The sequence below is a fragment of the Bacteroides sp. OM08-11 genome (assembly GCF_003438665.1).
Classification (GTDB): Bacteria; Bacteroidota; Bacteroidia; order Bacteroidales; family Bacteroidaceae; genus Bacteroides; species Bacteroides cutis.
This window is the reverse complement of sequence record NZ_QSTJ01000005.1, coordinates 1-57671: the sequence shown is the minus strand read 5'-3', so window position 1 is coordinate 57671 and position 57671 is coordinate 1. Positions and strand designations below refer to the sequence as shown.

Here is a 57671-nt window from a genome sequence, read left to right as displayed (position 1 = left end):
TCGATATCAAGGAAACAGAGTTTTGTGAAGTATCGCAAAAAGAAATAGTAGAAAAGGTTCGTGTTAAGAATATACTTGAAGCATTCGAGTATATAGTTGATTTGGCTAAAGATTCCAATCTTACTTCTGATTTTTACCATGAGGCATCAACTTATATAAGGTATGCTTCGCAGAAGTTGAAGTTGTCCCCATTACAAACCGTTTTATTGGCTTTATTTGTAGACCGAAGCGAAGATAACTCTATTCGCATGTCGGAGATTGCATCATATATAGGATGCCGTACCACAAAAATGTTAAGGCTCTCATCCGAAATTGATGCGCTTGAAGAAAAACATTATTTACGCGCTTCCCGTTCTCGTAACTGCCTTTCTTATCGTGTTCCGGTAGAAGTCCTCAAAACTTTGAGAAAGAACCAACCATACATTTATGTCACGGAGCCTATAACAGACCTTCAATCATTTTTTGACAGATTCAATGATTTGATGGAGGAAATGAATGATGATGAAATAACACATGAAACACTTCTTGCCCAGACTAATGACAACCTTTCAGAGATAAAGAGCACTTATTTTGCACGCGCACTAAAAGGATTTAATCTTGGAGAGGAAGATTGTCTGTTATTCATTTTCATGGCTCACCTTTTTATAGAAAATGATGACGACCGTATAGGATTTCACGATATAGACAATCTGTACGATAATGATAAAATTCCCAATTGGTGTAAAAGTGAACTTCGCAGTCGTACTTCAGAACTTTTTGAATATAATCTGATTGAAAATGTAAATGAGGATGGAATGGCTCGTTCCGATTGTTTCAAACTGACCGAATATGCTAAAACCGAGTTGTTTTCAGAATTAAATCTGACTTTGAAATCCAAATCGGATTATAACTTGATAAAATCGGATGCTTTTCCGGAAAAGACACTCATTTATAATACCGCAGAACAAAATCAGGTAAATGAACTTTCATCAATACTTTCTGCCGACCGTTTCAATGAAGTTCAGAACAGGCTGCAGACAGCCGGAATGAGAACTGGTTTCTGTAGTCTATTTTATGGTTCGCCCGGAACCGGCAAGACCGAAACCGTATATCAGATAGCCCGTGCCACCGGACGGGACATTCTTCGAGTGGATGTGGATAAAATTAAAAGTTGCTGGGTTGGCGAAAGCGAACAGAACATGAAAAAACTGTTCGACCGTTACCGCAACATCTGCAAGGATTCCACACTTGCCCCGATTCTACTTTTTAATGAAGCGGATGCAGTACTTGGTGTACGAATGGAAGGAGCGACTCGTGCTGTGGATAAAATGGAAAACTCCATACAGAATATCATTCTTCAGGAAATGGAAAGTTTAGAAGGTATCATGATTGCTACAACCAACCTTACTTCCAATCTGGACAAGGCATTCGAGCGCCGTTTTCTCTACAAGATACAATTCAATCGTCCAACTGTGGAAGCGCGAATCAAAATCTGGCAAGCCATGTTGCCGTTATTGACAGAAAAGGAAGCCCACACCATTGCTTCACAATTCGACCTTTCAGGCGGAGAGATTGAAAATATCATCCGTAAATACACGATCAATGCCATTTTGTCGGGAAAAGAAGGTGTTGATATTCCATCAATTATTGAAATATGCCGTAATGAACGTATTACCAATTCAACTCGGGCAAAAATTGGATTCCAACTTTAAAAGGTATGGACAATAATGTCTTAGAACCTGACGATATTCTCTGTATGCTACTTGTTTCTGTAAAATGTAAGGGCAATAATTATAAGTATCAACGCAATCAAGATTGAATGTATGATTATTATCTCCGTCAGTATTCCGGAATGGAACAATTTCATATTGGCGAAAATAACAATCGCAAAGAATGTCGAGAGAAGTATCAGTAAAGCCACCATGCACCAAAAAGTTATCGGAGTAAGGGATATGCGACTCGCATTTCTACGAATGTCATTCTCCATCCTCTCTCGCTCTTTGCGGATTTTCACGACGGCATTATCGACTATGCAGTGCAACTCATCCTATAATGTTTTCTTGTCTTCATCTGCCAGTCTGATAGGCAGGACAGTTTTCAAAAGTTCAAGCAGGTTAAGCATGGTTTCTGAAAGCATACCGGATTTCTCGACAAGCTTGCATAGGGTATTGTAAGCCCTGCCGATTTCCGGTTTAAGGTCACGGAACTCCTTTGCCAACGCGTTGTTACGTTGTTCAAGCCGCCTGCGGCGCAATTCCTCGCTGTTACTGTTTCCGTTTTGCGGAGTAACATCCGGCTGTGCTATATCGTTGATGTAATCGAATTTCTTATTTGTTATGGATTGACTGTCTATCTTCTGATTGATAATTTCGGTTTCTTCCCAAGTTTCCTGACGGCGGCATGTGCGCACCTCCGGGCGCGTTCCATTTCATCCTCGTCCCCCTTCTGTCCCCACGGCAGGTCGTTGGAAGTGCCTCCATCTCCTCCCGATGGGACGGTAGGAACATCCATCATCCCGACAAACAGAGCCACGGCATAGTTGGTCAGTTCTTTATGATTCGCCGTTTCCCGATAGTCGAACTCGTCATCAACGTGCAGGTGGGGTATGCCGCTGTCTGATTCAAGATGCAGCCACACGCTGTAAATACTTCCTGCAAAGTTTGTCTTGTGGGAATAAACCTCACCGTGCTTGTCCTTGAACTCCATGCTGTCGTACTCTCTGACAAAGTCGTCCCACAACTGTTCCCAATCCCTCATGGTGAAGTTTTCCGTGTGTTCCTTTGCCGGGCTGACTTCTATGCGGATTACATTCTTGCCTTTCGGGGCACGAGCTTTCATCATGTCCCACACACCCTGCGCGTCAAGCCGGCACGGGAGCAGGTTGTCCTTGACGTGGTAGATGAGTTCGGGATGTTTCTTGTTCCTTGACTCTCCCGTGATGTAACGGATGTCGTTTATGCCATAGCTGATGGATTTTGCCTTGCCTATCATGGTTCATCCTCCGTTTGTTCTTGTATTTCGGGATTTTCCGGTACACGGTTCGGGGCGAAACAGCGGTCAATAATCCTTGTTATCGCTTCCGCCGTCCTGCCGAGCAGTTGCAACGCCCCGATCATCCTTTCATAATAAACATATATACAATAATATATATTCTTATATATGGAGATATTATACTTTTATTTCTCTTTGGCTATAGGTATTTATTCTTTTCCCTCTATTCTTATCTGTTTGAAATGACGCACGCTTGCAGGGCAAACGACACAAGTTTACTCCCCAAATGCCACACCTTAACGGACAAAACACCTGTGGTTTGCGATGAAAACGCCTGTGGTTTCGGCAATTATCCTTGATGTTTACGAAGCTAAAGTACATGGTTACGGATACAATGTTCAACATTAGCAAATGGTGCATTCAGAGTGAGCGAACCGGATGTCATTGGAATAAAAACGGGGAACTTGAGTCCCCCGTCCGTTAAACTTGCATAAATCTGCTATTGACAAAAAAGAAGATTTTCAAAGGAAAACAACTTAATCTTCCTTTTTCCCTTTCAGGAAACGGTCTGTCAACCATTTACGTACCGGCTCGTCGTAGAGTTTCAAGCAGAGATAAGCCAACACGAATGCACCTACGAAAGTCAATATCATATAAGGAATACCTTCCACCATCGTTGCATTATTGTTACATACCCACGCAGTATAAGTATATACCAACGGATAATGAGTGATATATACCGGATAGGATATATCTCCCAGAAATTTACACACAGCAGTAGAACGCTTGCCCGTAACCTTACCTCCCGCTCCCATTGAAACAATAACCGGAAAGATAAAAAGAATGCAGATTGCTTCATAAAGCCCATTCATCCAAAACCCCTCTTCACCACCGATACGGGGAATAGAAAGAACCACAACAATCATCAGACTGCACCACCAGAAAGCGCGTTTCTCCGTACGAATTAACCATCCCAAACGAGATAAGAGCAATCCACCGAAAAAAGGATACATCAACCGAACCATCCCTACATATTGTTGCTCCCAGTTCAAAGCCCATCCTCCTACAATATCGCCTGCCGGAGCAGTCAGGCAAAGATGCACCGTAAAGCAACCGGCAACAAATACCAAGATAGACAAAGCTAGTTTATTGAACTTACGGATAAACAACCCATATAGAATATTACCGATATACTCATAGTAGAGCGACCATGCCGGACCATTGAGCGGATGCATTTCCGTCCAGCCACGTACATCCCATTTCAACGGAAGAGGCAATAACGTGCAGCCCAGTAGCATAATCAGCAACACTGTGCCAACAGGAGTATTCTCAATAGCCGGAAAACAGGATGACTTTTGAAAATAGAAAAAAGCCGCCCCTACGATACTGCCTATAATCACCATCGGTTGCAGGCGGATAATACGCCGTTTAAAGAAAGTCCCTACCGACATCCGGTTCCAACGGTCATCATAAGCATAACCGATAACGAAGCCCGAAAGCATAAAAAAGAAATCGACTGCCAAGTATCCGTGATTGATAAACTGTTCCAAGTGATTGCCGCCCGAGTGTGCTTCTAAAAGGTGAAAAGCAACAACCATTACAGCAGCTACGCCACGAAGCCCGTCGAGTATCTCATAATGCGGTTTCGAAGGAAGATAAGAGTTCTGTGTATTCATTGAGGTATAAGATGTTCATAAATTTGCCCGTAAAGATAATAAAAAACGATAAGGTAATAAGATAGTAATATGATAAATAAACAATAGTGGAAAAGTAAATTTGAGCAAAACTAAACATTATCGTGGTTTTAAGATGCCTCATGTACAAAAAACAGTCTGTTTTTCTGGAAAATGTCATAAACAGAACATTTAATAATGCATATAAACCTTTTCTATATACGAGATGCTGACTAATTTTGTCCAAAAACTAAATATACTATAGATTATGAAACGAATTTATTGGATTTTAGCAAGCATTTCCCTGTACTCGCTCATATCTTGTACCAACGGTAGAAAAGATGCGAAAGAATGCCAGACAGTAAAAATAGATACAATTATTTTCGCCGGAGGGCAAACCCACCTGCAATATCCCGGAAAGGTAAAAGCGGCGCAGGACATCAGTCTCGCATTCAGGGTAAGTGGAACAATACAGAAAATACACGTGAAAGATGGCGCCCGCGTACAAGCCGGCCAGTTACTTGCCGAACTGGACCCAACGGACTACCAAGTACAACTGGATGCCACCGAAGCCGAATACAAGCAAGTTAAAGCGGAAGCGGAACGCGTAATGGCATTGTACAAAGATAACGGAACCACTCCCAGTACCAACGACAAGGCTGTATATGGACTGAAACAAATCACTGCCAAATACCAGCATCACAAAGACCAGTTATACTACACCCGCCTTTATGCACCCTTCAACGGCTATATACAGAAACGTCTATTCGAGACACACGAAACGATAGGCGCCGGAATGCCTGTCCTGTCCATGATTAGCAGCAGTACCCCGGAAATTGAGATAAACCTTCCGGCAGCCGAATATATCCGGCGAGAACAGTTCAACCAATATCATTGTACATTCGACATTTATCCGGGAAAGACTTACCGGCTGACCCCAATCAGTATCACTCCCAAAGCCAACGCAAATCAATTGTATACCATGCGTCTGCAACTGATTGCGGATGACCGGCCCATTCCCTCTCCGGGTATGAATACAATGGTCACCATTCATTACGACAATAACAGTCCACACTGTTTGTCCGTACCCGGCAGTGCCATATTACATAAAGACGGAAAGACCTGTGTCTTTGTTTACAACCCCTCCAACAACAAAGTAAACAACCGTGAAGTGAGCGTTGTACGCCTGCTGAGCAACGGACGCAGTATCATTACCTCCGATGAGCTGAAACCCGGAGAATTGGTGGTATCCGCAGGAATACATCACATAAAAGACGGAGAAACCGTAAAACCCCTACCCAACACCAGTAAAACAAATATCGGAGGACTGCTGTAACATGGAATTACATCTTAAAAAATCAGTAATATGGATATAAGTAAATGGGCATTCAAGAACCGTAACCTGGTTTATTTCCTGGTGTCTGTATTGCTTGTCGGCGGAGTTCTTTCTTGCTATCAGATGAGCAAATTGGAAGATCCGGAAATAAAGGTGAAGCTCGCTATGGTGGTAACCACCTATCCGGGAGCCTCTGCCCACCAGGTAGAATTGGAAGTGACGGATGTACTGGAAAAGAGCATCCGCAGCATGGGAAATATAGACAATGTGGAAAGCTACTCATACAATGACCTTTCCCTGATACAAATAGAGCTGACTACTACCACCCAGGATGAAGAAGTGGAGCAATGCTGGGACATGTTGCGCCGCAAGGTAAACGATGCCTGCACCCTCTTACCCGACGGGGCAAGCACACCGATTGTCAAGGATGATTTCGGCAACGTGTACGGCATGTTCTATGCTTTGACGGGTGACGGGCTGTCCGACCGCGAACTGTCTGACTACGCCGAACTCATCAAACGTGAAATCAGCGATATGGAAGGTGTAGACCGGGTGGAGTTGTACGGCAAACGCCCCGAATGCATCAATATTTCCCTGTTGCAAGACCGCATGGCAAACCTCGGTGTGAAGCCAGCCGAAGTCCTCGCCACTATGAACGGACAAAACAAAACCACATACAGCGGTTACTACGATAACGGAGATAACCGTATCCGCGTGACCGTCAGTGATAAGTTCAGGACGGTAGAAGACATAGGCAACATGCTGATACAAGGGCATGACAACGACCAGCTCCGCATGCGCGACATCGCCCGAATAGAGAAAGGATACGAAAAGCCTACCCGCAACGAACTGTTCTTTGACAGCGAGCGGGCACAGGGAATCCTTATCGCAGCATCCAGTGGTTCGGACATCGTGAAAGTAGGCGTCGCCGTAGAAAAGAAATTGGCACAGTTGAAAGAAAGTAGTCTGCCCGCAGGTGTAGAATACCACAAAGTATTCTATCAACCGGAACGTGTAGGGGCATCTTTAGGTACTTTCGTCATCAATTTGTTGGAGTCTGTCATCATTGTCGTAGTGATCCTGATGCTGGCAATGGGGTTCAAGAGCGGAGTCATTATCGGAGTCAGCCTGATTGTCACCGTCTTCGGCTCGTTCCTGTTCCTGCAAACGGCAGGCGGAACCATGCAACGCGTATCATTGGCCGCATTCGTACTGGCAATGGGTATGCTGGTAGATAATGCCATTGTTATTATAGACGGCATATTGGTAGACCTGAAAGCCGGCAAAAACCGTATGGAAGCAATGACAGCTATCGGCCGCCAGACAGCGATGCCCCTACTGGGCGCTACACTGATAGCTATTATCGCCTTCCTGCCTATATTTATGTCACCGGATACGGCAGGTGTCTACACCCGCGATCTGTTCATCGTACTGGCAGTCTCTTTGCTGTTGAGCTGGGTGTTGGCATTGGTGCACGTGCCACTAATGGCAAACAGCAGGTTACATCCCACCGTCGAAACCAGCGCCACCGGAAAACGTGAATACAAAGGACATACATACGCCCTATTACGTACCGCCCTACACTTCGGACTGGCACACCGCTGGAGTTTCGTACTGGCAATGGTCGTCCTGTTGGGACTTTCCATTTTCGGCTACGGATATATGCGGCAAGGCTTCTTCCCCGATATGGTGTACGACCAGCTCTATATGGAGTACAAACTGTCCGAAGGCAGTAATTCCACGCGAGTGGCGCAGGATTTAAAAGAAATAGAGGATTATCTGAGAACCCGCAAGGAAATCACCCACATCACCACTTCAATCGGCGGTACACCGGGGCGGTATAATCTGGTACGCAGCATTGCCAACCCCTCTCTCTCCTACGGCGAACTGATTATAGACTTTATTTCCCCGAAGGACCTGGTAAAGAATATGGATGAGATACAAAATTATCTGACAGAACGCTATCCCAATGCTTACATCAAATTGAAACGCTATAACCTGATGTTCAAGAAGTATCCTATCGAGGTACAATTCATGGGACCGGATCCTGCCGTACTACACCAGTTGGCCGACAGCGTACAAAGTATTATGGAGAATACCCCTGAAGTCTGCCTCATCACTACCGACTGGGAACCGCAGATACCCGTACTTTCCATAGAATACGACCAAGCCGCCGCCCGCGCGCTGGGCCTGAGCCGCAACGATGTAAGCATGTCCCTGCTCTCTGTCAACGGTGGCATACCCATCGGTTCTTTTTACGAGGGCATACATCGCGACAATATCTATCTGAAATGTCTGGACGAGAAAGGGCAACCGATAGAAGATCTCGGTAACACACAGGTATTCTCATCACTTCCTTCGTTGAACGGATTGTTGAATGAGGAAACCATGGTAAAGTTGAAAGCCGGTACCTTGAGTAAGGAAGAACTGGTGGAAAGCCTGATGGGAAGTACCCCACTGAAACAAATCAGCAAAAGCATCGATATCCGTTGGGAGGATCCCGTAGTGCCACGTTACAACGGGCAACGTAGCCAACGTATACAGTGTTCTCCCGCTCCCGGCATAGAAACCGAGAAAGCACGGCAGACCATTGCCCGAAAAGTAGAGCAGATAGAACTACCCGACGGTTATACCCTGCATTGGCAAGGAGAAAAAAATGCGAGCGACCAGTCCATGAAATACCTGTTCAAGAATTTTCCACTAGCCATTATCCTGATGATTGCCATTCTGATTATGTTGTTCAAGGACTACCGTAAACCAGCCATCATTTTCTGTTGTCTTCCCATGATTCTTGTAGGAGTAGTGGCAGTGATGCTGCTTACAGGCAAGACGTTCAACTTTGTAGCAATTGTAGGTACACTGGGACTGATAGGTATGCTTATCAAGAATGGCATTGTGTTAATGGATGAAATCACCCTGCAACTCAATCAGGGAATAGAACCGATTACAGCATTAGTTGACAGTGCCCAGAGCCGACTACGTCCAGTTACTATGGCAGCGTTAACCACTATTCTAGGTATGATACCGTTACTACCTGATGCCATGTTCGGTTCATTGGCAGCTTCCATTATGGGTGGCCTGACATTCGGCACATTGATAACTCTCCTCTTTATTCCTATCCTGTATGCATTATTCTTTCACATAAAAAACGAATAACAATGAAAAAGGAAATAATTATCCTCACTACCCTATTCTTCTCTGTCAGCATCTCTGCCCAAGAAACCCTGACTCTGGAACAATGCAGAGAAATGGCACTGAAATATAATAAAGAAATGGCTATTTCGGTCAAGCAAACGGAGGGCGCACAGTATACCGTAAAAAGTTACAAAGGAAACTTTTTCCCAAACTTCACTCTTAGTGGAACGGGCATTTACAGCACAGCAGATGGTAGCTTAGGTATAGCCGGAGGTAACTTACCTACCTTCCTGCCCGATGCTACGGGACAATTTCTACCCAACAATGGTTTTGCCTACTTTCCGGGACTGGACCTTAACTATAAAATAGGTATATTATATATGGGAGGTGTACAAGTGGAACAACCACTTTATATGGGCGGCAAAGTTCGCGCGGCCTACAAAATGTCTTTATTGGGCAAAGAAATGGCGCAACTGAATGAAACGCTGACAGCATCAGAAGTCATTGTAAAAACGGACCAGGCATATGCACAGGTTATCAAAGCCAAAGAGATGAAAAAAGTAGCCCATAAGTATAATGCAGTACTTATAGAATTGATGAAGAATGTAGAAAGTGCCTACAAACATGGCCTAAAGTCTCAAAATGACGTTCTGAAAGTACAAGTAAAACTGAACGAGAGCGAACTCAACATCCGCAAAACCGATAACGCACTCCGCTTGGCAACCATGAACCTCTGTCACTACATCGGAAAACCTCTAACAACAAACATATGTATCTCCGACAGTTTTCCCGAAGTAGAACAAGACATCCAGTTGCAAATATCAGACATCTCTGCCCGCCCCGAATATGCTATACTGAATCAACAAGTAGCTATTGCCAAGCAACAGGTAAAGTTGAACCGTAGCGAACTATTACCGCAAATTGGAATAAAAGGTTCATACGACTATATCCATGGTCTGGAAATCAACAATCAAGACCTGTTCGATAAAGGCAGTTTCTCCGTTCTCCTAAATGTAAGTGTACCTATTTTCCACTTCGGCGAACGGACCAACAAAGTACGTGCAGCCAAAGCCAAACTGGAACAGACGCGCCTTGAACAGGAAAACATGAACGAACAGATGTTACTGGAATTGACGCAGGCCGCCAATAATCTGGATGAAGCCCGGTTGGAAAGTTCTATCGCTAAACGTTCCCTACAACAGGCAGAAGAGAATATGAGAGTAAGTCGTAGTCAATATGATGTAGGTTTGGAAACACTATCCGACCATCTGGAAGCACAGGCTATGTGGCAGCAAGCATACGAAAACACAGTAGATACTCATTTTCGGTTATACCTGAATTACATTACTTACCTAAAAGCTACAGGGACGTTGCTGAAATGACAGTCATATATTGAAACTATATAATAAACGAGGGGTCTGAAAACTTTTAATGTATTCAGACAACCTCGTTTTTGTTTACAAATACTGTTTCAAGTACTTTTATTTATATTCTTCCCACGACTTTATAGCCAAATCATTTGGAGTCATCGTGCAAAACGCATTGATAAAAGCACTCGCCAAACGCGCATTCGTAATCAACGGAATATTGAGATCAATGGCCGCACGACGTATCTTATAACCATTATCCAACTCACCCGCAGTGAGATTTTTCGGAATGTTCACAACCATATCAATCTCCTTTCTATGCAACATATCCAGCGCCTGCGGTTGCATATCAGGTTCACTCGGCCAGTATACGCGAGTATTCTCTACACCATTCTCCGTAAGGAACTTACTTGAGCCACCAGTTGCAAACAATTTATATCCTTTATTTTGAAGCATACGAGCTGCAGAAAGCATATCCACCTTCTGCTTCGGCGTACCGGTAGAAAGCAAGATATTTTTCTGCGGAATACGATAACCTACTGATAGCATCGCTTTCAGAATAGCACAGGAAGTATCACTACCTATACATCCCACTTCACCCGTAGACGCCATATCCACCCCTAACACGGGATCTGCCTTTTGCAAGCGGTTGAAAGAGAATTGAGAAGCCTTAATTCCTACATAATCGAGGTCGAAAAGATTTTTGTCCGGTTTCTGTACAGGAATACCGAGCATCACCTTCGTAGCCAATTCGATAAAATTAATTTTAAGCACTTTGCTGACGAACGGGAATGAACGGCTGGCACGCAAATTACATTCAATTACCTTGATATCGTTGTCTTTAGCCAGATACTGGATATTGAATGGCCCCGATATATTCAGCTCACGGGCAATCTCACGACTGATACGCTTGATACGGCGTACTGTTTCCACATAAAGCTTTTGCGGTGGAAACTGGATAGTGGCATCACCTGAATGTACCCCTGCGAATTCTATATGTTCACTGATAGCATATGCAATGATTTCACCATCCTGTGCCACCGCATCCATCTCTACCTCCTTGGCATGTTCAATGAATTGGCTGACTACTACCGGATGTTTTTGGCTGACATTGGCAGCCAAAAGCAGAAAACGTTCCAGCTCCTCTTGATTGGAACATACATTCATAGCAGCACCAGAAAGTACGTATGACGGACGAACCAATACCGGAAATCCTACCTTATCTACAAAAGCATTGATATCTTCAAGTGAAGTTAGTGCTCTCCATTCGGGCTGATCCACACCGATACGGTCAAGCATAGCAGAGAACTTGTCACGGTCTTCAGCATTATCAATACTCTTGGCACTCGTTCCAAGAATGGGAACATTCTGCGCATCCAGGCGCAAGGCCAAATTATTAGGTATCTGTCCACCAGTAGAAACAATGACACCATGAGGAGTTTCCAATTCAAGGATATCCATGACACGTTCGAAAGTAAGTTCATCAAAATAGAGACGGTCACACATATCGTAGTCCGTAGATACGGTTTCCGGGTTATAATTAATCATTACACTACGATAACCTTCCTTACGGATGGTGTTGAGCGCTTGTACACCACACCAGTCAAATTCCACTGAAGACCCGATACGATAAGCACCCGAACCAAGAACCACAATGGATTTACGGTCACCTAGATAATGTATATCGTTGGCAATGCCGCTATACGTCAAGTATAGGTAATTAGTTTGTGCGGGATATTCGGCGGCAAGGGTATCAATCTGTTTCACCACAGGTAGTACCCCCATCTTCTTACGATAATTACGGATATAGAGGATACCCTCTTCCATATCACCTTCATAACCGATTGCACGGGCTATCTGAAAGTCCGAAAAGCCCTGTATCTTAGCTTTACGCAACAATTCAACAGGAAAGTCAACAATATCCTTATGCTTTCCACTCCATTGTTCCAATTCCTTGCTAGTACGCATTATATTCATCAGCTTCTCCAGGAACCATTTATCAATCTTCGTTAACTCATGCACCTGATCTACGGTGTATCCGGCACGAAAAGCTTTAGAGATAACAAAGATACGTTTATCGGTAGGTTCACGCAACGCCTGGTCAATGTCAGGAATTACAAGCTCCTTGTTTTCTACGAAACCATGCATCCCCTGTCCTATCATACGCAACCCTTTCTGAATAGCTTCTTCAAAAGTACGACCGATAGCCATTACCTCACCAACTGACTTCATAGATGAACCGAGTTCTTTGTCCACACCGTGGAACTTACCTAAGTCCCAACGCGGAATTTTGCAGACAACATAGTCCAACGCCGGTTCAAAGAAAGCGCTCGTCGTTTTGGTTACGGAGTTTTTCAAATCAAAAAGCCCATATCCAAGACCAAGTTTTGCAGCGACAAAAGCAAGTGGATAACCTGTTGCTTTAGAAGCTAATGCAGAGGATCGGCTCAAGCGTGCGTTTACCTCAATTACACGATAATCCTCACTCTCCGGGTCGTAGGCATATTGCACATTACATTCCCCCACAATTCCGATATGACGGATAATGCGGATGGCGAGTTCACGTAGTTTATGATAGTCCGCATTACTCAGAGTTTGTGACGGAGCAATGACGATAGACTCCCCAGTATGAATACCCAGCGGATCAAAGTTCTCCATATTACAAACCGTGATACAGTTATTGAAACGGTCACGGACAACCTCGTATTCCACTTCTTTCCAACCTCTCAAGGATTTCTCTACCAATACCTGCGGAGAGAAAGAGAAAGCTTTTTCTACCAGCACATTCAGTTCTTCCTCATTGTCACAAAAACCGGAACCCAATCCACCAAGCGCATATGCAGCACGGACGATAACGGGATAACCGAGTTCCTTAGCTGCACGACGTGCATCCACCACGTTTTCCACCGCTTCGCTCTTAATGGTCTTTACGTCAATCTCATCCAGTTTCCGCACGAATATCTCACGGTCTTCGGTGTCGATAATGGCTTGTACGGGAGTACCGAGTACTTTTACATTGTATTTATCAAAGATAGCGTCTTTATACAGTGCCACACCGCAATTTAACGCTGTCTGTCCGCCAAAGGCAAGCATAATGCCGTCGGGACGTTCTTTCTCAATAACCTTCTCTACGAAGTAGGGAGTAACGGGCAGGAAGTAAATCTGATCGGCAACCCCTTCCGAAGTTTGCACGGTAGCAATATTCGGATTGATAAGGACGGTATAGATACCCTCCTCTTTCAATGCCTTGAGTGCCTGCGAACCGGAGTAGTCAAACTCTCCCGCCTCACCGATTTTCAATGCGCCGGAACCGAGCAGCAGGACTTTCTTTATATTGTTTTCTTTCATTTGTCTTAAATTGATTATATCAATAATCTGTTTTCACAGGTATCAAAATCTATTTTAATGTACATCAAACGGAATTATGACATATATCAAACGACTTTTTGATACCGGTCAAAATTATTATAACAGTTTCACAAACTCGTCAAACAGAAACTCCGTATCCGTTGGCCCACTGGCAGCCTCCGGATGGAACTGTGCAGAAAACCATGGGTTACGTTTGTGCCTGATACCTTCATTGGAACCATCATTCATATTAATAAAAAGTGGTTCCCAATCCTCGCTCAATGTATTGTTGTCAACCGCATAGCCATGATTTTGAGAGGTAATGAAGCAACGTTCCGTACCTACCATACGTACCGGCTGGTTATGGCTGCGATGACCATATTTCAATTTGTATATCTTTGCTCCTCCGGCTTTGCCCAGTAACTGATTACCCATACAAATACCGAAAATGGGGAGTTTCTCGTTTTTCATCGTTTTACGGATATTCTGTACAGCCTCATCACAAGTATCCGGATCACCAGGACCGTTGGAGATAAACAAGCCGTTGAAGTCCAATCCATTGAAATCATAGTTCCAGGGTACACGGATTACTTCCACATTCCGTTTCAGTAGACAACGGATGATGTTGGTTTTCACTCCGCAATCCAAGAGAAGGACTTTCTTCTTATCCTTACCTTCATTATATCGGACCACCTCTTTACAACTTACTTTATCTACATAGTTCACGCCGGCATAAGCTGCGTCGGGTATATTGTCAGGATCATCGTCAAATATAATCTTCCCCATCATTACCCCATGTTCACGCAGCACTTTGGTCAGTTCACGTGTATCGATACCTGTAATACCGGGCACTTGTTCACGCCTGAGCCAATCGCCCAAACTTTCCACTGCATTCCAATGACTGTAATTCTCCGAGTAATCGCTTACAATAATAGCTTCGGCATGAATACATTCACTTTCCATGAAAGTAGCCAATCCATTCGATTCAATAGTATACGGCGGCACCCCATAATTACCCACCAAAGGATAAGTAAGAGTCATCAACTGTCCGGCATATGAGGGGTCGGTCAGGCTTTCGGGATATCCTGACATGGCCGTATTGAAAACGACCTCTCCCGCCACCGGCTTTTCATAGCCGAACGACTTACCGTGGAAACGGCTCCCGTCGTCAAGGATTAGAGTTACATTTCTCATATTTAGAATTGATAAACTTGTTCTATATAATTAATAAACGCTTCATTCAGCAGTTTCACCCCTCCCGGAGTAGGATAATCTCCACTGAAGTACCAATCACCCTGATGTTTTGGACAAGCCTCATGCAAACCTTCAAGGGGTTGATAAACAATCTGTACTTTAGCTTTCGTACCTTTCGGGGTAAGTAACTCCACCATCTTAGCAGAAACTTCTTCATCTGTAAAAGGAGCATAGATTTCCTTTACATAATTCACCATCTGCTCCTTAGGTAAACCAACCTGTTCCTTAGACTTACGATAAGCAGCGGCAATAACATCCCGCATATCACGTTCTTTCAGTAACTCGATGGCAGCTTTGAAGGCGATAAACTCACTCATCTTTGCCATGTCTATACCATAATAGTCAGGATAGCGTACTTGTGGAGAGGAACTTACAATCACTATTTTTTTCGGGTTCAGACGATCAAGGATGCCGATAATACTTTGTTTCAAAGTAGTTCCGCGCACTATCGAGTCATCAATAATAACGAGATTATCGACTCCGGGCACAAGACTGCCGTAAGTGATATCATACACATGAGTGGCAAGGTCATTACGACTATTGCCTTCAGCGATAAACGTACGTAACTTGATATCTTTAATAGCCACCTTTTCACTTCGTATCCGTCGAGATAGAATACGCTCCAGTTCATCATGATTGGGATTATGCCCCAAAGCGGAAATCTGCTGAACTTTTTCCTGATTGAGATAATCATCCAGCCCTTGCAACATTCCGTAAAAGGCAACTTCCGCCGTATTGGGAATGAAAGAAAACACAGAATGATCTACATCGTTATTAATGGCTTTCAATATGTTAGGCACTAACTTCTCACCTAATAGTTTACGTTCCCTATAGATATCCACATCGCTACCACGACTAAAATAGATACGTTCAAACGAACAAGGTTTCACTTCACGTGGTTTGTTAATCTGCACAGTACGCAATTTTCCCGCCTTATTGATGAACATCGCTTGTCCCGGCTGCAATTCTTTGATGGCTTCAATGGATACATTGAAAGCAGTCTGTATCACGGGACGTTCACTGGCAAGTACCGCAACCTCATCATCTTGATACCAAAATGCCGGACGAATCCCCCATGGGTCACGGACAACGAAAGTTTCGCCACTTCCGGTAAGCCCGCACATCACATACCCTCCGTCCCACTCTTTACTCGAAGTCCGCAAGACATTGGCAAGGTCGATATGATCTTCAATATAGTGAGTGACATCCATACCTGTCAACCCCTCCGCTTCTGCAAGGTTAAAGAGACGCTCCACTTCACGGTCAAGGCGGTGTCCCACCTGTTCCAACATGATATATGTATCAGCATACTTACGGGGATGCTGCCCAATGGCTGTAATACGCGCAAAGATCTCATCCACATTCGTCAAATTGAAGTTACCGCACAAAGCAAGATTCTTAGCACGCCAATTGTTTCTGCGGAGAAATGGATGCACATAAGATATGCCGGACTTTCCGGTAGTAGAATAGCGCAGGTGTCCCATATATATTTCTCCAGCAAAAGGTAGCATACGCTTAGCATAGTCTGCATCATGTAGTTGTTCCTTTGTGAGATCTTTAAAATGACTCTGCACCGTACCGAATATTTCGGTAATAGCACCAGAACCGAGAGCACGTTCACGAAACATATATTCCTCACCAGGATTGGCTTCCAGCTTTACACATGCCAGTCCGGCACCTTCTTGCCCGCGATTGTGTTGTTTTTCCATCAAGAGATAAAGCTTGTTCAGCCCATACATCCATGTACCGTACTTCCGCTCGTAGTACTCCAGTGGTTTCAGCAGGCGTATCATGGCAACGCCACATTCATGCTTCAGTTGTTCCATCTATCTATTTACTAATGACTAATTACGAATTATCTGTTTATATCAAATGTGTCATCTATTGAAAATATACACATCATCTTTCTTTCAATTATTCCACTGTCACCGATTTGGCAAGGTTTCTCGGCTGATCTACGTCCATTCCTTTACATACAGCAATATGATAGGCTAGTAATTGCAGAGGTACTGTAGTTATTAACGGGTCAAGACACTCTATTGTTCCAGGAAGTTCGATACAGATATCTGCTATTTTACTGATAACCGTATCTCCTCTCGTCACGACAGCTATCACCTTACCTTTACGCGCCTTAATCTCCTGTATATTGCTCAATACTTTTTCGTATAATCCATTTTGCGTGGCAATGACCACTACCGGCATTTCAGCATCTACCAAAGCGATGGGACCGTGTTTCATCTCAGCGGCAGGATATCCTTCGGCATGGATATATGAGATTTCTTTCAGTTTCAATGCCCCTTCCAAAGCTACAGGATAAGAATATCCACGTCCCAGATAGATGAAATTATGCGCATATGTGAAAATTTTGGAGAGTTCCGCAATACGGTCATCCAGTTTCAAGACCTCTTTCATTTTATCGGGAATTTGTCTTAATTCATGAACAATCGTAAGGTATTTCGCTTCATCAATCGTTTGTTTCTCACGGGCGAGCGTCAGTGCCAACATAATGAGTACCGTGACCTGTCCCGTAAAGGCTTTGGTAGACGCTACCCCAATTTCCGGTCCCACGTGGATATATGAACCCGTATGTGTGGCACGGGAGATACTAGAACCGACGGCATTGCATATACCATATATAAATGCTCCACGGCTTTTGGCTAGTTCTATGGCAGCCAGCGTATCAGCAGTTTCACCGCTTTGTGAAATGGCAATCACCACATCACTACCGCCAATAACAGGGTCACGATAACGAAACTCACTAGCATACTCCACTTCCACTGAAATGCGACAAAAACTCTCTATCAGATGCTTACCTATAAGAGCTGCATGCCAGGAGGTTCCGCAAGCCACGATAATAAAACGTTTAGCATCCAGTAACCGTTGTCTATAATCAATCACAGCTGAAAGTACAACGTTCGTACTCTCCACATTAATGCGTCCGCGCATGCAGTCGTGAATACAATTGGGTTGTTCATAGATTTCTTTCAACATGAAATGCTTATACCCTCCTTTCTCCAACTGACCGAGATTCATAGAAACAGTCTTTACCTTATGAGAGCATTCCATATTCTTCAGGTTTACCACTCTCAGCGGTTCATCGCGATGGATAACAGCTATTTCTTCATCTTCCAGGTAGACCACCTTATCTGTATATTCTACGATAGGCGTTGCATCGGAAGCCAAAAAAAACTCATTCTCTCCTATTCCTACCACTAGCGGACTGCTTTTGCGCGCAGCTATAATTTCATCGGGTTGTTCCTTGTCAAGTACTGCAACAGCGTATGCACCGATAACTTCCTGCAAAGACAATTGCACAGCCGTCAACAAATCAATCTGATTGGTTATCTGGATATATTCTATAAGTTGTACCAATACTTCAGTATCCGTATTACTTTGAAATGTATAACCTTTAGTTTGAAGTTTTTCTTTGAGAACGGCGTAGTTTTCAATGATGCCGTTATGAATGAGAGCTAAACGCTTGGAAGAGGAATAATGGGGATGGGCATTAACAGAACAAGGTTCTCCGTGCGTAGCCCAGCGTGTGTGTGCAATACCAATGTTTCCGGAAATATCTTTTTGGACAGCGAATGCTTCAAGTTCCGAAACCTTACCTTTCGCTTTATACACATTCAACTGCTGATTATCACTGATCAATGCTACCCCTGCACTATCGTATCCACGGTACTCTAACCGCTTCAAACCTTTGATAAGGATGGGATAGGCTTTTCTTTGGCCTATATAGCCTACTATTCCACACATAATGTATCAATATTTGGTTTTGCGATACAAAGATACATATTATTTAGAACATAAAGTTTACCTTTCTCCATTTTATTTATCAAAAGAATAGAAAAAAGTTATTTTAATATCAAAACGTTAAAGAATATATTATTTTAAAAGCAAAAAGATGAATTTATAAATTAAAAGCAAAAAAATACATTTTATTTTAGATTAGAAGAAACACCTGATATTTTCTTTCAAATTATAATCAACCCAAACAGAAGATACATTTAATATGATAGAAACCCATTTAAGAAATATCATTTTGAAATTAATTGTTTATTTTTGCCGAACATTATGACAAAAGAATAAATATAATACAGAAATAAAGAAAGTAAAAGATGAGAAAAGAAAATCTTTTTAACAACAAAAGAAAAGAAAAGCCCGGACAAAGACAGCCCAAAGAGTTGGGTCTATACAATGCATCATACGAACACGATGCGTGTGGTGTAGGTATGTTGGTAAACATCTGCGGAGGTAAATCGCACGAACTAGTGGAGTCTGCACTGAAGGTATTGGAGAACATGCGTCATCGTGGAGCAGAAGGTGCCGATAATAAAACCGGAGACGGTGCCGGCATTATGTTACAGATACCACACGAATTTATTCTGCTACAAGGTATACCGGTTCCCGAAAAAGGCAAGTACGGTACGGGACTGTTATTCCTCCCTAAGGATGAGAAAGCCCAAGCGGCCATATTGAGTGTGATCATCGAAGAAATAGAAAAGGAAGGACTAACTCTGATGCACCTGCGGAACGTACCAACGTGTCCTGAAATATTAGGTGAAACCGCACTTGCCAATGAACCGGACATCAAACAAATCTTCATTACCGGATTCATGGAAAGCGAGACCGCCGACCGTAAACTTTATATAATAAGAAAAAGGATAGAAAATAAAATATACCGGTCGGACATCCCTACACGGGAATATTTCTATATCGTGTCACTATCGACAAAAAATATTATCTACAAAGGTATGTTGTCTTCCTTACAATTGCGCACCTATTTCCCTGACCTGACTAACAATTATTTCACCAGTGGATTGGCATTGGTACACTCCCGCTTCAGTACCAATACTTTCCCCACTTGGGGACTGGCTCAGCCATTCCGCCTGTTGGCACACAATGGAGAAATCAATACCATCCGTGGTAATCGCGGATGGATGGAAGCTCGTGAAAGCGTGCTCTCCACTCCCACACTTGGCGACATCAAGGAACTGCGTCCCCTCATTCAGCCAGGCATGAGCGATAGTGCCTCATTAGATAATGTATTGGAGTTTCTTGTAATGTCGGGATTGAGCCTGCCACATGCCATGGCGATGCTTATACCAGAATCTTTCAACGAAAAGAACCCTATCAGCGAAGACTTGAAAGCCTTCTATGAATATCATTCCATCCTAATGGAACCATGGGATGGTCCGGCAGCGTTACTTTTCAGTGACGGACGGTATGCCGGCGGTATGCTCGATCGTAACGGTCTGCGTCCCGCACGTTACCTCATCACCAAGAGCGACATGATGGTAGTGGCAAGTGAAGTCGGCGTAATGGATTTCGAACCGGGAGACATCAAAGAAAAAGGACGCTTGCAACCTGGTAAAATTTTATTGGTTGATACTGAGAAAGGTAAAATATATTATGACGGAGAATTGAAAAAACAGCTTGCCGAAGCCAAACCTTATCGTACTTGGCTTGCCGGTAATCGTATCGAACTGAACGAATTGAAAAGCGGACGTAAAGTTCCTCACAGCGTGAAGCATTATGGCAGTATGCTACGTACTTTCGGCTTCTCCAAAGAAGATATAGAAAAAATCATCATGCCGATGGCAAGCAATGGTGCCGAGCCCGTCAGTGCCATGGGTAACGATACACCACTTGCCATACTTTCCGATAAACCACAATTGTTATATAATTACTTCCGCCAGCAATTCGCCCAAGTAACGAACCCTCCTATCGACCCTATCCGGGAGGAGCTCGTGATGTCCCTGACGGAATATATCGGTGCCGTAGGTATGAATATTCTGACCCCCAACGAAAGCCACTGTAAAATGGTGCGCCTGAACCATCCGATACTGACTAATACACAGTTAGACTTACTTTGCAACATCCGTTATAAAGGCTTCAAAACCATAAAATTACCAATGTTGTTTGAAGCTTCCAAAGGGCGTTCCGGATTACAGGAATCACTTGCGGAACTATGTAAACTCGCCGAGAATTCCGTAACAGAGGGTGTGAACTATATTGTGCTGACCGACCGTGACGTAGATGCCACACATGCCGCCATTCCTTCACTACTTGCTGTGTCTGCCGTACATCACCATCTCATTTCGGTAGGCAAACGTGTACAAACTGCACTAGTAGTAGAAAGTGGAGAAATACGCGAAGTGATGCATGCCGCGCTGTTACTGGGTTTTGGTGCCAGTGCATTAAATCCTTATATGGCATTCGCCGTACTCGACAAACTGGTAACCGACAAGGAAATACAGCTTGACTATGCCACAGCAGAGAAAAACTACATCAAAGCCATCTGTAAAGGCCTGTTCAAAGTAATGAGCAAAATGGGTATCAGTACCATCCGTTCCTATCGTGGAGCAAAAATATTCGAAGCTATCGGATTAAGTGAAGAATTGAGTAACACCTACTTCGGCGGACTGAAATCTGCTATCGGCGGTATCCGTCTCGACGAGGTAGCACAAGATGCCATTGCTTTTCACAATGAAGGAAAAAAAATAATCAAGAACGAAGTATTAGAAAATAAAGGTGAAGCAGCATTATTGCCGAACAGAGGATTATACTCCTTCCGTAAGGATGGTGAACAACACGCCTGGAACCCGGAGACTATCAGTACGCTACAATTGGCTACGCGGTTGGGAAGTTATAAGAAGTTCAAGGAGTTTACCAAGTTGGTAGATGAAAAGGAAAAACCTATCTTTCTGCGTGATTTTTTCGACTTCCGCCACAATCCCATTTCCATTGACAAGGTAGAACCGGTAGAGAGTATTTTGAAACGTTTCGTCACGGGTGCCATGTCTTTCGGGGCTATCAGTCAGGAAGCTCACGAAGCAATAGCCTTTGCCATGAATAAGTTACACGGACGTAGCAATACAGGTGAAGGGGGCGAAGATGCAGCACGTTTCAGTACAAATATGCGCTCTGCTATCAAACAGGTAGCATCGGGACGTTTCGGTGTGACTACCGAATATCTGGTGAATGCAGATGAAATACAAATCAAGATTGCCCAAGGAGCCAAGCCCGGTGAAGGTGGTCAGTTACCGGGGTTCAAAGTAGATCAGGTGATTGCCAAAACACGCCACTCCATTCCGGGTATATCACTGATATCTCCCCCACCTCATCACGATATTTATTCCATTGAAGATCTGGCACAACTTATCTTCGACCTGAAGAATGTCAACCCGAAAGCTAAAATCAGTGTGAAACTGGTAGCCGAAAGCGGCGTAGGTACCATTGCAGCAGGTGTAGCAAAAGCAAAAGCAGATCTTATCGTCATTTCCGGCGCAGAAGGTGGTACGGGTGCATCACCCGCATCGAGTATCCGCTATGCCGGTATCTCTCCCGAACTCGGCCTGAGTGAGGCGCAACAGACCTTAGTACTAAACGGCCTGCGTGGGCAAGTATTGCTGCAAGTAGACGGACAACTGAAAACCGGACGCGATGTGGTATTGATGGCAATGCTCGGTGCCGAAGAATATGGTTTCGCCACTGCAGCCCTCATCGTGTTGGGTTGCGTAATGATGCGTAAATGTAATCAGAATACTTGTCCGGTAGGTGTAGCCACTCAAAATTCCGAACTTCGTAAACGTTTTATGGGACGTAGCGAATACCTTGTAAATTATTTCACCTTTCTGGCACAAGAAGTACGTGAATATCTAGCGGAAATCGGCGTGAAGAGAATGGAAGATATTATAGGACGTACGGATTTGATCGTTCGTAAACCCAATGACAACGTAAAGAAACACCAGTTGATTACTTTTGACAAAGTACTGGCACGCATTAACAACGAAGCCGCTATCCGTCACATCATCGACCAGCAACACGGTATCGACCATGTCAAAGACGTAGAGATATTGCACGCCGCCGAAGCTCTAGAAAATCAAAAAGAGATTTCCCTGGAATATACCATTGCCAATACCGATCGTGCTTGCGGTGCCATGCTTTCTGGAGCCATCGCCGCAAAATATGGAGCCGACGGACTACCAGAACATACATTAAACATCAAGTTCAAGGGATCTGCCGGACAGAGTTTCGGCGCTTTCCTTGTTACGGGTGTCAACTTCAAGCTGGAAGGTGAAGCAAACGACTATTTGGGAAAGGGGTTGAGCGGTGGACGCATCGCTGTACTTCCTCCGGTCCGCAGTAACTTTGATGCGGAGAAAAATACAATTGCAGGTAATACCATTCTCTACGGTGCTACCAGTGGCGAGGTTTACATCAACGGTCGTGTAGGCGAGCGTTTCGCTGTCCGCAACTCCGGTGCAATTGCTGTGGTAGAGGGTGTAGGCGACCATTGTTGCGAGTACATGACCGGTGGCCGCGTGGTCGTTCTTGGACAAACAGGACGAAACTTCGCCGCAGGTATGTCCGGAGGCGTGGCATACGTATGGAACAAAGAAAATAATTTCGACTACTTCTGCAACATGGAGATGGTAGAACTGAGTCTCATCGAAGAGGCTTCTTATCGTAAGGAACTGCATGAACTGATCCGTCAGCATTATCTCTACACCGGTTCCAAACTGGCACGTACCATGCTTGATGACTGGACACACTATGTAGACCAATTCATTCAGGTAGTCCCCATCGAATACAAAAAGGTATTGCAAGAAGAACAAATGAAGAAGTTGCAACAGAAAATTGCAGATATGCAACGTGACTACTGAGTTATGATAAATCACAAATGTCAATAAGCTAATTTCAATCGTAAATCATCATGGGAGATCCAAAAGCATTTCTAAATATCCCGCGCCAGGAAGCGGGTTATCGTCCGATACACGAACGTATCACCGATTTCAGTCAAGTAGAACAGACGCTAAACAGTCATGATCGCAAACTCCAGGCATCACGGTGTATGGACTGTGGTGTACCATTCTGTCATTGGTCATGCCCGTTAGGCAACAAGCAACCAGAGTTTCAGGACGCGCTCTATAAAGGGAAATGGCGTGAAGCCTATCAAGTACTGAACGAAACGAACGACTTTCCCGAATTTACGGGACGTATCTGTCCAGCCCTCTGTGAAAAATCGTGTATACTAAAACTCTCCTGCAATTCTCCGGTTACTATACGCGAGAATGAGGCTGCCATTGCTGAAGCCGCTTTTCGCGAGGAATATATCGTACCTTTCCGTCCCAAGCGCAATGGGAGAAAAGTAGCCGTTATCGGCGCAGGTCCTGCCGGATTGAGCGTTGCCGTGCAACTGAATATCCGTGGTTACGAGGTCACAATATTCGACAGTAAGCCCATGCCAGGTGGACTGCTTCGTTACGGCATTCCCAACTTTAAACTTCCTAAGGAAGTGATAGATCGCCGTATGAATGTATTGAGAGCCGAAGGTATCCGGTTTGAAATGGGTACCCATATTGATATACAAAAACTACCCACAGGTTTCGATGCATACGCTGTCTGTACCGGAACCCCTATAGCCCGCGATCTGACCATTTCCGGTCGTGAGTTGAAAGGTATCTACTTTGCACTTGATATGCTATCACAGCAAAACCGTATTCTCGACGGAGAAACATTCTCTAAAGAAGATCTTGTCAATGCAAAAGGTAAACGAGTACTCGTTATCGGTGGCGGAGATACCGGTTCGGACTGCATCGGTACAAGTATCCGTCAAGGAGCCACGAGCGTAACTCAAATTGAAATCATGCCTCAGCCCCCTGTAGGGCATAATGATGCCACTCCTTGGCCGCAATGGCCCGTGGTGTTGAAAACCACCAGCAGTCACGAAGAAGGTTGCACCCGTCGCTGGTCATTGGCCTCCAACCGGTTTATCGGTAAGAACGGCAAGGTTTGTGGTGTAGAAGTGGAAGAAGTGGAATGGTTTTCGGAAAAAAGCGATAACCGCCCTACCATGAAACCTACAGGGAAGAAAGAAATAATAGAAACCGATATGGTACTGCTCGCCATGGGTTTCCTGAAACCGGAACATCCACAACTCCCCGAAAATGTATTTATTGCCGGTGACGCTGCCAATGGTACCAGTCTTGTAGTACGTGCACTGGCAGACGGACGCAAGGTAGCGGCAGAGATAGACAAATATCTCTCTTAATAATAACCCGATCATTTTTTTATATCTTATACTTTATACTTAATAATATCATGTGTGGAATAACAGGTATCTTCAACATACAATATCAAACTCAAGAGTTGAGAAACAAGGCGCTCAAGATGGCGCAGAAAATTCGTCATCGCGGACCGGATTGGAGCGGTATTTACGTAGGCGGTTCAACCATCCTGGCACACGAACGTCTATCCATCGTTGACCCTCAATCTGGAGGACAACCTCTGTACTCGCCGGATCGTAAACAAATTCTTGCCGTCAACGGTGAGATATACAATCACCGCGAAATCCGTGCACGTTATTCAGGTAAATATGCCTTTCAGACAGGTTCGGACTGTGAGGTCATTCTCGCCCTCTACAAAGACAAAGGTATTCACTTCCTCGAAGAATTGAACGGTATCTTTGCTTTCGCCCTCTATGACGAAGAGACGGACGATTATCTGATTGCCCGTGATCCTATCGGTGTTATACCTTTATATATAGGAAAAGATAAAGAAGGCCATATCTATTTCGGTAGCGAACTGAAAGCACTCGAAGGTTTCTGCGACGAATATAAACCTTTTCTTCCGGGTCACTACTATTGGGGACGTGAAGGAAAAATGCACCGTTGGTACACCCGGGACTGGATGGACTACCAAAATGTGAAGGATAACTATATCCCTGTCACCGAATACAATACCTCTTCCACCGCTATCAACCGTAAAACCTATGACATGCAGATCTCTGCCGTACGTTATGCCCTTGAAGATGCCGTACAACGGCAACTCATGTCTGATGTACCTTACGGAGTACTATTATCCGGCGGACTTGATTCTTCCGTCATCTCTGCCATTGCCAAAAAATATGCCGCCAAACGTATTGAAACGGACAATAAATCCGATGCTTGGTGGCCTCAACTCCACTCTTTCGCAGTAGGTCTGAAAGGAGCACCCGACCTGCTCAAAGCACGTGAAGTGGCACAATACATCGGTACGGTTCATCATGAAATAAACTATACCATCCAAGAAGGACTGGATGCCATCCGTGATGTCATTTATTTCATCGAAACTTACGATGTGACTACCGTGAGGGCTTCTACCCCGATGTATCTGCTGGCACGCGTCATCAAAAGCATGGGTATCAAAATGGTGCTCAGCGGTGAAGGAGCCGACGAAGTCTTCGGCGGTTATCTCTATTTCCATAAGGCTCCCACTCCGCAAGCCTTCCACGAAGAGACTGTGCGCAAGCTTTCCACATTGCACATGTACGACTGTCTGCGTGCCAACAAGAGTCTTGCTGCCTGGGGTGTGGAAGGTCGTGTACCGTTCCTCGACAAAGAATTTCTGGATGTGGCCATGCGTATCAATCCTATCACCAAGATGTGTCCGGGCAAAGAGATTGAAAAGAAAATAGTTCGCAAAGCTTTTGCCGACCTGTTACCTGAAAGCGTGGCATGGCGACAGAAGGAGCAATTTTCCGATGGTGTGGGCTACTCTTGGATTGATACCCTGAAAGCTATCACTGCCGCTGCCGTCAGCGACGAACAGATGGCACATGCTGCAGAACGTTTCCCCATTCATACTCCACAAAACAAAGAAGAGTATTATTATCGTACTATTTTCGCAGAACACTTTCCCAGTATAAATGCAGCCCTGAGCGTACCGAGTGTGCCTAGTGTAGCCTGTTCCACTGCCGAGGCGCTTTCATGGGATGCCTCCTTCCAAGGGAAGAACGACCCAAGCGGACGTGCTGTTACCGGAATACACAAAGAAGCCTACTGATACCTAAATCTGTAAAATAAGCCAAGAGACGGATTTTAAAACTCACCGTTTTCAAGTTTTTCCATATCCGTCTCTTCTTTCAGTAATTCCGGCGACAGAAGTTCTTTAGGTAAATACCGGCTTAAGGGCATGCGGGTACACTTCTCTTTTTTCAATCTTTACAACATATTCCTGTTTGCCATAAAATAGACTTTTGAGACTTTCACTTCACCGGGCGTTTCCCCCTTTGACCACTCCACGGCTGAAACCACTGCGCATAGCCACCATTTCTCCGATTTCTTTCTCATTCACTTCGCTCCGCTTCTGAATTTTACGGATAACGGCATATCACAATCCACTCTTCGCTTTATTCAGAAAGTTCTTCTTTTGTCTCACAAAATATGGAATAGGCATATTACTACTCTCTTCTTTAGGAGTTAAACAAATGACGTACAAGTCGTACGTCTTTTCTTAGTAACAAAGATATTGATAATGATGAATAAAAATATTCATAGGAAAAACCTTCATGATATACCGACCATATGCATAATTACATTAATTTATTGAAACCGTAACAGACAATCTATTTTATATTTGCAAAGCTTCCATTATCTTTGACAGAGTAAATATCAAAACTTTAATAATGATGAATTTAAGAAAAATTATTCTTTCTATCTCGTTAGTGCTTGCCGCATGCGGTACTATGCAAGCACAGAAAACTCAGGTGATTGCTCATCGTGGCTTTTGGAAAATCGATGGTTCTGCGCAAAACTCCATCGCATCACTGGTTAAAGCCGATTCCATTGGCTGCTACGGTACCGAATTTGACGTATGGCTTACTACTGATAATCAGTTGGTAGTGAACCATGACGCCACCTTTAAAGGTGTAAATATGCAAAAATCTACCACCCAAGAGTGTACGGCAGTAATACTGGATAACGGCGAGCCGCTCCCTACCCTGCAACAATATCTTGAAAAAGCGAAAGGATTGAAAACACGCCTTATCCTTGAACTGAAAGCCCATAAAACTCCGGAACAAGAAACACACGCCGTGGAAAGTATTGTAAAGATGGTTAAAGATATGGGATTGGAAGATCGTATGGAATACATCACCTTTTCCCGCCACGCCACTAAAGAGTTTATCCGCCGTGCGCCTCAAGGAACCCCCGTATACTATTTGGAAGGAGACCTCACCCCGGAAGAACTGAAAGAATGGGGATGTACCGGACCCGACTATCATTACAGCGTATTCAAAAAACATCCCGAATGGATTAAAGAATGTCATAACTTAGGACTGAAAGTCAATGCTTGGACTGTAAATAACGTCAAGGATATGGAATGGCTCATCAATCATAAGGTAGATTTTATCACTACCAACGAACCGATATTATTGGAAGAAACATTAATGAAGGATTGACTTATCGCGATACATATAGTCAGTAAAAACAGGTAAATCCGTTTCATTTTATCACAGATGAAACGGATTTATTCTTTTCATAAGTACCTAAAACTCCAATTACTGAACATTTTTATTTATCTATTTCAGATATTTTTCTTGTTGATATTACAATTTATATAAATATGACCGTTATAAACTTTTAAATTGAAAGATGATTGACTTATATTTATATTGAATGAAAGCATAAGTATAAACAAATAGAAATAAGGCACCTGTTTAGCAAATAATATTTCAAAACGTCGTATATTTGCACATAAATAAAGCAAAAAGATATATTAACAAGAAGTTAAAATACAAAATGACAAGAAGTATAAGATTTACCAAGATGCATGGCGAAGGAAATGACTATATTTATATAGACACTACCCGATACTCCATCGAAAATCCCGGAGAACTTTCGAAAAGATGGAGTGTACCGCATACGGGAATTGGCAGTGACGGTCTGGTACTTATCGGGCGTTCTCCCAAAGCAGACTTCAGCATGCGTATTTTTAATGCTGATGGTTCGGAAGCCATGATGTGCGGCAATGCCAGCCGATGTATCGGAAAATATGTTTTTGATTATGGATTGACAAAAAAGACAGAAATAACACTTGATACCTTATCAGGAATTAAAATCCTGAAACTTCACATAATAAATGGTGAAGTAAATACTGTGACTGTTGATATGGGTATTCCGACTAATGAACTTGTGGACTATGATGGGATGGGAGCAAAACCGATGAAAGAACATCCTATTACCGTGAATGGTGAACGACTTATCGGAACCACCGTATCTATGGGAAATCCGCATCTGGTTGTTTTTGTGGATGATATTAATCGTATAGATTTAACTTCCGTAGGCCCTAAACTGGAATACCATTCTTTATTCCCGGGACGAATCAATGTGGAGTTTGCACAAATATTGGGAAAAGACAGAATAAGAATGCGTGTATGGGAACGGGGATCAGGAATAACCCAAGCTTGCGGTACGGGAGCTTGTGCCACGGCTGTAGCCGCTTGTCAAACAGGACGATCAGGACGAAAAACGGAAATCATTATGGATGGAGGTACACTTCTTATTGAATGGGAGATTGCAACCGGACATGTTTTAATGACTGGAAGAGCCACAAAGGTATTTGAAGGAGAAGCAGAGATAAAGGAAGAATGATGAACACTTAAAACAACAAAGAATATGGCATTAGTTAACGAACATTTTTTAAAGCTACCGGGTAGTTATCTATTTTCAGACATAGCTAAAAAGGTAAATACTTTCAGGATAACGCACCCCAAGCAAGATGTCATCCGTCTGGGTATCGGAGACGTTACCCGGCCACTGCCGAAAGTCTGCATCGAGGCGATGCACAAGGCAGTGGAAGAGATGGCTGACACTAAAACATTCCGTGGTTACGGACCGGAACAGGGATATGATTTTTTGATTGAAGCTATCATTAAGCACGATTATGTGGCACGTGGTATTCACTTCAGTTCAACGGAGATCTTCATAAACGATGGAGCCAAAAGTGACACGGGGAACGTCGGAGATATTCTTCGCCATGATAACAGTGTGGGGGTAACCGATCCCATCTATCCGGTATATATTGACAGTAACGTAATGTGCGGACGCGCCGGAATATTGGAAAAAGACGGTAAATGGAGTAACGTGACCTATATACCCTGCACTGCCGAAAACAATTTTATTCCGGAAATTCCAGACAAACGTATCGATATTGTTTATCTTTGTTACCCAAATAACCCGACGGGTACTACCTTAACCAAACCTGAACTGAAAAAATGGGTGGATTACGCACTCGAAAATGATACACTCATCTTGTTTGATGCCGCTTACGAGGCATTTATCCAAGAAGAAGATGTGCCCCACTCCATCTACGAAATAAAAGGAGCCAAGAAATGCGCCATCGAGTTCCGCAGTTTCTCGAAGACTGCCGGATTTACGGGAGTCCGTTGCGGATATACCGTAGTGCCGAAAGAACTGACAGCTGCCACTTTGGAAGGAGAACGCATTCCGCTCAACAAACTCTGGAACCGCCGTCAGTGCACCAAGTTCAACGGAACCAGTTACATCACCCAACGGGCTGCGGAAGCTATCTACACACCTGAGGGCAGAAGACAAATAAAAGAAACGATTGATTACTATATGAATAATGCCCGAACGATGAAGGAAGGTTTGGAAGCTGCGAAATTGAAAGTGTACGGTGGAGTGAATGCTCCTTATATCTGGCTAAAAACGCCTAATGGTACAAGTTCCTGGCGTTTTTTTGAGCAAATGTTGTACGAAGCCAATGTAGTAGGAACTCCCGGTGTGGGATTTGGTCCAAGTGGCGAAGGATATATCCGTCTAACTGCCTTCGGTAAATACGAAGATTGCGTAGAGGCGATTCGACGTATCAGAAACTGGATAAAATAATAAAAAAGAATAGTTTAAACGCAATATTATAAAAACAGAGTCGGACTTGATCATCCGCAATTATTCTAATTAAAAAGGTAAGAAGATATGAAAACAAGAAACACTAAATTAGGAATGATAGCAATGGTGTTATTATCAATGACATTGCCTTTCATGGCAAAAGCACAAGACAAGGTAGAAGCATCGGTAGGTGCCGATTTGGTAAGCGGTTACATCTGGCGCGGTCAGGACTTAGGCGGTGTCAGTCTGCAGCCGAGTGTATCCATATCCTATAAAGGTTTCTCCCTGGAAGCTTGGGGTTCAGTAGGCATCGAAAGCAAGGACGCCAAAGAGTTGGACCTCACATTAGGCTACTCCACAGGCGGCTTCAGTGTATCAGTCACTGATTATTGGTTTAACGGAAGCGCAGGTTATATGCGCTATGGTGCCCACGAAACAGCTCATGTATTCGAAGCACAGGTAGGTTATGATTTCGGTCCGGTAGCCGTAAACTGGTATACGAACTTCGCAGGAGATGATTACACAAGATACAACGGAAAACGTGCCTATTCTTCCTATATCTCGGTAGCGGCTCCCTTCAAGTTGGGCGGTCTGGACTGGACAGCCGAAATCGGTGCCACTCCTTGGGAAACTAGTTTCTATAATTATGTAGAAGACAAATGTCCCGGCTCCAACGGATTTACCGTATGCGATATCAGTCTAAGCGTATCGAAAGATATCAAGATTACTAACTCATTCTCTCTGCCACTGTTTGCCAAAGCTACCTGGAACCCCAGGACAGAAGACGCATACTTTGTAGTAGGATTAAGTTTTTAAAAACCACAAAACTGTTTAAGGTATGAAAAAGATTGAAGCTATCATCCGCAAAACGAAATTCGAGGAAGTGAAAAATTCACTTCTCGAAGTAGATATCGAATGGTTTTCTTACTATGACGTAAGAGGTATCGGGAAATCAAGACAAGCCCGTATCTATCGTGGCGTACTATACGATACCAGTTCCATCGAACGAATCCTAATCTCCATTGTAGTACGCGATAAAAATGCGGAAAAAACCGTACAGGCCATACTCAAAGCCGCGCAAACCGGCGAAATAGGTGACGGTCGCATCTTCGTCATCCCCATTGAAGACGCTATCCGCATCCGCACGGCCGAAAGAGGTGACATCGCTCTCTATAATGCCGAACAGGAAAGATAACAGACAGCACTTAAATCACTCAAAGTCCACCGGACGGCGTGCCCGGTGACAAGTAAAAATACAAGTACAACAAAAATCAAAGAGATTATGGATAAATATATGATATGCAGTTTTACCAAACTGTGTATAGCCCTTGCTATATTCGCGGCTTTCTGCTTTACTACAGATACGTACGCACAAGATTTCGTCGTGACGGACAGTGTAGCGGCTGTTGCCGCCGATGTGGTTGCCTCCGGAGAAGTAGTTCCTGCCGAAGAAGAAGCAGTGACAGACACGATTTCTCAATTGGTTTCCGGTGTCAACACTGTGTGGATGCTGCTGGCAGCTATGCTGGTGTTCTTTATGCAACCGGGCTTTGCATTGGTTGAAGCCGGATTTACCCGCACCAAGAATACCGCCAACATCCTGATGAAAAACTTTGTAGACTTCATGTTCGGCTCACTGCTCTACTGGTTTATAGGTTTCGGCATCATGTTCGGTCTGGGTGATTTCTTCGGGACTCCCCACTTCATGAGCCTGATATTTGAAAGCAATGGTCTGCCCGACACCTCATCATTGCCAACCGAAGGCTTTCTCGTATTCCAGACCGTATTCTGCGCCACTGCCGCAACCATCGTTTCGGGCGCTATGGCAGAACGTACCAAGTTCTCTATGTATCTGATATACACTATTTTCATCAGTGTATTGATTTATCCGGTGTCCGGTCACTGGACGTGGGGTGGTGGCTGGTTGATGAATGGTGAAGAAGGTTCTTTCATGATGAACGTATTTGGAACGACTTTTCATGACTTTGCAGGTTCTACCATCGTACATTCCGTAGGCGGTTGGATTGCACTGGTCGGCGCTACAATTCTAGGTCCACGTATCGGTAAATATGGAAAAGATGGAAAATCAAAGGCCATTCCCGGACATAACCTAACTATTGCAGCGCTAGGTGTATTTATCCTCTGGTTTGGATGGTTCGGTTTCAACCCGGGGTCACAATTGGCAGCCGCTACTACCGATGATCAGGTGGCTATCTCATTAGTATTCCTGAACACAAACTTAGCAGCATGCGCAGGCGGTTTCTTTGCATTAGCAGTTAGTTGGATGAAATATGGGAAACCTTCCTTATCATTGACTCTGAATGGAATTCTGGCCGGTTTAGTAGGTATCACGGCAGGATGCGATATGGTATCTCCGTTAGGTTCCGTCATTATAGGTGCTCTTTGCGGCATATTGATGATATATTCTGTAGAATTTATTGACAAGACTTTGAAGATTGACGATCCTGTAGGTGCAAGTTCTGTACACGGTGTATGCGGCTTCACAGGAACCATCCTCACCGGACTGTTTTCCACCAGCGAAGGCCTCTTCTATGGCGCAGGCGCAGGATTACTTGGCGCACAGGCATTCGGCGCACTGATAATAGGCGCATGGGCGGCAGGTATGGGATACATCATCTTCAAAGTCCTCGACAAGGTACACGGTCTCCGTGTCTCCAAACGAATTGAAGAAGAAGGACTTGATATTTACGAACACGGCGAATCGGCTTATACAGCATAAAAGAGATTTTTTTACTCTAACATAGTTTTTTAAACCAACAATTACAACTCAAGGTATTATGTCAAAATTGAGATTCAGAGTAGTAGAGACGGCGTTCAAGAAGAAACCCGTTGCGGTGGCAGTTCCGGCGGAACGCCCGTCGGAGTACTTCGCCAAGTATGTATTCAACAAAGAAAAGATGTTCAGGTATTTACCCAGTAAGGTATATGCCAAGTTGACTGACGTGATTGACAACGGCGCGCCGCTGGACCGCAGTATTGCGGATGAAGTAGCTGCCGGCATGAAGAAATGGGCGATTGAAATGGGCGCCACCCATTACACCCACTGGTTTCATCCGTTGACCGAAGGCACTGCCGAAAAGCATGATGCTTTCGTGGAACATGACGGTAAAGGCGGTATGATGGAAGAATTCACCGGCAAACTGCTCGTGCAGCAGGAACCGGATGCATCCAGTTTTCCGAATGGTGGTATACGCAATACGTTCGAAGCACGAGGTTATTCAGCATGGGATCCCTCCTCTCCCGCGTTCATTGTGGATGACACACTTTGTATCCCGACTATCTTCATTGCATACACCGGTGAATCCCTAGACTACAAAGCACCGTTGCTGAAGGCCCTACGTGCCGTAGACAAAGCCGCTGTAGACGTATGCCACTACTTCAATCCAGAAGTAAAAAAAGTATATGCCTATTTGGGGTGGGAACAGGAATACTTCCTGATTGATGAAGGTCTGTATGCTGCCCGTCCCGACTTGTTAATGACCGGTCGTACCCTGATGGGACACGACAGTGCCAAAAACCAGCAGTTGGAAGACCACTATTTCGGAGCAATTCCTGCCCGTGTGGCCGCTTTTATGAAAGAGCTGGAAATCGAGGCATTGAAACTTGGTATCCCCGTTAAAACACGTCACAATGAAGTAGCTCCCAACCAGTTTGAATTAGCCCCTATTTTCGAAGAATGTAACCTAGCAGTAGACCATAATATGCTCATTATGTCGTTGATGCGTAAGATTGCCCGTAATCATGGTTTCCGTGTATTACTACACGAAAAACCATTTAAGGGTATCAATGGTAGTGGCAAACACAACAACTGGTCATTGGGAACCGATACCGGTATCCTGTTGATGGGTCCGGGAAAGTTACCCGAAGACAACCTGCGTTTCATCACTTTCATCGTGAATACCTTGATGGCGGTTTACAAACACAACGGTTTGTTGAAAGCCAGTATTTCCAGCGCAACAAATGCCCATCGACTGGGTGCCAATGAAGCGCCTCCTGCAATTATTTCCAGTTTCCTCGGCAAACAGCTGTCACAGGTACTAGAGCATATCGAGGAAAGTACGAAAGACGACCTGGTAAGCCTAAGCGGTAAACAAGGCATGAAACTGGATATTCCGCAAATACCGGAACTACTCATCGATAATACCGACCGTAATCGTACCAGCCCGTTTGCTTTCACCGGCAACCGATTTGAGTTTCGTGCCGTAGGTTCGGAAGCAAACTGTGCCAGCGCTATGATTGCACTGAACTCTGCCCTTGCAGAACAACTGAAGGAATTTAAAAAAGATGTGGATAAACTTATCGAAAAAGGTGAGCCGAAAGTTTCAGCCATCCTTGACGTTATCCGCAAATACATCAAAATCTGTAAACCTATCCACTTTGACGGTAACGGTTACAGTGATGAGTGGAAAGCGGAAGCAGCACGGCGCGGTCTGGACTGCGAAACCAGTGTACCCGTCATCTTTGATAACTATCTGAAACCGGAAAATATCAAGATGTTCGAATCCATCGGTGTCATGACAAAAAAGGAGCTAGAAGCCCGCAATGAGGTGAAATGGGAAACCTACACTAAAAAGATCCAGATTGAAGCCCGTGTCCTCGGAGATCTGGCGATGAACCACATCATCCCCGTAGCTACCCAGTATCAAACGGATCTGGTGGACAATGTATACAAGATGAAGAACTTGTTTACAGCAGAAAAAGCAGTAAAATTATCGGCCAAAAATATAGAACTTATCGAAGAGATTGCGGATCGTACGGCTTTCATAAAAGAACATGTCGACACTATGATTGAAGCCCGAAAAGTGGCCAACAAAATTGAGTGTGAACGTGAAAAAGCCATCGCCTACCACGATAATATTGTACCGATGATGGAAGAAATCCGTTATCATATCGATAAGTTGGAGCTCATCGTTGACAACCAGATGTGGACACTGCCCAAGTACAGAGAATTGTTATTCATTCGATAAGAAAAAGATTAGACATTAAAATTATCTATTTCTTTTGTTGGTTGTTTTAAGTTTGTAGAGGGAGAAGTACCGTGAGGTAGTTCTCTCTCTCTGTTTTTACATAATCTGTGGTAAAAACAGTATCTTTGTCCTCAGAAGTTACGAAAAAGGTCTAATTTGCTGAAAATGAGCGTTGGATTATCGCTCTTGATAGTAATAGGTTACGATTTAGTTAGTTATCTACTGCATTATCCTTCTGCGTGTTGCGTAACCTTCAAAGAACTCTTCGCGTGTAAAAATAGCTGTTTTATCCGAGATTTTGAAAGAAATTCCAGGATTATTTTATTCCCTTATTCATTAGTTTTTCTGTAAAAGCGATTTTATCCGTCGGCACACCATTGCTTGAACAAACGTGTTCCGACTACCGCATAGCCAAAGAAAAGAGCATTGCTTCACGTCTAACATATATAATTCATCCCTCAGTTCAAAGGCGTTCCGGAAATAGTTTTTTAGATGCCATGTTGATTCTCGTATATCATTGAAGGCGCTATAGGAAACTATGGGGGTGTTGTATCAAACCGGATTTAGTTATGAAGATGTGTCTGTATCTCCCTCCCCCGATTTTATAGATCGGCAGATTTAAGACACACCCAGTCGTCCGACGGAAGTCCCGTCAGATTATTATTTGACATCTGATATTTTGGTGTGAGAGGTCTCCTATACGGTTAACCTGAGGTATCCTCAATTATTTGCCGGTATCCGTGATGTCCTGCAAAGTTTACCGTTATCGCGCATTTCTTTTCCCTTATCACGATGGCTCCAAACATTATTCGTTTGATGAATTGTCAACTGTGAAGCTTTCGGCCTCCGTTCCCCAGAAACCTGTATGCCTGAAGTCGTAAAGCAGGACCTGCGCGGCGGCATAGAAAAAAAGGTGGGAATAGTTGGCCCTGGATGAACCGCCGACATACGAGTGGAACAACACCTGTTCTACAAACCTTTCTCAGAGTGAACATTACGACCAGCAATATCCATGCGCCTACAACTTGACAAGAAATACGGAGGGTCAGCTAATACCATGTCGATAGAATTATCTTCTAATTGCTCCATTAGGGACAAACTAACGCCATTATATAAGCTGAAGCATTTGCTATGGGTAAGGCTGTTACATGTTAGTCTTCGTTTGATTGTTCGTTTATAAAGTTTGAAACGAGGTCTTTGATTGTTTGTTCGGCATTTTTAACACCAACGAGACTTATCAACTGTTCATAATCGTCAATTTCGTTGTTTGTAAAAGTTACAACAATCTTTCGCTCATCTTTACCTGCAATGTGAGTGTAATTCTCAGGATGAGACCAGAAGCAATTTTTACAGACTTCTACATCTTTTGATGTCCAATTGGGACAATGTTCACACGTCCACGATTTTGCTCGGTTTGCAGAGGGGCTTAACAACATGTAACAGTCAATGTTATTTTCGTCTTGTTCACCGTCTATTCCATAAGGTATGCGATGATCCACTTGCAGCAACCTTTCTTCCATAGGTTGAAGATATATGAAACATACCGAGCCATACTTGTCAATTAGAGCCTTTTTTTAAGGCTTCTGAGAGTGCGGTCCTACCTGCTACCTTAGACAACTTATTGTCCGCAAATACGGGGTCGCCAAACTTGTATGCTCCAATACTCTTTCCTTCGCTGCTCTTTACAGTGTAAGTAACAAGATTTACACCACGTTCCCTAACGTCTCTAGCCGCTCTTGGGGCATGTTTATATCCGTAATTCTTCTCAAGCTCTTCGGTAGTAATGAAGCTGTGTTTTAGAATATGTGAATTACAGTAGCTGGACGTTTGTCTGTAATTGCGTTGAGTTTATCAAGTATGTCTTTTGGATATTTCATAATGCGAATATTAATTGTTCTTGTACTTTTGGTTGTGCCACATTCTGGAGATTTGGACTTAGATACAAAGCCTCATAAGTAACTTCTTTTTTCCCTAATAACAGAGCTTGACTGGAAAGACCAGCGTTAAGCATTACCTTTCTAAGCCCAAGTTCATTCGGCAAATCGTTACCATATTGCTTATCTCCACAACTTCCATCATAACTGATGATATAATCTATGCCTCTTCTGTTGAGATCTTCTAAGCTTTCTACGAATTCATCGAAGTTTATGCCTGAAAAATATCGGCTATCTCTAGTAGCACAAACACCTTGGTACGGGGGATCCATATAAACAATATCACCAGGATTAGTCATTTGTAACACTTCTCTATAATCTATTGAAGAAAATTCAGTTCTATTCTTTAAATAATTCGAAATACGAAAAATATTCCTCGCAAGATTAGTAGGTGACGTTCCTTTTCTTCTTTTGTCAGGAGATTGGTTAAATTGCCCATTGTTACCATATCGAACAGAGCCTTTTACACATCGTGCCAATAAGTATAACATGTTGGCTGCGCATTGGTTGCCATTATTAAAATCATCACGAACTTTATAATAGTGTGCAACACCACCTTCCTCATAAGTTAATTGCTCACTCCAAACCCGTGTATAATCATCAAGTAAGCGTTGGGGGTTGTTTATAACTTCCTCCAACACACTTACAAGAGGTGTATTGAGATCGTTGAGACGATATGATTGGGCTTTATTCAGTCTAGATACGGCAATAGTTATAGCCGCCATTCCAGCGAAAGGCTCAATCAAGCGGTTAAACCGTTGCGGGAAATATGGCAAGATTTGTGGTGCAAGATTTCTCTTCGAACCTTGATATTGAACTATATGCGGAACAGTACCATTCATTGTTTTTATTTGTATGGAAAAAGTTCATTTATTTGAAGACGAAGATCTTCCAAAGAAAAAGTCATAATTTACTCTTGATTGGAAGGTGTCAATAAATCACGCCTATCAACCTCAAGTAGAGTTGCTATTTTGTCAAGAGTATTCAAATCAGGCTGAACACTGTTATTACACCATTTACTAACAGTACAAGCAGACTTGCCTACTTGTTCTGCTAACCACTTGCTGGTTTTGTCCTGCTCTGCAAGAACTGCTTTTAAACGATTTAATTTAGCCATGTTATTCAACAAAGATAAAGTTTGGCGCAAAGCGTAAAGATATTAGAATTATATGACATAGACGAATCAAATCTTCAAAAAGTTACAGACTTGCTTATGGTTTCTATGAAATCAGGGTGATTTATCCAGAAGAGTCCTTTTAGGGTACACAAAACGGTGAGGAACGGTACAATCTTTTTCCGTGATCTGATTTTTTTTGCGTGAGTTGTCAGCAACTTACTATGTCTTAAAGATTTGTTTCGCTATTCGTATCCATTTCACACCCTTTCGGGCATGGTTACGAACAAGAAACGTAGCGGTGTCTTGATTTGGCTTCGGCAGTGCTTTTTATGGCTTCATGAATATCGGCAGCTCAATCAAACCCCTTGTAAATCAATTCTATCACTATGTCTTTCCGTGTTTCACTTTTTTGTCGTACCTTTGTCCAATAAACTACGAAACCATGAAAAAACTACGCAATTATCATGCAACATTTTTGCTGTTATTTCTATGTGTAACAGTTTCACTGTCGGCACAAAACAATTTACTACAAAAACTCAATAAGGTTTCCGCTATTACAGAAGTTAAACAGTTAGAAACGACTGTATTCCCGGAAAAGTATGTAACCTATTTTACTCAACCACTGGATCATCGCCATCCCGAAAAAGGGAGCTTTCGCCAACGTATCATTGTTTCTCATGTCGGTTATGACCGACCGACAGTACTTGTCACCGAAGGTTATGGAGCTACATATGCTCTCAATCCCCAATACCGTGAAGAACTATCAAAATTGCTTAATGCCAATATGATATTCGTAGAGTATCGCTATTTTCTCGAATCGACTCCCGACCCCAAAGACTGGCAATATCTGACGGCTGAGAATTCTGCTGACGACCTACATGCCATTACCACAACTTTTAAGAATATTTATTCGGGTAAATGGATTGCAACCGGTATCAGTAAAGGAGGTCAGACTACCCTGCTTTATCGTACATTCTATCCGGATGATGTAGATATCTCCGTAGCCTACGTGGCTCCGCTCTGCTATGCTGCAGAAGACGGACGCCATGAACCTTTCCTCCGGAAAGTTTCTACAGCCGAAGACCGCAAGAAAGTTAAAGATTTTCAACTGGAAACATTAAAACGGAAAGCAACGTTGTTGCCTGTATTTGAGAAGTATTGCCAAGATAAAGGCTATAACTTCCGTGTACCTATTGAAGAAATTTACGATTATTCGGTATTGGAATATTCTTTCGCTTTTTGGCAATGGGGCACTCCCATCAGCTATATTCCGCCAGTTACGGCTTCAGATGAAAAAATCCTTGCTCATTTGCTATCCATCAGTGAACCTTCCTATTTTACTTCTAACAGTGGTGAAACTTCATTCTTCGTACAGGCTGCACGCGAACTCGGATACTATGGTTACGATATCCATCCCTTCAAGAAATATCTATCCATCAAGTCCAGTAAAGGCTATTTGCACCGTATGATGTTGCCTGAGGAGTTAAAAGACATGAGTTTCGACAAGACATTGAGCAGAAAAATTAAGAAATATCTAAAGGAGAATGATCCTAAAATGATTTTTATCTACGGAGAAAATGACCCTTGGACAGCTGCAGGAGTAACCTGGCTGAAAGAGAAAAAGAATATCCACGTATTCATACAACCCGGAGGAAGCCATAGGGCACGTATCAATACGTTACCCGAAGCAGAAAAGGAACAAGTAATAACATTAATAAAAGAGTGGATGCACTGATAAAATACATATTACATATAAAGAAAAAGAGACTGCGATGTTACAGTCTCTTTTATAAAATATATTCCCGAAATAAGGATTTACCATTCCAAAAACTTACCTCTTTCCCTACGTTTCTGCAATTCTTCCTCCAGAAAACGCTGGCGGTCTTTAGCTATATAACGACGGGCAAAAATATTAGGCACCGCTACCCCCAATGCAATACAAAGAATTATCAACGAAGCATTGATACCATTGGATACGGCTACCGTTACTTCACCAACCACTCCATGCATATTGATAAGGGCAAAAAGAGCACGATACATCAACACGCCTGGAATCATCGGTATAACGGAAGGAATAGTCAACACGTGATTGGGGACATGAAACCAATGAACGGCCTTCACTGCCACAAGACTCACCACCATAGCCCCTATAAAGGAGCCAATGACCGGTCCCATACCCAACTCAAAATTGACAAAATTACGTGTACATACAGCAAGAATTCCTCCTACTGCAACCACCCACAACAGACGACGCTGAATATTGAATATCATAGAAAAACCAATAGCAGAAATAGCTGCAGCAATCGCATATATATAATAAGAGTCATGGGGAACCATGCTTAGTTCACTAAATTTCTTATCAATAACCACGTCTTCTATAGTCAATAAGCGTATAGCCATTACAATACCGAAAGCCATGGCACACACCATCAATACCGTATTGACTGCACGTACAATACCCACTTGTATGTAATTATCGATCATATCATCTACAAAATTGATAATGGGTACACCCGGTACAATAAACAATGCACAAGCCAACAATGGATGATAGGGAGTAGCTGAAAGACCGGAAAAAAAAGTGACATAAGCCAGGCAGGTAGACACCAATGCTGCAATAGCAATACTCATATAAAGGTTTATCCCAAACTCTACGCAACGTGCACGAACGCGAAAACCGGCAAAAGCCGCAACAGAAGCAAACAAAAAAGCAATCCAATCACTACCGAACAACTTACAGAAACCGCCACAAGCAAATCCCGCACCAATAGCCACTAGATAAGGAGCATAGTTGCGCTTTTTATTCTTTATTTTTTCCAGTTCTTCCTCATACCGATCAAGCGAATAGTCTTCCTCAATGGCTTTCCAAGAAAGTTTACTGATCTCAGAAATAGCAGTCATATTGATACCATGTTTCTCGCACTTCTGGAATTTGGAATAAGAATGAGATTCATCACTTAGATTTACCACCAGCATTGTATAGGACACATCAATATGAAGATTTTCTTCGGGAAGCCCCAAATAAGCAGCTATACGGTTCATATTCCGTACTATACGGTTGGTATCGGCTGCACTCTCTACCAATAATTTTCCTGTACGAAGTAATAAATCAAGTTTTCTACGCAGGATGATTTCTTGTTCTGTCATTGTATTATCCATCAAACTATAGGCTTATAATTATCAATTTTATTTTTTTAAGGGGGTGTAAAGATAGGCAAAATATAGAAAAGAATTTCATATCTCAATAGAAACCTATACCTTTGCGCGCACTTTAAAAAAGAACAATGAACTCCTCTAGAGAACTAAAAGATATTGCACGTTTTCTCCAAGAGTATGCCAACCGCTTGATGGGTTCGGGTGTACATACTTCACGCGTAGTACGAAATACCCGCCGTATAGGTCAGTCATTGGATGTGGACGTTAAAATAAGCCTTTTTCAGAAAACGATGGTCATAAGTGTATGTGATAATAAAACACAAGAAGTCTACAATGAAGTTACTATTATTCCTGCTTTCCCTATCAGTTTCGAACTGAATGCGGAACTCAGCGCACTGAGTTGGGAGGCCTACGATGACCGCCTTTCTCTGGAAACGTTGTGGGAAAAGTATAAACAGATTATTTCTCGTCCGAAAATGGATCCACTTTGCGTTTCTGCCTGATGAATTATCTGGAAATAGACATTGCTACCGCCTCACTTTTTGCATCGTTCAGTATCGGGATAAGCAGCTTGATACTTGGTAAACGTATTCATTGCCCTATGACAACCATACCATTGTTCTTATTTATTAATAGAGCGTTTTCAATGCCAAGACATAAGAAATAATTTTCAGTATAGTCAAAACTTCTTTTGATATACTCAAAAAAAATTTTTGATATACTAAAAAAAACTTTTTAATATACTCAAAACTGAATAATAATATAATGGAAATCTTTTGGAATACAATTGCACAATACAATGAAGCTACCTGGTGGGTACAACTGGTTATTACTTTAGCAGGGATCATATTAACCCTGTTGCTTTACAGGAGACCCAGCCGATGGATAAAACGTTCTATGAAAATTTATATGGTATTTCTGAACGGATGGATCTCCATAGTGTACTATATGATGTATTGTGATACACGTAGTTATAACTATATTCTTGCTATCTTCTGGGGTGTAATTGCACTGATATGGTTATGGGATTTAATTGCCGATTATACTCCATTCGAACGTAATCCTAAATATAAAGTATTAGTAGGGATACTTTATGCAATGCCTTTTCTATATCCATTACTTTCGTATGCACGTGGAATGGAATTCCCCATGATAACTACGATGGTGATGCCTTGCTCAGTGGCAGTATTTACAATAGGCTTATTATTGGCATTCTCGCATAAAGTGAATTTACTCGTTATCCTTTTCTTATGTCATTGGGCACTCATTGCTTTCTCAAAAGTATATGTCTACAAAATACCTGAAGACCTTCTGTTGGCAAGTGCCACTGTACCCGCCATTTATCTGTTCTTCAAAAATTATGTAGACCAGAATTTGCACAAAGAAACCAAACCAAGCGCACGTTTCATGAACTGGTTTCTGGTCATTATTTGCATTATTATCGGAATTTTCCTAAGTATTACTCTCTTCCATGAATTAGGCAAATAATAAAAGTTCCGATCATTACTTTTTACCTTGATTGGCTACCGTTTCCATCAGTTTTTTGATTTCTTCAGGATTGCCCAGAAAATAATCATTTGCTAAGTTCAACTCATCGTCAAATTCAAAGACGTAAGGTACTGCTGTAGGTAAATTTAGATATACTATTTCCTCATCGGACAAACGTTTCAAATGCTTGATGATACCACGCAAGCTATTACCATGAGCCACTACCAGTAATTCATCGGCAGTTTTCAAATTAGGGAAGATAATACATTTCCAGTAAGGCATGATGCGCTCAATCGTTTCTTTCAAAGACTCTGTACGTGGGAGTTCAATATCAGGCACTTCCTGATAACGATCTTCAAAACGTGGATTACGAGAATCATCCTCTGCCAGTGTCTGTGGAGCGATGGCATAACTACGACGCCATATTAATACTTGTTCATTACCATACTTAGCTGCAGTTTCCGCTTTATTCAAACCTTGTAACTGTCCATAATGTTTCTCATTCAATCGCCAGGATTTTTCTACTGGTATCCAGTCCTGGTCAAGACGATCCAATACACAATTCAGCGTTTTAACGGCACGTTTCAAATATGAGGTATAGGCTTTATTAAAGTGAAAACCTTTTTCTTTCAGAAGTTCACCAGCCTTCAATGCCTCAGTAATACCTTTTTCCGTTAAATCAACATCCGTCCAACCGGTAAAACGATTTTCTTTATTCCATATACTCTCGCCATGGCGAAGTAAAACAATCTTTTTCATATCAAATAAATCTCCTTCCTATTTCTATAAGGAACACTTATCTATCTCTGCTTGTTCACATAAAGACGAACTACGTATACCAGTAATATCAATACCGATATCCATATCATACTGATAATTAGCAAATAACGATTGTACATGTACTCACCATCCTGCGGAACACGATTGAATACACAAAGTACACAGTTACAGGTAGTATCCTGTGGATCGTGTGAAAGTACTGAAAAGATAAGGACGGAAAAACCTATGATAAACATTATTAAAGCTCCCCATATCAACCACTTACCATACGACATAGAATACGTGGAAACCAAATGAATAATCTTAACCATAGTTTGCAGTTTTATTAATATACTACAAAATTCTCTCATTTTTAATAGATTAACAATACCTACTTTACATCAAAAATACTTTCACTACCACCACATATAGGTAGTGACACTTTTTTTTCGTTAAGCTGGTTAACCCCAAATAGGGAACAATACTCTAATAAAAGCCTTACAAATAGGTACTTCATCAGTACCGATAAAACCTTTACTTTGAATTACAATGAAAAGATAGATTTTTTTATGGTTCCAGTACAGGAACGAGGATTTGGCTTACCAGATAGCTGAAAAGATGAATGTTCTCCAATCTAATGTATAAACTAAATATCAACTTAGTGAGAGAATATGATTTTATTGATTCCAGGTACTTCTACCTGGGGTAACGGGGAACTACAAGACGATTGATATGAGGGCATAAAGGTACTAAAATCCGCCGATCTATTCTTAAAAAATATAGCCTTGTTCGGTTGTGGTGATTCCGAATCTTGTTGTGACACTTTCTGTGATGATATCGGTATCCTCTATGAGAGTCTGAAAAATGCCGGATGGACATTCTTTTTCCTCTTCCATTGCTGTGGTAAACGGTACATTTGTGGGGCTTATCCTTGATGAAGTAAACCAAAACGACAAGACTACCGAACGTATCAATGTATGGACAGCCGAACTCAAAAGCAGAATGCAATTATTAGTATAAAAAAAACAGACTATCTGTTTCGAGTAAACAGATAGTCTGTTTTATCTTAAACACATAATGCGTTTATAGTGAACAGATTATTCTCCATATACACATCATCTGTCTTTTATTATTCAATTAGTTGAACCAGCGAACATAGCAGAAATCCTGACGGTGAGGCAGATCGCTATTCTTCGGGAACATACGGTAGGCCAACTTGAAACTACCTGCATTTTCCATTTTATGCTTAACTTGGAAAGTATAAAGGTTACCCTCTTTCTTCACTACATCAAACGGCTCTACCGAATAAACATGTTGCTTACCGTCTTGAGCAGTATATGTAGATACCAATTCCAAACCGACAGCATCATTCAACCCCTTCTCATCGATTACGTAAGTAATGGTATATTCTTTACCACTTTCGATAGCACCTGCTGCCATCTCTTCAGATACATTACTAGACACCACTTCAATACTGTCCCATTTTGATGCAACTTCTTCTTTCCATGCAGCAATTTCTTTAGCTTTAGAATAATTGTTGGCAGCCAGAGCATGGAAACGTTTTGCTTCCTTCGTATAGAACTTGTTGAAATAATCGTCTAATTGACGCTTCATTGTATAATGAGGCGCTATCTGTGCGATGGAATTCTTGATAGTCCTCACCCAACCTTCAGAATATCCCTTCTTATTACGTGCATAATACAACGGCAGAATTTCCTGTTCGAGAATGCTGTAAATAGTAGCAGCATCAAGTTGATCTTGGTGTTCTTGATTCTGGTAAGTACGTTTATCCGTCAATGCCCAACCAGCACCTTCACGATAGCCTTCCAACCACCAACCATCAAGTACTGAGAAATTTACAACACCGTTCATCAGTGCTTTCTCACCGGATGTACCGGATGCTTCGAGTGGACGAGTCGGAGTATTCAACCAGATATCAACACCTGATACTAGACGACGAGCCAACTGCATATCATAGTTTTCCAAGAAAATGATCTTACCCAAAAATTCAGGACGACGTGAAATTTCAATAATTCTCTTAATTAATCCCTGCCCTGCACCATCGTGCGGATGAGCCTTACCAGTAAATAGGAACTGTACTGGGTAATCTGGATTATTCACAATCTTGGATAAACGATCCAAGTCTGTAAACAGCAAATGTGCACGTTTATAGGTAGCAAAACGGCGTCCGAAACCAATCAATAATGCATTCGGATTAATCTTATCCAACAGAGATACGATGCGTGAAGGATCACCCTGATTTTTCAACCAAGTTTCACGATATTGTTTACGAACATGGTCTATCAATTTGTTCTTCAAGGTCATACGAGTCTTCCAAATTTCCTCATCGGATACGTTATAGATAGCTTCCCAAATCTTAGGATTGGATTGATCGTACCAGAAATTCTCATCAAAATGTGCGGCATAAAGATGCTTCCATTCGGTTGCACTCCATGTGGGGAAATGTACACCATTAGTTACATAACCTACATGACTTTCTTCGGGAAAGTATCCTTTCCATATAGAAGAAAACATTTCTTGAGACACTTTTCCGTGTAACCAACTTACACCGTTCACTTCCTGAGAAGTATTACAAGCAAAAACTGACATGCAGAAACGCTCCCCCTTGTCTCCCGGATTGTTACGACCGAGATCCATCAAATCATCCCAAGTCAGACCCATTTTAGAAGGATATCCACCCATATATTTACCGAAGAGACCTTCATCAAAATAATCGTGACCAGCAGGAACCGGAGTATGGACTGTATAAAGAGAAGAAGCACGTACCAACTCGATAGCCTGATCGTAAGTCAACCCTTCAGCTACATAATCGCAGATACGCTGTACATTAATCAAGGCTGCATGTCCTTCATTACAATGATAAACATCTTTCTTGATACCCAGTTTCTTCAATGTCAAAATACCACCTATACCAAGCAGAATTTCCTGTTTCAAACGGTTTTCCCAATCACCACCATAAAGTTGATGAGTGATAGAACGATCGAACTCACTATTCATTTCGTTATCCGTATCAAGCAAATATAGAGAGACACGACCTACATTTACTCTCCATACGTATGCATGTACATAATAATCAAGATAAGGAACATCAACCACTACTTGGTTACCGTTCTCATCCAATACACGATCGATAGGCAACTGTCCAAAATTCTGAGCCTCATAGTTGGCAATCTGTTGCCCGTCCATAGACAAAGTCTGAGTAAAATAGCCATAACGATACAAGAAACCGACTGCACACAAATCAACGTTACTATCGGAAGCTTCTTTCAGATAGTCACCGGCAAGTACACCAAGACCGCCTGAATATATTTTAAGCACATGTGTTAAACCATATTCCATACTGAAATATGCTACAGAAGGACGCTTGCTGTCAGGAGTCACGTCCATATATGTACGGAACTTAGAATATACGTCATCCATTCTACGCAGAATAACTTTATCATTTGCCAAAGCTTCAAGCTTAGCATAACTCATACGTTCCAACAGAAGTACAGGATTTTGTCCTACTTCTTTCCATAGAGCAGGGTCAAGGTCTCTGAACAGTTCAGTGGCTTCGTAATTCCATGCCCACCAAATATTACGTGCCAGTTCAGACAGTTTCTCCAATTCGGCGGGAACGTGAGATTTTACGTTCACATCTTTCCAGTTAGGAGTGTTTACATTACTAACTTTAATCTTCATTGTATGATTACTTGATTGATTAATAATTCTTTGTTAACCTAATTGACGCTTCATGGCATTGCGCAAGGCAACATCGTAAGCTTCATAATAATATTGAATAAAATGTTTCCACAACGCTTGTTCGGCCACCATACCGGCACGCTTACGAATTTCCTTGATTTCAGCTTCTGTTTTCATGGAAAACAGGGCGATAGTATCTTTGATACCATCTGCCACTTCGGAATAGTTATAGTCCGAACGACGCAGTACTTCTACCCCATCTTCAATACCATGCTGGTTCTTCAAGCTATTTACCCAAAGTCCAAATCCAGCAAGATTAGTTGTAATGGTAGGTACATGGAAAGCTACACTTTCTAATGGGGTATATCCCCATGGTTCGTAATAAGAGGGATAGACACTAAGATCTTCTCCTAAAATGAGATCATAATAACTTTTGTTGAGAATACCGTCTTTCCCATCTAGATAACAAGGTACAAATATCACCTTGACTTTGTCTTCGGGACGATTACTCATACCTAGATACTTCAACATATCCAGCACCTGATCGTGTGTCATATTATGCAGCCAGTGAGTAATAAAAGGTACCTCAAGCGGAGTGACATATTTTTCTTCTTTCTTTTTCAAGCGTTCCTGCAAATCTTCACGGGGATCTCCTACCCAACTAGGAACACTGACAAAAGCCAGCACCTTCTTTTGTAAATTCTTATCACGATTCAAACGATTCAACGATTCTAAGAATACATCAATACCTTTATTCTTAAATTCATAGCGTCCGCTGGTACCGATAATCAACGTGTCATCTTCCAATTCTTCGCCTAACAAACAGTTGGCTAGACGTAACATTGTAGAACGTGCACGCTTACGTTTACCTGTAAACGTAGAGCCTTTCGGTACGAAATCATCTTCAAAACCATTCATTAAAATGACATCAGCGGGTTTCTCAAGCAATTCTTTACACTCGTTATTTGTGATTTCACTTACAGTAGTAAAACAATCCACATAGTGGGCGGTCTGTTTTTCAATGGAATGTTTAGATTCCATATTCAGTTCCTGAGCCATCTGGTCGCCATTATATGCAAATAGATAATCATAAAGCGGCTTGTTATTACCTGCAATGGAACGTCCGATAGATGTAGCGTGTGTAGTGAATATCGTAGCTATTTCTGGAACTGCAGTCTGAAGATAGAGTGCTCCCATACCGGTCATCCACTCATGCGCTTGAAATATAACTTTATCGGTTTCCGTCAAATTGTAACGATAAAAACTCTCAACTACCTTTCCGGCAGCGTAAGAGAACATAGACGCTTCGTCATAATCACCGTATGCATGAAGTGAATCCACCTGATAGTGCTCCCACATCTCAGCATATATTTCGTTTTTCTGTTTGAAAAAAGATTGGAAATCAACCAATATAACGATAGGTTCACCCGGAATATTCCAACGTCCTACCCTAACTGAAAGATTCTCTTTTTTTGCAGCATGTTTTTTCCATGCCGCACAGAGGTTGTCTGACTCAATAAATAAAGGATTCTCTTTTCCTAACCAGAAATCCGGTCCTATGAAAAATACTCTATCATGAAGTTTCATCTGCAAAGTGTTGGCTCTTGTAGACAAAACTGTATAGATACCGCCTACTTTATTACACACTTCCCAGCTTGCTTCAAAGATGTAATCGGGGGTCAGTAGTTCTTTAAGCATATATTTTACAATCTCTTTATCTTAATTACGGTTGCAAAAGTACACATTATTCTTTGAAAAATAGCCTTTTAATCGAAAAAACTGATTAAATATGCATAAACAATCGTTTGCGGAAAAAACTATTACGAGATACCCAAACTACCAATGCTACACCATACATACGATGGAGTGCAACATTGATGACGATGAGGTGTGGTGTCAGAAAAACAAAATCATAACAAAAGCCCTGATGACTTATCAAATCACCAGGGCTTTATCTTTCGTTTTTTTATAAATTTATACCATCAATGCAGCAACTAACGCCAAAATAGCGTAAAACTCTGGAAGAGCAGCATAGATCATCGTATTGGTCTGCACGTCATGCCCTTGAGAGATACCGACGATACCATTAGCGCAAATCTGCCCCTGACGGATAGCGGAAAATAAACATACCAACCCTACACCAAGACCGATACCTAACATCAAAGGACCATCAGTAGCAAAATCTCTACCCATAGACATCAGGAAAGCTACGAAACCATAGAGTCCCTGTGTAGCCGGAAGGGCTGACAAAATCATATAGCTGGCAGATTTGGAAGGATCTTTCTTCAATGCTCCTTCCGCAGCACTACCTGCAATTGTTGTACCAAAGCAACTACCAATTCCTGCAAGAGCCAACATCAGGCCCAAACCGAGATAACCTAAAATTTCATTCATAATGTTTTTAATTTATTTGTTTTTAATTTATTTGTTTTTTACCACAGAAAATGGTTTGTAGGTTTCACCCTTACCGTCATAACCTGAATTTTTAAAATATTCTACAAATGTCAAACGTAACGGATGTACAAACGCACTCAAACAAGACATGGCAATATTCAGCGAGTGTCCGAATATCAATATCAATCCACAGAACAACCAACCAATAGCCGGACCTACCGCATCGTTCACCATAAAAGCAAGCTGATTAAACACACCACCCAGCATACCACCTGCCAAACCGAGAGCATACAAACGAATATAGGAAAGCACGTCTCCCATCAATCCAGTAGCCATGTTGTAAGTATCCCATACACCAGCACCAATATTTACAAACACATTCCGATGGATGTTATTCAGCAAATAAATACCGATGGCCGCAACACCACCTATCACAATAAATGCCCAAGTAGAAACATCTTCTGAAATAATTTTAAAGAATGACAGTCCTCCGGTACAGATAAATCCAACTACCAACAACAACCATCCCCAGGCACTAAGCGATTCTTTGAAACCATAGCGTACTGTTTGTCCGATAGCTTTCACCGTCATAGCAATAGAGATATGTACCACTCCTATAATCAGCGCCAACAACATTTGTTTATCATAAGTGGTTTCACCAATCTTACCCACAATCATAAATTGCTTCAATTTATCAGGTAATTCCAGATCAAAAAGACTGACACCAAAAAAAGTACCCAATATGGCACCCACAACAGCAGTAAAAATACCTAGCGTAATCACCAGATTCATCATACCTCTCAGTGACTTCGACAGTTTTTTCCTTAAATAGAAACCAAGAACAATCAATACCAAGCCATAACCTGCATCCCCCATACAAAATGCAAAAAACAACGAAAAGAATGGTGCCAGAATAGGAGTCGGGTCGAACTCTGCATAGTCCGGCATACCATACATTTTGGTAAGTACTTCGTACATACGGGTAAATGCATTGTTTTTCAACTTTATAGGAACATTATCTTCACGAGTAGCTTTCCTTATTTCGTAATAGACACCACTCTCATCCAGCAGTTTTTTCACATCCACTTCTTTATCTTCTGGTATCCAACCTTCCAACAAAACAACGGAACCTTCTGCCATTTCTTCACTGTTCAACCTTACTTTAAGTAAATCTATATCGCTTAGGAGTTGCATGTTGCCACTTTCCAATGTACGATAGTTAGCTCTACAAAATTCTTTTAACTCGCCATTTACCCGTACAAGCGCTTCTTCCGTATCAGCTTTCTTACGCTTCAACCCAGATAAACTTAAAGATGGTAATCGAAGTGGTTCGATATCCAGTTCTACCGGTTCGTGAGTAACGGTCACAAAATAAAGATGTCCACCCTTTTCCTTTACAATAACTGCGTTGTATTGTTCTGTCCATTCTTCATTATAATCTCTTTCGGGACACGTATAAAACTGAACATACCAGCCTACATCTTCCAACCTACGTACAGCATCCCAATCAAAATCACCCCAAATTTCCATCTGTGCGATATCCTTATCAATAATCGGTAATTGTTGATTAAGATCCTGGATATGTTCCTGCAAGTCTTCATAGTTTTTTACCAAAACATCAGGCGTCAGTCCAGCATGTATCGTTTCTTCCGGTTGTTTCTCAGCAAGGATATACATACTCTGGAGCATACTCTTATATAGTGTACGTTTCTGCATAAACTGTTGCAGGGTATCATCCATCTCACCCCATTGTTTTTCCACGATATGCACTACCCCCAATTCCCTGATTTGGTCGAGAAAATTTTCATATTCCTTATGATATACAAAGAATGTGAGCTTCTTCATTTTTGTAATCATATCTCTGCCTCCTTCCTTTTCTCTTGATGGGACTTCATGATCTTCTGCGATGACTTGGAAAGATTCTCTTCGTCTTCCATAAATCGCTTGATTTTACGCAGAGCATCTTGATAACCCGGAATCTGTACTTTTTCAAAAAGATTCACCTTTTGGGTGGTCTTTTTACGCGCATGTTCCAGCAAATTCAACTTGGCAACGGTAAACTCCCGTTCGATGGCTGTGTGCGCCAAATCTTTAAGCAGATGTAACCCGTCTGCATACCATTTAGGCGCATTGAACAGACTATAGGGGCGTATGTCGAAATCTACATTTTCGAGCAACGGCACCCGTACACCGGCAATCTTCTTCACACCAAGATGAACATCGCTAACCTTTATCAATGAGACGTCAAACTCATTCCAAAGAGCGAACATGGCTTCATAAGCTTGGATTTCTTTTTCCAACCTCGCATCTAGCGCAGCAGCATCGGCTTTACAACGCTTCACTTCCATACGCAGGGCACTCTCCTTATTCTTAATGATAGGAAGTGTACGCACGCGCACCTTCAGTTGCTTTTCCAACTGCTGGAGGGAGGTTTTGTTATATTGAAACTTAATAGCCATTTTATTTACAATTTTACGATTTTAGTTTTCCTTCGGCCAAAATTCGTCTACCAGTTCTTTCTTGATATTCACTTCTTCCGGACGGAAATACTTACCGAACAATCCCCATGCCACATCGAGCATTTCTGTGGTATCGAGATTAACGTCGATAGCCAGCAGTTGGTTGGAGTAATCTTTGGCAAAAGCAAGTGTACGCTCGTCGTAGTTCGTCAAGTCGAAACCGTTTTCAAGTTTAGTTTTTGCATTGGCAGCATCGGCATACAGACGTACAGCAGCATTCATTACCTGCGGATGGTCTTTACGCGTCTTCTTTCCTGTAACGAGCTGTTTCAAACGAGACAAGGAACGGAACGGATCAACAATAACTTTACCGATATCACTATCACGACGGAGGAACAACTGACCTTCTGTAATATAACCTGTATTATCGGGCACAGCATGCGTAATGTCTCCACCCGACAATGTAGTCACTGCAATAATCGTGATGGAGCCACCGCTCGGAAACTGTACAGCCTTCTCGTAAATCTTTGCCAAATCCGAGTAAAGAGAACCCGGCATAGAGTCTTTTGAAGGAATTTGATCCATACGGTTGGATACGATAGCCAAAGCATCGGCATACGAGGTCATATCAGTCAACAACACCAGCACCTTTTCATTATTATTTACTGCAAAATACTCGGCGGCCGTCAATGCCATATCCGGAATCAACAAACGTTCTACCGGAGGATTTTCGGTTGTATTCATGAAGCTGACTATACGATCCAGTGCACCAGCATTGGAGAATACATTTTTGAAGTAAAGGTAATCATCATTTGTCATACCCATACCACCAAGAATAATTTTATCGGTTTCAGCACGCAGAGCAACGTTTGCCATTACCTGGTTAAAAGGCTGGTCAGGATCAGCGAAGAACGGAATTTTCTGTCCTGATACCAACGTATTGTTCAGGTCAATACCTGCAATACCGGTAGCAATCAGCTCCGAAGGCTGTTTACGACGCACCGGGTTCACTGACGGACCACCGATTTCTATTTCTTGTCCCTCAATCTCTGGTCCATCATCAATAGGATCACCGAAAGCATTGAAGAAACGTCCGGCAAGCTGGTCGCTCACCTTAATCGTAGGAGCTTTACCCAAGAACACCACTTCGGCATTAGTGGGGATACCCTCCGTACCTTCAAACACCTGCAGAGTCACATCATCGCCGGCAATCTTCACCACTTGGGCAAGTTTACCGTTTACAGTCGCCAACTCATCATACCCTACCCCGGTTGCCTTCAACGAACACGTGGCTTTCGTAATCTGAGTAATCTTGGTATATATCTTTTGAAATGCTTTTGTTGCCATTTTCTTTAATTACGAATTACTAATTATTAATTACAGTCGAAGTTTCGGACACATCACACTTTGCGTTCTGCTACCAATTCCTGCAACTGCTTATGGAACTTATCATATTCTTCCGACTTGAATTTGGAATAGTTCATCTGCTTACAGATGTTAATCATCTTTTTGAAGTAGTCCATTACTTCATTGAAATTATCAAACTCAAACTCCGTATGACAGATATCAATCACCATATTCAAAATTTCTTCCTGACGTTCCATCGGAGTAACAGCATCAATATCATCAAAAGCATCTTGCTGCAAAATGACGAAATCAATTAATTCTGATTTCCAGAATGTCACGTGATATTCCACGGGGACACCATCATCACCCAAGATATTGATTTGCTCGGCAATCTCTTTACCACGTTGCAAACGTGTCTTGATTTCATTCACCTTACCAATCCATTCACCATTGATACGTTTAGTGATATAATCTTCAAATTCTGGATATTCGATATATTTAGAATAAGAATCAATCGGATTTACGGCAGGATAGCGTTTTTTGTCCGCACGGTCTTGCTCAAGGGCATAGAAACAACGGGCAACCTTTTTTGTATTCTCGGTTACCGGTTCCTTCAAGTTACCACCAGCAGGAGATACCGTACCGATAAAGGTTATAGAACCCGTTTCACCGTTATTTAGTTTCACATACCCAGCACGTCCATAGAAGTTTGAAATAATAGAAGACAAATCCATCGGGAATGCATCAGGACCAGGCAATTCTTCCATACGGTTCGACATTTCACGCAGTGCCTGTGCCCAACGTGAAGTTGAGTCAGCCATCAACAAAACTTTCAATCCCATACTACGATAATATTCTGCAATCGTCATTGCCGTATACACAGATGCTTCACGGGCAGCTACCGGCATGTTCGAAGTATTGGCAATAATAATGGTACGCTCCATCAACTTACGTCCTGTATGTGGATCAACCAGTTCGGGGAATTCCGTAAAAATTTCTACAACCTCGTTGGCACGCTCACCACAAGCTGCGATGATTACAATATCTGCTTCCGCCTGTTTGGAGATAGCGTGCTGAAGTACCGTCTTACCAGTACCAAACGGACCGGGGATAAATCCTGTACCACCTTCCACAATTGGATTTACAGTATCAATCACACGCACACCGGTTTCCAACAATTTGAAAGGACGCGGTTTTTCTTTATAATTCGTCATAGCTCGTTTCACAGGCCATTTCTGTATCATATTCACTTTGACGTCATTACCTTTTTCGTCAGTCAGCACGGCAATGGTATCTTCAATACCATAATCACCCTCTTCCACGATAGATTTCACGGTACACACACCTTTCTGTTCAAAAGGTACCATAACTTTCAGAGGCTGGAAGTTTTCATCCACCTGTCCCAACCAAGCAGCAGTTTCCACTTGGTCTCCCACTTTCACCAAAGGTATGAAATGCCACTTACTTTCCTTGTCAAGCGGGTACGTATATTGTCCGCGTTTCAGGAAAACACCATCCATCTTATCGAGGTCATTTTGCAGACCGTCATAATTCTTAGAAAGCATACCCGGACCCAAAGTCACTTCGAGCATGTGTCCGGTAAACTCAGCTTCAGCTCCTACTTTCAGTCCGCGAGTGCTTTCAAACACCTGCACATAGACCTGAGAACCTACCACTTTAATCACCTCCGCCATCAACTTGTCTCCGCCAGTTGAGATATAGCAAATCTCATTCTGCGCTACAGGTCCGTCAACGACGAGGGTCACCATATTGGCTATTACGCCACTAACAGTTCCTTTTGTTGCCATATAATCATGTAATTTATTTTATCTGAATTCTGCGGGTATCTGTACTTCGTCCTTCAATTCAGCAATGATGCTGCGGAACAATTGGCTACCCTTTTCTTTATCCAATATAATCCAACGCTCTATCATTTCCAGCTGAAGCAGGAAGACAAACAGACGCTCTCCGGTAAAATAATCGAAGAAAGTCATTTCTTCCATCCAATTCCAACGGAGTTGGTCAATTTTCTTTTCCCGCTCCACTAGTTCTTCCGTTTCACTGATCTTCACTAACTGCTCCAGACATTCCACCTCACCACTCAAACCGAAGTCACGGGCACCGGACGTACGCAAAGCTTCACAAATTTCCGTATCACCCACTATCAGCGAGGCAATATCCATCTTATATTTCCGGGCAGTAAACGCCACCAACACATTATTTATAATAAGATTAAATCCGAACCACGAAGACACGAACTTGTTTTTGCACTTCATGGCATATGCATAATAAAGTGCCGCAAGACGATCTTCATAAAGAAAATCATTTTCGGCAGGCGTATTGAAATACTCAAAAATGAATGCAGAAAGATAAGAGGGAAACACACGATCAGACAACTCACCACCATCTTTCAGCAGTGAGATGTATTCTGCCAATTCTTCACCAGAGTAATTTCCGCGCAAATCGACAACAGCATCTTTGTCCTTTAATAACTTCAAGACATTGGCATTATCAAACTGAAGAAAAAACAAGTCTACCAGCTTTTTATCTTCTTCCGACAATGATGGATAAAATTCTGTCTTGAAATCAGCTACCGTATAACTTAACTTGCTGTCCTCCAATGTGAGTTCCGGCAAACCAGCTACCACATAATAATATTTACTCATATTCTGTGAGTGTTTAGAACAGCATTTCCACTAATTGCGGACGTAGGAATTCTTTAAAGTAGTTCATAAATTCTTCTTCTCCAAAGTTTACTTTATACGAACCGTCGGCAGGTGAAACAGTAAACAATGTTTTAATACCGTTTACTTGTTCAATCTTCACACCTTCATTCAAAAGATTCTTTGCCTGAGTAGCAAAATATTTTTTCAAACCTTCCGCATCAGAAGTAGAGATAACAATAGGTTCATTCACACTCCATTTACTTGCCAAAGCAACAATAAAGGCATTGAGAAAATCCTTGTTTGCAGCAAACGCTTTTACATCGGCATCCACAATTTTATTCGTCACCATGGTAGCAATTTCAGATTTCAGGGCATTCACAGCCTGACCCGCAAACAATTTTAATTCAGATTTAGTATTTTCTGCCAACTCATCAGCAGATTTACGAGCTGTAGCTACAATAGATTCAGCTTCCTTGTTAGCATCCTCTATAATTTTCTTAGCTTCTTCCTGAGCTTTTGCGATAAGCTTCTGGGCTTCTGTATTTCCTTTTTCTACGCCCTCACGATAGATCTTATCGGTTAGCTCTTGAATTTTGTTTTCCATATTGACAGGAGTTATTACAATGATTTATATTACAATATTTATTTACGTGATTTTTCCGTCTTACATTAGATTCACGCCAAAATTACGAAAAACCATTTGATATTAAAATAGAAAAATGGTAATAAAAACGTTTACTTCCAAAAAAAGACCGTTTTAAACCATTTTCATGTTATAAAGATAACAATAGGATAATAAAAGAAAAAGAAAATTTTGGATAAACCAGGAAAAAGAAGAACTAAAGTAAGTATTTAGAGCAAATTCCCACTAACGTTCCCAACGCCACTTTCCATTTTCTAT

Annotated in this window: 41 protein-coding genes and 1 pseudogene (1 of these 42 running past the window's edge); 19 read left to right on the top strand and 23 right to left on the bottom strand. The window is 42.4% G+C overall.

Annotation, left to right across the window (positions count from 1 at the left end):
- Positions 1-1691 carry the 3' portion of an AAA family ATPase gene (locus DXC10_RS10370; protein ID WP_117737832.1) on the top strand. It extends 13 nt beyond the left edge of the window, so only the last 1691 of its 1704 coding nucleotides appear in the window; its start codon lies beyond the left edge, outside the window; the stop codon is at positions 1689-1691.
- 335 nt (positions 1692-2026) lie between these two features.
- Here the strand turns inward: DXC10_RS10370 and DXC10_RS16240 are convergent, their stop codons facing one another.
- From DXC10_RS16240 to DXC10_RS10360, 3 genes are all read right to left on the bottom strand, one after another.
- Positions 2027-2389, bottom strand: a complete 363-nt coding sequence (locus DXC10_RS16240; RefSeq protein WP_147331303.1) for a hypothetical protein — start codon at positions 2387-2389, stop codon at positions 2027-2029.
- Positions 2329-2970: a hypothetical protein gene (locus tag DXC10_RS10365; RefSeq protein WP_117737831.1), complete on the bottom strand. Its 642-nt coding sequence runs from the start codon at positions 2968-2970 to the stop codon at positions 2329-2331. Before DXC10_RS10365 ends, DXC10_RS16240 begins: the two co-directional genes overlap by 61 nt.
- Positions 2971-3506: 536 nt before the next feature.
- The gene (locus tag DXC10_RS10360; protein ID WP_117737830.1) at positions 3507-4646 is read right to left on the bottom strand and encodes an acyltransferase; all 1140 of its coding nucleotides are present in this window, start codon (positions 4644-4646) and stop codon (positions 3507-3509) included.
- Between the two features lie 265 nt (positions 4647-4911).
- On the opposite strand from DXC10_RS10360, the gene DXC10_RS10355 reads away from it, so the two are divergent.
- Genes DXC10_RS10355 through DXC10_RS10345 form a run of 3 tightly spaced genes read left to right on the top strand, consistent with a single transcriptional unit; the run spans position 4912 to position 10496 of the window.
- Entirely contained in the window at positions 4912-5979 is a 1068-nt protein-coding gene (locus DXC10_RS10355; protein WP_101542922.1) for an efflux RND transporter periplasmic adaptor subunit, read from the top strand.
- Positions 5980-6009: 30 nt separating this feature from the next.
- On the top strand, positions 6010-9135 hold the full coding sequence (locus DXC10_RS10350) for an efflux RND transporter permease subunit (RefSeq protein WP_117737829.1): 3126 nt from the start codon (positions 6010-6012) through the stop codon (positions 9133-9135).
- Positions 9136-9137: 2 nt separating this feature from the next.
- Positions 9138-10496, top strand: a complete 1359-nt coding sequence (locus DXC10_RS10345; protein WP_101542924.1) for a TolC family protein — start codon at positions 9138-9140, stop codon at positions 10494-10496.
- A 99-nt stretch (positions 10497-10595) separates the two neighbouring features.
- On the opposite strand, the gene carB is transcribed toward DXC10_RS10345, so the two are convergent.
- The 4 genes from carB to glmS form a co-directional block, all read right to left on the bottom strand.
- On the bottom strand, positions 10596-13829 hold the full coding sequence (gene carB, locus DXC10_RS10340) for a carbamoyl-phosphate synthase (glutamine-hydrolyzing) large subunit (RefSeq protein WP_101542925.1): 3234 nt from the start codon (positions 13827-13829) through the stop codon (positions 10596-10598).
- A gap of 117 nt (positions 13830-13946) precedes the next feature.
- On the bottom strand, positions 13947-15023 hold the full coding sequence (carA, locus tag DXC10_RS10335; RefSeq protein WP_101542926.1) for a glutamine-hydrolyzing carbamoyl-phosphate synthase small subunit: 1077 nt from the start codon (positions 15021-15023) through the stop codon (positions 13947-13949).
- 2 nt (positions 15024-15025) lie between these two features.
- Positions 15026-16909 (bottom strand): amidophosphoribosyltransferase, encoded by a 1884-nt coding sequence (locus DXC10_RS10330; RefSeq protein WP_101542927.1) that lies wholly within the window; start codon positions 16907-16909, stop codon positions 15026-15028.
- A gap of 88 nt (positions 16910-16997) precedes the next feature.
- Positions 16998-18842: a glutamine--fructose-6-phosphate transaminase (isomerizing) gene (glmS, locus tag DXC10_RS10325; RefSeq protein ID WP_101542928.1), complete on the bottom strand. Its 1845-nt coding sequence runs from the start codon at positions 18840-18842 to the stop codon at positions 16998-17000.
- A gap of 362 nt (positions 18843-19204) precedes the next feature.
- On the opposite strand from glmS, the gene gltB reads away from it, so the two are divergent.
- From gltB to asnB, 3 genes are read left to right on the top strand one after another with little or no spacing between them, the layout of a single operon-like run.
- On the top strand, positions 19205-23755 hold the full coding sequence (gene gltB, locus DXC10_RS10320; RefSeq protein WP_117737828.1) for a glutamate synthase large subunit: 4551 nt from the start codon (positions 19205-19207) through the stop codon (positions 23753-23755).
- A 50-nt stretch (positions 23756-23805) separates the two neighbouring features.
- Positions 23806-25143 (top strand): glutamate synthase subunit beta, encoded by a 1338-nt coding sequence (locus DXC10_RS10315; protein ID WP_117737827.1) that lies wholly within the window; start codon positions 23806-23808, stop codon positions 25141-25143.
- Positions 25144-25193: 50 nt separating this feature from the next.
- The gene (gene asnB, locus DXC10_RS10310; protein ID WP_117737826.1) at positions 25194-26915 is read left to right on the top strand and encodes an asparagine synthase B; all 1722 of its coding nucleotides are present in this window, start codon (positions 25194-25196) and stop codon (positions 26913-26915) included.
- A gap of 158 nt (positions 26916-27073) precedes the next feature.
- Here asnB and DXC10_RS16640 read toward each other — a convergent pair whose 3' ends face one another.
- The gene (locus DXC10_RS16640) at positions 27074-27202 is read right to left on the bottom strand and encodes a hypothetical protein (RefSeq protein ID WP_255419806.1); all 129 of its coding nucleotides are present in this window, start codon (positions 27200-27202) and stop codon (positions 27074-27076) included.
- 338 nt (positions 27203-27540) lie between these two features.
- On the opposite strand from DXC10_RS16640, the gene DXC10_RS10305 reads away from it, so the two are divergent.
- From DXC10_RS10305 to DXC10_RS10275, 7 genes are all read left to right on the top strand, one after another.
- Entirely contained in the window at positions 27541-28311 is a 771-nt protein-coding gene (locus DXC10_RS10305) for a glycerophosphodiester phosphodiesterase family protein (RefSeq protein WP_101543007.1), read from the top strand.
- A 340-nt stretch (positions 28312-28651) separates the two neighbouring features.
- Complete coding sequence (dapF, locus tag DXC10_RS10300) at positions 28652-29503, top strand: diaminopimelate epimerase (protein ID WP_117737825.1); 852 nt, start codon at positions 28652-28654, stop codon at positions 29501-29503.
- 24 nt (positions 29504-29527) lie between these two features.
- Positions 29528-30760 (top strand): LL-diaminopimelate aminotransferase, encoded by a 1233-nt coding sequence (locus tag DXC10_RS10295; RefSeq protein WP_117737824.1) that lies wholly within the window; start codon positions 29528-29530, stop codon positions 30758-30760.
- Positions 30761-30847: 87 nt separating this feature from the next.
- Positions 30848-31576 (top strand): hypothetical protein, encoded by a 729-nt coding sequence (locus DXC10_RS10290; protein ID WP_117737823.1) that lies wholly within the window; start codon positions 30848-30850, stop codon positions 31574-31576.
- Between the two features lie 22 nt (positions 31577-31598).
- A complete protein-coding gene (locus DXC10_RS10285; protein ID WP_117737822.1) occupies positions 31599-31955 on the top strand; it encodes a P-II family nitrogen regulator in 357 nt (118 codons plus the stop codon).
- Positions 31956-32042: 87 nt separating this feature from the next.
- Positions 32043-33500, top strand: a complete 1458-nt coding sequence (locus DXC10_RS10280) for an ammonium transporter (RefSeq protein ID WP_101542936.1) — start codon at positions 32043-32045, stop codon at positions 33498-33500.
- 58 nt (positions 33501-33558) lie between these two features.
- Positions 33559-35748, top strand: coding sequence for a glutamine synthetase III (locus DXC10_RS10275; protein ID WP_101542937.1), 2190 nt, complete (start codon positions 33559-33561; stop codon positions 35746-35748).
- Between the two features lie 1151 nt (positions 35749-36899).
- On the opposite strand, the gene DXC10_RS16420 is transcribed toward DXC10_RS10275, so the two are convergent.
- The 3 genes from DXC10_RS16420 to DXC10_RS10260 form a co-directional block, all read right to left on the bottom strand.
- Positions 36900-37268, bottom strand: a complete 369-nt coding sequence (locus DXC10_RS16420; protein WP_199601596.1) for a hypothetical protein — start codon at positions 37266-37268, stop codon at positions 36900-36902.
- A 353-nt stretch (positions 37269-37621) separates the two neighbouring features.
- Positions 37622-38524, bottom strand: coding sequence for a DNA adenine methylase (locus DXC10_RS10265; protein WP_101542938.1), 903 nt, complete (start codon positions 38522-38524; stop codon positions 37622-37624).
- A gap of 68 nt (positions 38525-38592) precedes the next feature.
- The gene (locus DXC10_RS10260; RefSeq protein WP_101542939.1) at positions 38593-38799 is read right to left on the bottom strand and encodes a helix-turn-helix transcriptional regulator; all 207 of its coding nucleotides are present in this window, start codon (positions 38797-38799) and stop codon (positions 38593-38595) included.
- A gap of 442 nt (positions 38800-39241) precedes the next feature.
- Between DXC10_RS10260 and DXC10_RS10255 the strand changes: the two genes are divergently transcribed.
- The gene (locus tag DXC10_RS10255) at positions 39242-40534 is read left to right on the top strand and encodes a S28 family serine protease (protein WP_117737821.1); all 1293 of its coding nucleotides are present in this window, start codon (positions 39242-39244) and stop codon (positions 40532-40534) included.
- A gap of 80 nt (positions 40535-40614) precedes the next feature.
- Here the strand turns inward: DXC10_RS10255 and DXC10_RS10250 are convergent, their stop codons facing one another.
- Positions 40615-41958, bottom strand: a complete 1344-nt coding sequence (locus DXC10_RS10250) for a threonine/serine exporter ThrE family protein (protein WP_117737820.1) — start codon at positions 41956-41958, stop codon at positions 40615-40617.
- 125 nt (positions 41959-42083) lie between these two features.
- Between DXC10_RS10250 and DXC10_RS10245 the strand changes: the two genes are divergently transcribed.
- The 3 genes from DXC10_RS10245 to DXC10_RS10235 all read left to right on the top strand — a co-directional run bounded on the left by DXC10_RS10245 (position 42084) and on the right by DXC10_RS10235 (position 43443).
- Positions 42084-42458 (top strand): threonine/serine exporter family protein, encoded by a 375-nt coding sequence (locus tag DXC10_RS10245; protein ID WP_233519913.1) that lies wholly within the window; start codon positions 42084-42086, stop codon positions 42456-42458.
- Positions 42458-42622, top strand: a complete 165-nt coding sequence (locus tag DXC10_RS10240) for a threonine/serine exporter family protein (protein ID WP_117737819.1) — start codon at positions 42458-42460, stop codon at positions 42620-42622. The genes DXC10_RS10245 and DXC10_RS10240 overlap by 1 nt, the downstream gene beginning before the upstream one ends.
- A 98-nt stretch (positions 42623-42720) precedes the next feature.
- Positions 42721-43443 (top strand): DUF6064 family protein, encoded by a 723-nt coding sequence (locus DXC10_RS10235; protein ID WP_101542943.1) that lies wholly within the window; start codon positions 42721-42723, stop codon positions 43441-43443.
- A gap of 15 nt (positions 43444-43458) precedes the next feature.
- Here the strand turns inward: DXC10_RS10235 and gpmA are convergent, their stop codons facing one another.
- Both gpmA and DXC10_RS10225 read right to left on the bottom strand, forming a co-directional pair.
- Positions 43459-44202: a 2,3-diphosphoglycerate-dependent phosphoglycerate mutase gene (gpmA, locus tag DXC10_RS10230; RefSeq protein ID WP_101542944.1), complete on the bottom strand. Its 744-nt coding sequence runs from the start codon at positions 44200-44202 to the stop codon at positions 43459-43461.
- A 41-nt stretch (positions 44203-44243) separates the two neighbouring features.
- Positions 44244-44534: a molecular chaperone DnaJ gene (locus DXC10_RS10225; RefSeq protein ID WP_101542945.1), complete on the bottom strand. Its 291-nt coding sequence runs from the start codon at positions 44532-44534 to the stop codon at positions 44244-44246.
- A gap of 256 nt (positions 44535-44790) precedes the next feature.
- Here DXC10_RS10225 and DXC10_RS16740 point away from each other — a divergent pair.
- Positions 44791-45222 (top strand): annotated as a pseudogene (locus DXC10_RS16740) (flavodoxin domain-containing protein); the annotation flags it as partial.
- Positions 45223-45339: 117 nt separating this feature from the next.
- Here DXC10_RS16740 and DXC10_RS10215 read toward each other — a convergent pair.
- From DXC10_RS10215 to DXC10_RS10170, 9 genes are all read right to left on the bottom strand, one after another.
- Positions 45340-47904, bottom strand: a complete 2565-nt coding sequence (locus DXC10_RS10215) for a glycosyltransferase family 1 protein (RefSeq protein WP_101542946.1) — start codon at positions 47902-47904, stop codon at positions 45340-45342.
- A gap of 33 nt (positions 47905-47937) precedes the next feature.
- Complete coding sequence (locus tag DXC10_RS10210) at positions 47938-49602, bottom strand: glycogen/starch synthase (RefSeq protein ID WP_117737818.1); 1665 nt, start codon at positions 49600-49602, stop codon at positions 47938-47940.
- A gap of 276 nt (positions 49603-49878) precedes the next feature.
- Entirely contained in the window at positions 49879-50298 is a 420-nt protein-coding gene (locus DXC10_RS10200) for an ATPase (protein ID WP_013547582.1), read from the bottom strand.
- Positions 50299-50325: 27 nt separating this feature from the next.
- Positions 50326-52155 (bottom strand): V-type ATP synthase subunit I, encoded by a 1830-nt coding sequence (locus DXC10_RS10195; RefSeq protein WP_101542949.1) that lies wholly within the window; start codon positions 52153-52155, stop codon positions 50326-50328.
- Positions 52152-52757 (bottom strand): V-type ATP synthase subunit D, encoded by a 606-nt coding sequence (locus DXC10_RS10190; protein ID WP_101542950.1) that lies wholly within the window; start codon positions 52755-52757, stop codon positions 52152-52154. The genes DXC10_RS10195 and DXC10_RS10190 overlap by 4 nt, the downstream gene beginning before the upstream one ends.
- Before the next feature lie 21 nt (positions 52758-52778).
- Entirely contained in the window at positions 52779-54104 is a 1326-nt protein-coding gene (locus tag DXC10_RS10185) for a V-type ATP synthase subunit B (RefSeq protein WP_101542951.1), read from the bottom strand.
- Between the two features lie 53 nt (positions 54105-54157).
- Complete coding sequence (locus tag DXC10_RS10180) at positions 54158-55912, bottom strand: V-type ATP synthase subunit A (protein ID WP_101542952.1); 1755 nt, start codon at positions 55910-55912, stop codon at positions 54158-54160.
- A gap of 18 nt (positions 55913-55930) precedes the next feature.
- Positions 55931-56770 carry a DUF2764 family protein gene (locus tag DXC10_RS10175; RefSeq protein WP_101542953.1) on the bottom strand — a complete coding sequence of 280 codons (840 nt, stop codon included), beginning with the start codon at positions 56768-56770 and terminating at the stop codon, positions 55931-55933.
- A 13-nt stretch (positions 56771-56783) separates the two neighbouring features.
- Positions 56784-57374 (bottom strand): hypothetical protein, encoded by a 591-nt coding sequence (locus DXC10_RS10170; protein WP_101542954.1) that lies wholly within the window; start codon positions 57372-57374, stop codon positions 56784-56786.
- Between the last annotated feature and the right edge of the window lie 297 nt (positions 57375-57671).

Bases quoted from the DNA above. Each gene is read 5' to 3' on its own strand.
- DXC10_RS10365 (WP_117737831.1), bottom strand. From the start codon at position 2,970: ATGATAGGCAAGGCAAAATCCATCAGCTATGGCATAAACGACATCCGT.
- DXC10_RS10360 (WP_117737830.1), bottom strand. From the start codon at position 4,646: ATGAATACACAGAACTCTTATCTTCCTTCGAAACCGCATTATGAGATA.
- DXC10_RS10355 (WP_101542922.1), top strand. From the start codon at position 4,912: ATGAAACGAATTTATTGGATTTTAGCAAGCATTTCCCTGTACTCGCTC.
- DXC10_RS10350 (WP_117737829.1), top strand. From the start codon at position 6,010: ATGGATATAAGTAAATGGGCATTCAAGAACCGTAACCTGGTTTATTTC.
- DXC10_RS10345 (WP_101542924.1), top strand. From the start codon at position 9,138: ATGAAAAAGGAAATAATTATCCTCACTACCCTATTCTTCTCTGTCAGC.
- carB (WP_101542925.1), bottom strand. From the start codon at position 13,829: ATGAAAGAAAACAATATAAAGAAAGTCCTGCTGCTCGGTTCCGGCGCA.
- carA (WP_101542926.1), bottom strand. From the start codon at position 15,023: ATGAGAAATGTAACTCTAATCCTTGACGACGGGAGCCGTTTCCACGGT.
- DXC10_RS10330 (WP_101542927.1), bottom strand. From the start codon at position 16,909: ATGGAACAACTGAAGCATGAATGTGGCGTTGCCATGATACGCCTGCTG.
- glmS (WP_101542928.1), bottom strand. From the start codon at position 18,842: ATGTGTGGAATAGTAGGCTATATAGGCCAAAGAAAAGCCTATCCCATC.
- gltB (WP_117737828.1), top strand. From the start codon at position 19,205: ATGAGAAAAGAAAATCTTTTTAACAACAAAAGAAAAGAAAAGCCCGGA.
- DXC10_RS10315 (WP_117737827.1), top strand. From the start codon at position 23,806: ATGGGAGATCCAAAAGCATTTCTAAATATCCCGCGCCAGGAAGCGGGT.
- asnB (WP_117737826.1), top strand. From the start codon at position 25,194: ATGTGTGGAATAACAGGTATCTTCAACATACAATATCAAACTCAAGAG.
- DXC10_RS16640 (WP_255419806.1), bottom strand. From the start codon at position 27,202: ATGAGAAAGAAATCGGAGAAATGGTGGCTATGCGCAGTGGTTTCAGCC.
- DXC10_RS10305 (WP_101543007.1), top strand. From the start codon at position 27,541: ATGAATTTAAGAAAAATTATTCTTTCTATCTCGTTAGTGCTTGCCGCA.
- dapF (WP_117737825.1), top strand. From the start codon at position 28,652: ATGACAAGAAGTATAAGATTTACCAAGATGCATGGCGAAGGAAATGAC.
- DXC10_RS10295 (WP_117737824.1), top strand. From the start codon at position 29,528: ATGGCATTAGTTAACGAACATTTTTTAAAGCTACCGGGTAGTTATCTA.
- DXC10_RS10290 (WP_117737823.1), top strand. From the start codon at position 30,848: ATGAAAACAAGAAACACTAAATTAGGAATGATAGCAATGGTGTTATTA.
- DXC10_RS10285 (WP_117737822.1), top strand. From the start codon at position 31,599: ATGAAAAAGATTGAAGCTATCATCCGCAAAACGAAATTCGAGGAAGTG.
- DXC10_RS10280 (WP_101542936.1), top strand. From the start codon at position 32,043: ATGGATAAATATATGATATGCAGTTTTACCAAACTGTGTATAGCCCTT.
- DXC10_RS10275 (WP_101542937.1), top strand. From the start codon at position 33,559: ATGTCAAAATTGAGATTCAGAGTAGTAGAGACGGCGTTCAAGAAGAAA.
- DXC10_RS16420 (WP_199601596.1), bottom strand. From the start codon at position 37,268: ATGGAAGAAAGGTTGCTGCAAGTGGATCATCGCATACCTTATGGAATA.
- DXC10_RS10265 (WP_101542938.1), bottom strand. From the start codon at position 38,524: ATGAATGGTACTGTTCCGCATATAGTTCAATATCAAGGTTCGAAGAGA.
- DXC10_RS10260 (WP_101542939.1), bottom strand. From the start codon at position 38,799: ATGGCTAAATTAAATCGTTTAAAAGCAGTTCTTGCAGAGCAGGACAAA.
- DXC10_RS10255 (WP_117737821.1), top strand. From the start codon at position 39,242: ATGAAAAAACTACGCAATTATCATGCAACATTTTTGCTGTTATTTCTA.
- DXC10_RS10250 (WP_117737820.1), bottom strand. From the start codon at position 41,958: ATGGATAATACAATGACAGAACAAGAAATCATCCTGCGTAGAAAACTT.
- DXC10_RS10245 (WP_233519913.1), top strand. From the start codon at position 42,084: ATGAACTCCTCTAGAGAACTAAAAGATATTGCACGTTTTCTCCAAGAG.
- DXC10_RS10240 (WP_117737819.1), top strand. From the start codon at position 42,458: ATGAATTATCTGGAAATAGACATTGCTACCGCCTCACTTTTTGCATCG.
- DXC10_RS10235 (WP_101542943.1), top strand. From the start codon at position 42,721: ATGGAAATCTTTTGGAATACAATTGCACAATACAATGAAGCTACCTGG.
- gpmA (WP_101542944.1), bottom strand. From the start codon at position 44,202: ATGAAAAAGATTGTTTTACTTCGCCATGGCGAGAGTATATGGAATAAA.
- DXC10_RS10225 (WP_101542945.1), bottom strand. From the start codon at position 44,534: ATGGTTAAGATTATTCATTTGGTTTCCACGTATTCTATGTCGTATGGT.
- DXC10_RS10215 (WP_101542946.1), bottom strand. From the start codon at position 47,904: ATGAAGATTAAAGTTAGTAATGTAAACACTCCTAACTGGAAAGATGTG.
- DXC10_RS10210 (WP_117737818.1), bottom strand. From the start codon at position 49,602: ATGCTTAAAGAACTACTGACCCCCGATTACATCTTTGAAGCAAGCTGG.
- DXC10_RS10200 (WP_013547582.1), bottom strand. From the start codon at position 50,298: ATGAATGAAATTTTAGGTTATCTCGGTTTGGGCCTGATGTTGGCTCTT.
- DXC10_RS10195 (WP_101542949.1), bottom strand. From the start codon at position 52,155: ATGATTACAAAAATGAAGAAGCTCACATTCTTTGTATATCATAAGGAA.
- DXC10_RS10190 (WP_101542950.1), bottom strand. From the start codon at position 52,757: ATGGCTATTAAGTTTCAATATAACAAAACCTCCCTCCAGCAGTTGGAA.
- DXC10_RS10185 (WP_101542951.1), bottom strand. From the start codon at position 54,104: ATGGCAACAAAAGCATTTCAAAAGATATATACCAAGATTACTCAGATT.
- DXC10_RS10180 (WP_101542952.1), bottom strand. From the start codon at position 55,912: ATGGCAACAAAAGGAACTGTTAGTGGCGTAATAGCCAATATGGTGACC.
- DXC10_RS10175 (WP_101542953.1), bottom strand. From the start codon at position 56,770: ATGAGTAAATATTATTATGTGGTAGCTGGTTTGCCGGAACTCACATTG.
- DXC10_RS10170 (WP_101542954.1), bottom strand. From the start codon at position 57,374: ATGGAAAACAAAATTCAAGAGCTAACCGATAAGATCTATCGTGAGGGC.